This is a genomic window from Pseudoduganella lurida, assembly GCF_007830455.1.
Classification (GTDB): Bacteria; Pseudomonadota; Gammaproteobacteria; order Burkholderiales; family Burkholderiaceae_D; genus Rugamonas; species Rugamonas lurida.
This window is the reverse complement of the sequence record NZ_VLLB01000001.1, coordinates 167,040-223,647: the sequence shown is the minus strand read 5'-3', so window position 1 is coordinate 223,647 and position 56,608 is coordinate 167,040. Positions and strand designations below refer to the sequence as shown.

54 protein-coding genes and 1 riboswitch (2 of these 55 only partly in view) are annotated in these 56,608 nt (G+C 60.5%); of the genes, 29 read left to right on the top strand and 25 right to left on the bottom strand.

The annotated features are described in order from the left end of the window. A protein-coding gene (locus IP91_RS01085; protein WP_145646907.1) for a TerC family protein crosses the window boundary here: on the top strand, window positions 1-716 show its end. Its footprint begins 850 nt before the window's first position; 716 of the gene's 1,566 nt are visible here — the last part of the coding sequence; its start codon lies off the left edge, out of view; it ends in the stop codon at window positions 714-716. A gap of 310 nt (window positions 717-1,026) precedes the next feature. Here IP91_RS01085 and IP91_RS01080 read toward each other — a convergent pair whose 3' ends face one another. From IP91_RS01080 to IP91_RS01070, 3 genes are all read right to left on the bottom strand, one after another. Beyond that, on the bottom strand, window positions 1,027-2,487 hold the full coding sequence (locus tag IP91_RS01080) for a Gfo/Idh/MocA family protein (RefSeq protein ID WP_145646905.1): 1,461 nt from the start codon (window positions 2,485-2,487) through the stop codon (window positions 1,027-1,029). A 158-nt stretch (window positions 2,488-2,645) separates the two neighbouring features. Further along, on the bottom strand, window positions 2,646-3,929 hold the full coding sequence (locus tag IP91_RS01075) for a glycoside hydrolase family 28 protein (protein WP_145646903.1): 1,284 nt from the start codon (window positions 3,927-3,929) through the stop codon (window positions 2,646-2,648). 123 nt (window positions 3,930-4,052) lie between these two features. Then, window positions 4,053-4,544 carry a DUF2726 domain-containing protein gene (locus IP91_RS01070; protein ID WP_145646901.1) on the bottom strand — a complete coding sequence of 164 codons (492 nt, stop codon included), beginning with the start codon at window positions 4,542-4,544 and terminating at the stop codon, window positions 4,053-4,055. Window positions 4,545-4,802: 258 nt separating this feature from the next. Between IP91_RS01070 and IP91_RS01065 the strand changes: the two genes are divergently transcribed. From IP91_RS01065 to IP91_RS01035, 7 genes are all read left to right on the top strand, one after another. After that, entirely contained in the window at window positions 4,803-5,909 is a 1,107-nt protein-coding gene (locus IP91_RS01065; RefSeq protein ID WP_145646899.1) for an S-(hydroxymethyl)glutathione dehydrogenase/class III alcohol dehydrogenase, read from the top strand. An 89-nt stretch (window positions 5,910-5,998) separates the two neighbouring features. Then, window positions 5,999-6,577, top strand: coding sequence for an S-(hydroxymethyl)glutathione synthase (gene gfa, locus IP91_RS01060; RefSeq protein ID WP_145646897.1), 579 nt, complete (start codon window positions 5,999-6,001; stop codon window positions 6,575-6,577). After that, the gene (locus IP91_RS01055; protein ID WP_199754464.1) at window positions 6,577-6,936 is read left to right on the top strand and encodes a hypothetical protein; all 360 of its coding nucleotides are present in this window, start codon (window positions 6,577-6,579) and stop codon (window positions 6,934-6,936) included. The genes gfa and IP91_RS01055 overlap by 1 nt, the downstream gene beginning before the upstream one ends. Window positions 6,937-6,955: 19 nt before the next feature. Then, complete coding sequence (locus tag IP91_RS01050) at window positions 6,956-7,414, top strand: c-type cytochrome (RefSeq protein WP_229473722.1); 459 nt, start codon at window positions 6,956-6,958, stop codon at window positions 7,412-7,414. Then, window positions 7,411-8,277, top strand: a complete 867-nt coding sequence (locus IP91_RS01045) for a quinoprotein dehydrogenase-associated putative ABC transporter substrate-binding protein (RefSeq protein WP_199754463.1) — start codon at window positions 7,411-7,413, stop codon at window positions 8,275-8,277. The genes IP91_RS01050 and IP91_RS01045 overlap by 4 nt, the downstream gene beginning before the upstream one ends. A 10-nt stretch (window positions 8,278-8,287) precedes the next feature. Then, window positions 8,288-8,974: a hypothetical protein gene (locus IP91_RS01040; RefSeq protein WP_145646893.1), complete on the top strand. Its 687-nt coding sequence runs from the start codon at window positions 8,288-8,290 to the stop codon at window positions 8,972-8,974. A 30-nt stretch (window positions 8,975-9,004) separates the two neighbouring features. Further along, window positions 9,005-9,961 carry an ATP-grasp domain-containing protein gene (locus tag IP91_RS01035; protein ID WP_145646891.1) on the top strand — a complete coding sequence of 319 codons (957 nt, stop codon included), beginning with the start codon at window positions 9,005-9,007 and terminating at the stop codon, window positions 9,959-9,961. Between the two features lie 65 nt (window positions 9,962-10,026). On the opposite strand, the gene IP91_RS01030 is transcribed toward IP91_RS01035, so the two are convergent. After that, a complete protein-coding gene (locus IP91_RS01030) occupies window positions 10,027-12,060 on the bottom strand; it encodes a sigma-54-dependent Fis family transcriptional regulator (protein WP_158643043.1) in 2,034 nt (677 codons plus the stop codon). 402 nt (window positions 12,061-12,462) lie between these two features. Between IP91_RS01030 and IP91_RS01025 the strand changes: the two genes are divergently transcribed. From IP91_RS01025 to pqqE, 6 genes are all read left to right on the top strand, one after another. Then, entirely contained in the window at window positions 12,463-14,316 is a 1,854-nt protein-coding gene (locus IP91_RS01025; protein WP_145646887.1) for a methanol/ethanol family PQQ-dependent dehydrogenase, read from the top strand. Between the two features lie 146 nt (window positions 14,317-14,462). After that, window positions 14,463-14,537 (top strand): pyrroloquinoline quinone precursor peptide PqqA, encoded by a 75-nt coding sequence (pqqA, locus tag IP91_RS26750; RefSeq protein ID WP_145647967.1) that lies wholly within the window; start codon window positions 14,463-14,465, stop codon window positions 14,535-14,537. 56 nt (window positions 14,538-14,593) lie between these two features. Beyond that, window positions 14,594-15,502, top strand: a complete 909-nt coding sequence (gene pqqB / locus IP91_RS01015; protein ID WP_145646884.1) for a pyrroloquinoline quinone biosynthesis protein PqqB — start codon at window positions 14,594-14,596, stop codon at window positions 15,500-15,502. Further along, window positions 15,499-16,206, top strand: a complete 708-nt coding sequence (pqqC, locus tag IP91_RS01010) for a pyrroloquinoline-quinone synthase PqqC (protein ID WP_145646882.1) — start codon at window positions 15,499-15,501, stop codon at window positions 16,204-16,206. The genes pqqB and pqqC overlap by 4 nt, the downstream gene beginning before the upstream one ends. Next, window positions 16,203-16,472 (top strand): pyrroloquinoline quinone biosynthesis peptide chaperone PqqD, encoded by a 270-nt coding sequence (gene pqqD / locus IP91_RS01005; RefSeq protein ID WP_145646880.1) that lies wholly within the window; start codon window positions 16,203-16,205, stop codon window positions 16,470-16,472. The genes pqqC and pqqD overlap by 4 nt, the downstream gene beginning before the upstream one ends. After that, a complete protein-coding gene (gene pqqE, locus IP91_RS01000) occupies window positions 16,472-17,632 on the top strand; it encodes a pyrroloquinoline quinone biosynthesis protein PqqE (protein ID WP_145646878.1) in 1,161 nt (386 codons plus the stop codon). Before pqqD ends, pqqE begins: the two co-directional genes overlap by 1 nt. Here pqqE and IP91_RS00995 read toward each other — a convergent pair. Beyond that, entirely contained in the window at window positions 17,591-18,001 is a 411-nt protein-coding gene (locus tag IP91_RS00995; RefSeq protein WP_145646876.1) for a hypothetical protein, read from the bottom strand. The genes pqqE and IP91_RS00995 overlap by 42 nt on opposite strands. 677 nt (window positions 18,002-18,678) lie before the next feature. Here IP91_RS00995 and IP91_RS26745 point away from each other — a divergent pair. From IP91_RS26745 to IP91_RS00975, 4 genes are all read left to right on the top strand, one after another. After that, the gene (locus IP91_RS26745; protein WP_145646874.1) at window positions 18,679-19,011 is read left to right on the top strand and encodes a helix-turn-helix domain-containing protein; all 333 of its coding nucleotides are present in this window, start codon (window positions 18,679-18,681) and stop codon (window positions 19,009-19,011) included. Window positions 19,012-20,054: 1,043 nt separating this feature from the next. Next, complete coding sequence (locus IP91_RS00985) at window positions 20,055-20,600, top strand: hypothetical protein (RefSeq protein ID WP_145646872.1); 546 nt, start codon at window positions 20,055-20,057, stop codon at window positions 20,598-20,600. Window positions 20,601-21,277: 677 nt separating this feature from the next. After that, window positions 21,278-22,579: a hypothetical protein gene (locus IP91_RS00980; RefSeq protein WP_145646871.1), complete on the top strand. Its 1,302-nt coding sequence runs from the start codon at window positions 21,278-21,280 to the stop codon at window positions 22,577-22,579. Beyond that, window positions 22,569-23,570: an ATP-binding protein gene (locus tag IP91_RS00975; protein WP_145646869.1), complete on the top strand. Its 1,002-nt coding sequence runs from the start codon at window positions 22,569-22,571 to the stop codon at window positions 23,568-23,570. Before IP91_RS00980 ends, IP91_RS00975 begins: the two co-directional genes overlap by 11 nt. 1,532 nt (window positions 23,571-25,102) lie before the next feature. Here the strand turns inward: IP91_RS00975 and IP91_RS00970 are convergent. Next, complete coding sequence (locus IP91_RS00970; RefSeq protein WP_145646867.1) at window positions 25,103-25,423, bottom strand: helix-turn-helix domain-containing protein; 321 nt, start codon at window positions 25,421-25,423, stop codon at window positions 25,103-25,105. A gap of 32 nt (window positions 25,424-25,455) precedes the next feature. On the opposite strand from IP91_RS00970, the gene IP91_RS00965 reads away from it, so the two are divergent. From IP91_RS00965 to IP91_RS00950, 4 genes are all read left to right on the top strand, one after another. Then, window positions 25,456-25,986 carry a hypothetical protein gene (locus tag IP91_RS00965; protein ID WP_145646865.1) on the top strand — a complete coding sequence of 177 codons (531 nt, stop codon included), beginning with the start codon at window positions 25,456-25,458 and terminating at the stop codon, window positions 25,984-25,986. A 219-nt stretch (window positions 25,987-26,205) separates the two neighbouring features. Then, on the top strand, window positions 26,206-26,748 hold the full coding sequence (locus tag IP91_RS00960) for a hypothetical protein (protein ID WP_145646863.1): 543 nt from the start codon (window positions 26,206-26,208) through the stop codon (window positions 26,746-26,748). 122 nt (window positions 26,749-26,870) lie between these two features. Next, on the top strand, window positions 26,871-27,668 hold the full coding sequence (locus IP91_RS00955) for a metallophosphoesterase (protein WP_145646861.1): 798 nt from the start codon (window positions 26,871-26,873) through the stop codon (window positions 27,666-27,668). Window positions 27,669-27,787: 119 nt separating this feature from the next. Continuing rightward, window positions 27,788-29,071, top strand: a complete 1,284-nt coding sequence (locus IP91_RS00950; RefSeq protein ID WP_145646859.1) for a type II toxin-antitoxin system HipA family toxin — start codon at window positions 27,788-27,790, stop codon at window positions 29,069-29,071. Between the two features lie 965 nt (window positions 29,072-30,036). Here IP91_RS00950 and IP91_RS00945 read toward each other — a convergent pair. The 3 genes from IP91_RS00945 to IP91_RS00935 all read right to left on the bottom strand — a co-directional run bounded on the left by IP91_RS00945 (window position 30,037) and on the right by IP91_RS00935 (window position 34,640). Then, complete coding sequence (locus IP91_RS00945) at window positions 30,037-31,233, bottom strand: tyrosine-type recombinase/integrase (protein WP_145646857.1); 1,197 nt, start codon at window positions 31,231-31,233, stop codon at window positions 30,037-30,039. A 98-nt stretch (window positions 31,234-31,331) separates the two neighbouring features. Further along, a complete protein-coding gene (locus IP91_RS00940) occupies window positions 31,332-33,548 on the bottom strand; it encodes a S8 family peptidase (RefSeq protein WP_145646855.1) in 2,217 nt (738 codons plus the stop codon). A gap of 6 nt (window positions 33,549-33,554) precedes the next feature. Further along, window positions 33,555-34,640 (bottom strand): AAA family ATPase, encoded by a 1,086-nt coding sequence (locus tag IP91_RS00935; RefSeq protein WP_145646853.1) that lies wholly within the window; start codon window positions 34,638-34,640, stop codon window positions 33,555-33,557. Window positions 34,641-34,917: 277 nt separating this feature from the next. On the opposite strand from IP91_RS00935, the gene IP91_RS00930 reads away from it, so the two are divergent. The 3 genes from IP91_RS00930 to IP91_RS00920 all read left to right on the top strand — a co-directional run bounded on the left by IP91_RS00930 (window position 34,918) and on the right by IP91_RS00920 (window position 38,798). Beyond that, window positions 34,918-35,514: an SLATT domain-containing protein gene (locus tag IP91_RS00930; protein ID WP_145646851.1), complete on the top strand. Its 597-nt coding sequence runs from the start codon at window positions 34,918-34,920 to the stop codon at window positions 35,512-35,514. A gap of 12 nt (window positions 35,515-35,526) precedes the next feature. Further along, the gene (locus IP91_RS00925) at window positions 35,527-36,825 is read left to right on the top strand and encodes a nucleotide-binding domain-containing protein (protein WP_145646849.1); all 1,299 of its coding nucleotides are present in this window, start codon (window positions 35,527-35,529) and stop codon (window positions 36,823-36,825) included. Window positions 36,826-37,082: 257 nt separating this feature from the next. Then, window positions 37,083-38,798: a hypothetical protein gene (locus tag IP91_RS00920; protein WP_145646847.1), complete on the top strand. Its 1,716-nt coding sequence runs from the start codon at window positions 37,083-37,085 to the stop codon at window positions 38,796-38,798. Window positions 38,799-38,813: 15 nt separating this feature from the next. On the opposite strand, the gene IP91_RS00915 is transcribed toward IP91_RS00920, so the two are convergent. From IP91_RS00915 to IP91_RS00890, 6 genes are all read right to left on the bottom strand, one after another. Next, window positions 38,814-39,101: a hypothetical protein gene (locus tag IP91_RS00915; RefSeq protein ID WP_145646845.1), complete on the bottom strand. Its 288-nt coding sequence runs from the start codon at window positions 39,099-39,101 to the stop codon at window positions 38,814-38,816. Window positions 39,102-39,400: 299 nt separating this feature from the next. Beyond that, complete coding sequence (locus IP91_RS00910; protein ID WP_145646843.1) at window positions 39,401-39,988, bottom strand: hypothetical protein; 588 nt, start codon at window positions 39,986-39,988, stop codon at window positions 39,401-39,403. Between the two features lie 744 nt (window positions 39,989-40,732). Next, on the bottom strand, window positions 40,733-41,683 hold the full coding sequence (locus IP91_RS00905; protein WP_145646841.1) for a LysR family transcriptional regulator: 951 nt from the start codon (window positions 41,681-41,683) through the stop codon (window positions 40,733-40,735). Between the two features lie 76 nt (window positions 41,684-41,759). Then, on the bottom strand, window positions 41,760-42,404 hold the full coding sequence (sorB, locus tag IP91_RS00900; RefSeq protein ID WP_145646839.1) for a SorB family sulfite dehydrogenase c-type cytochrome subunit: 645 nt from the start codon (window positions 42,402-42,404) through the stop codon (window positions 41,760-41,762). Between the two features lie 10 nt (window positions 42,405-42,414). Further along, on the bottom strand, window positions 42,415-43,701 hold the full coding sequence (sorA, locus tag IP91_RS00895) for a SorA family sulfite dehydrogenase catalytic subunit (RefSeq protein WP_141839169.1): 1,287 nt from the start codon (window positions 43,699-43,701) through the stop codon (window positions 42,415-42,417). Between the two features lie 163 nt (window positions 43,702-43,864). Further along, complete coding sequence (locus IP91_RS00890; protein WP_141839167.1) at window positions 43,865-44,845, bottom strand: malate dehydrogenase; 981 nt, start codon at window positions 44,843-44,845, stop codon at window positions 43,865-43,867. Between the two features lie 202 nt (window positions 44,846-45,047). Here IP91_RS00890 and IP91_RS00885 point away from each other — a divergent pair, with 202 nt between their 5' ends. Then, window positions 45,048-46,208 carry a TDT family transporter gene (locus IP91_RS00885; protein ID WP_145646837.1) on the top strand — a complete coding sequence of 387 codons (1,161 nt, stop codon included), beginning with the start codon at window positions 45,048-45,050 and terminating at the stop codon, window positions 46,206-46,208. A 2-nt stretch (window positions 46,209-46,210) separates the two neighbouring features. Here IP91_RS00885 and IP91_RS00880 read toward each other — a convergent pair whose 3' ends face one another. The 3 genes from IP91_RS00880 to IP91_RS00870 form a co-directional block, all read right to left on the bottom strand. Further along, entirely contained in the window at window positions 46,211-46,837 is a 627-nt protein-coding gene (locus IP91_RS00880; RefSeq protein WP_141839164.1) for a uracil-DNA glycosylase, read from the bottom strand. A gap of 16 nt (window positions 46,838-46,853) precedes the next feature. Further along, the gene (locus tag IP91_RS00875) at window positions 46,854-47,579 is read right to left on the bottom strand and encodes a substrate-binding domain-containing protein (protein WP_229473719.1); all 726 of its coding nucleotides are present in this window, start codon (window positions 47,577-47,579) and stop codon (window positions 46,854-46,856) included. A gap of 106 nt (window positions 47,580-47,685) precedes the next feature. Further along, entirely contained in the window at window positions 47,686-48,696 is a 1,011-nt protein-coding gene (locus IP91_RS00870) for a YeiH family protein (RefSeq protein ID WP_141839160.1), read from the bottom strand. Between the two features lie 102 nt (window positions 48,697-48,798). Between IP91_RS00870 and IP91_RS00865 the strand changes: the two genes are divergently transcribed. Next, complete coding sequence (locus tag IP91_RS00865; RefSeq protein WP_141839158.1) at window positions 48,799-49,695, top strand: LysR family transcriptional regulator; 897 nt, start codon at window positions 48,799-48,801, stop codon at window positions 49,693-49,695. Here the strand turns inward: IP91_RS00865 and IP91_RS00860 are convergent. Beyond that, a complete protein-coding gene (locus IP91_RS00860; protein WP_141839156.1) occupies window positions 49,692-50,483 on the bottom strand; it encodes an ABC transporter permease in 792 nt (263 codons plus the stop codon). The two genes, IP91_RS00865 and IP91_RS00860, sit on opposite strands and share 4 nt — an antisense overlap. Beyond that, the gene (locus IP91_RS00855) at window positions 50,480-51,121 is read right to left on the bottom strand and encodes an ABC transporter ATP-binding protein (RefSeq protein WP_229217788.1); all 642 of its coding nucleotides are present in this window, start codon (window positions 51,119-51,121) and stop codon (window positions 50,480-50,482) included. The genes IP91_RS00860 and IP91_RS00855 overlap by 4 nt, the downstream gene beginning before the upstream one ends. 71 nt (window positions 51,122-51,192) lie before the next feature. On the opposite strand from IP91_RS00855, the gene crcB reads away from it, so the two are divergent. Beyond that, on the top strand, window positions 51,193-51,579 hold the full coding sequence (crcB, locus tag IP91_RS00850; protein ID WP_141839154.1) for a fluoride efflux transporter CrcB: 387 nt from the start codon (window positions 51,193-51,195) through the stop codon (window positions 51,577-51,579). Here the strand turns inward: crcB and IP91_RS00845 are convergent. The 4 genes from IP91_RS00845 to eno all read right to left on the bottom strand — a co-directional run bounded on the left by IP91_RS00845 (window position 51,576) and on the right by eno (window position 55,462). Continuing rightward, the gene (locus IP91_RS00845; RefSeq protein ID WP_141839152.1) at window positions 51,576-51,950 is read right to left on the bottom strand and encodes a DUF190 domain-containing protein; all 375 of its coding nucleotides are present in this window, start codon (window positions 51,948-51,950) and stop codon (window positions 51,576-51,578) included. The genes crcB and IP91_RS00845 overlap by 4 nt on opposite strands. Window positions 51,951-51,958: 8 nt before the next feature. Further along, entirely contained in the window at window positions 51,959-53,275 is a 1,317-nt protein-coding gene (locus tag IP91_RS00840) for a voltage-gated chloride channel family protein (RefSeq protein WP_141839151.1), read from the bottom strand. A gap of 59 nt (window positions 53,276-53,334) precedes the next feature. Continuing rightward, window positions 53,335-53,400: riboswitch (Fluoride riboswitch) on the bottom strand. 128 nt (window positions 53,401-53,528) lie between these two features. Next, window positions 53,529-54,155 carry a histidine phosphatase family protein gene (locus IP91_RS00835; protein WP_141839150.1) on the bottom strand — a complete coding sequence of 209 codons (627 nt, stop codon included), beginning with the start codon at window positions 54,153-54,155 and terminating at the stop codon, window positions 53,529-53,531. Between the two features lie 20 nt (window positions 54,156-54,175). Continuing rightward, window positions 54,176-55,462: a phosphopyruvate hydratase gene (gene eno, locus IP91_RS00830; protein ID WP_141839149.1), complete on the bottom strand. Its 1,287-nt coding sequence runs from the start codon at window positions 55,460-55,462 to the stop codon at window positions 54,176-54,178. Between the two features lie 128 nt (window positions 55,463-55,590). Here eno and IP91_RS00825 point away from each other — a divergent pair, with 128 nt between their 5' ends. Next, window positions 55,591-56,313 (top strand): 2,3-bisphosphoglycerate-dependent phosphoglycerate mutase, encoded by a 723-nt coding sequence (locus tag IP91_RS00825; protein ID WP_141839148.1) that lies wholly within the window; start codon window positions 55,591-55,593, stop codon window positions 56,311-56,313. A 25-nt stretch (window positions 56,314-56,338) separates the two neighbouring features. Here IP91_RS00825 and IP91_RS00820 read toward each other — a convergent pair whose 3' ends face one another. Beyond that, window positions 56,339-56,608: the final stretch of a YncE family protein gene (locus IP91_RS00820; protein ID WP_141839147.1), read on the bottom strand. The gene runs 1,146 nt beyond the window's last position; the window shows 270 of its 1,416 coding nt (coding positions 1,147-1,416); its start codon lies beyond the right edge, outside the window — the gene reads right to left on this strand; it ends in the stop codon at window positions 56,339-56,341.

The following is a 56,608-nucleotide window of genomic DNA, read 5'->3' as shown; positions in this document are numbered from 1 at the left end:
AGCGGCACATGGTGAGCGGCGTGCTGAGCCTGTCCCAGCGGCCGGTGCGTTCGATCATGACGAACCGCTCCGACATCTCCTGGGTGGACCTGGATGCCGACATCGCCACCATCCGCGCCCAGGTGCTGGACACGCCGCACAGCTTCTTCCCGGCCAGCCGCGGCCAGCTGGACAACATCGTCGGTGTCGCGCGCGGCAAGGACCTCGTCGCCGACCTGGCCCGCGGCGAGACGGACCTGATGCGCAACGTCCGCCCGCCGATCGTGATGCCGGATACGGCCGGCGTGCTGCAGGTGATGGAAACGCTGAAGCGCTCGCACGGCGCCCTGGTGCTGATCGCGGACGAATACGGCACCATCCAGGGCGTGGTGACGCCGATCGACATCCTGGAAGCCATCGCCGGCGAATTCCCCGACGAGGACGAGCAGCCGGACGTGCTGGTGCTGGGCCCGAACCGCTGGCAGGTGGACGGCTCGGCCGACCTGCACCACCTGGCGCAGATCCTGGGCTCCGATGCGCTGGGCGGCGCCACCGACGACTACACGTCGCTGGCCGGCTTCATGCTGGAACGCTTCGGCGCACTGCCGAAGGTGGGCGAGGTGCTCGTCATCGACGGCCTGCGGCTGGAAGTCACGGAAGTGATCGAGCGCCGCATCGCCTCCGTGCTGATCAGCCGGGCGATGGACCAGGCCGCCGGCAGCAGTCTGGACAGCTGAAACCGAACAGCGGCTGAGTTCGTGTCACATGGGGCCAGGCACCGTGACACGGACTCAGCACTGCGTGCCGCCACGGCAACCGGCTTCGCGAGCAATGCTGAGCTTGTGTGATCGTGCCCGGAACATCTCCACTGCGGCCGAGCTCGTGTCATGGGGCCAGGCACCGTGACACGGACTCAGCACTGCGTGCCGCCACCAGACCCGCTTCGCGAGCACTGATGAGCGCGTGTCAGCGTGCCTGGAAGGCGGCGCGGAGTCAGGGCCGCGAAAACCCGGCGCCGCCACCGGGGCACGGACTCGACAATAGCGCTTACGGCATCTTGACCCGCATCGGCATCGGCACCGCGGCGGTACGCGACGGCATCGGCGCGCGCTCCGGTGGCGTCAGGCCCGTGACGAGGTCGGCGATCTTCACCGTCTGCCCCGTCTCGAAACACTTGTTGGCGGCCACGCCGACCAGGCAGGACCAGGCGCCGGCACGTTCATCCGACACGCGCTTGTACTTGTCCGATGGGGCGGCGCCGAAGATCTCCTTCAGCATCACATCGTCGCCGCCGCCATGGCCGCCGGTGCCGGTCCAGGGCTCGATGTCGCGCGCCGCGCCGCGCAGGGGAATGACGCGGGTGGAGACACCCTCGCTCATGCTCTGCACCTCGTTGGCCCCGGCCACGCCCACCTTCTCGACGATGCGGTGCTCCAGCCGGCCCTTGGTGCCGTTGAAGGCGATGTGGTAACCCTCCCACGCGTCATAGGCCGACAGGGCGTACTTCAGCTGGGCGCCGTTGTCGTACTTGACCATCACGTTCATGGTGTCCTCGATATTGATCTCGGGGCGCCACACGCACTGGTCGCGGTAGTAGCCATCCAGCTTCTCGTTGTCGAGGTACAGCGCCTTCAGCCCGGGATCGGCCGCCAGGTCGAAGTAGAACGTGCACTTGTTCTTCTCGGGACAGGTCAGGCAGCGCTCGTGATGGCTCTGCAGCCCCATGCGGCGCGCGGTGGCCGGCGTGTAGAACTGGCGCGAGCCGAACGCGTGCACCTGTTCCGGCTGGGCGCCCAGCCACCAGTTCACCAGGTCGAAGTGGTGGGTGGCCTTGTGGATCATCAGGCCGCCCGAATTGGCCTTGTTGCTGTGCCAGCGGCGGAAGTAGTCGGCGCCGTGCACGGTATTGAGCAGCCAGGTGAAGTCGACCGACAGCACGTCGCCGATCTCGCCGCTCATCAGGATATCCTTCACCTGCGTGCGGGGCGGCGAATAGCGGTAGTTGAAGGTCACGCGCACGTGCCGGCCGGTGCGCTTGACGGCATCGAGGATGCGCTGTGCCTTCTCGGCCGTCGTCGTCATCGGCTTTTCCGTGATCACGTCGCAGCCCAGCTCCAGCGCGCGGACGATGTACTCGTCGTGCTTCGCATCGATGACGGTGACGATCACGAATTCCGGCTTGGTCTCCCTGATCATCTGGTCGAAGTCGGCCGCCTTGTAGACGCGTGGCTGGCTGGTGCCCGTGGCGGCAATCACCTTCGCGGCCAGCGCGGCGCGGCCCGAGTTGGTGTCGCAGACGGCCACGATCTCGTTGGTGTCGCTGTACTTGTCCGTGATCGCACGCGTAAACATGCGCGACCGCGAGCCGACGCCGACCACCGCATAGCGCTTGCGGGGTACTGCCGCGACGGCCGTGGTACCCGCCAGCAGCACGCCGGCGCTTGCGGCCTTGAGCATGGCGCGCCGGCCCGGGGCCATCTTGCCCTCGCCGGATTTCTGATCTTCCATCTTGTCTCCCGTTATTGTAAGTGGCTGGGCAAGTACCCGGCTGCCGTCACGGGGTGACGGCAAAGGACAACCGACCCAGGCTTATCGTAGGGAATGTGTGGATGACTGGCAAGACCAATTTAATGAAGCGGCTGGACCGCTCACCGGGTTGATCAGTTCTACTGCCGGACCGCCTTGCCGTTGACGTTGACCCGGTCGTAGCGCAGGTTGGCAGCGCCCGCCGTGACCAGCTCGCCCTTGTTCAGCCGCACGTCGAAGTCCCGGAACAGGATGTCGCTGATGGTCGTCTGGCCCGGATTGGGTTTCACGGTGCCGAACCCGCCGAAGCGGCCCTTGAAGCCGATCAACTGGACATTGCGCACCACCGACTGCGGCGGCGGCTGGCCCTTCAGGTCCACGTACTGGCTCCACGGCAGCACGGCGATCAGGTCGCCGCCCTCCGCATCGAGCGTGATGTTGCGGAAGACGATGTTCTCGTAGTGCTGCGGCGTGTCCGGCCGCAGCTTCAGCCGGGCGACGGTGACGGGGCCGGTGATGCGGCAGTTCTCCACCAGCACGTCGCGCACCACCGTGGCCTCGCTGCCCAAGGTGACGACACCATGGCCGCGCCTGAATTCGCAGTTGCGCACGCGGATGCGTTCAACCGGCGGGCTGTCCTTGTCCTCGTGGGCGCGCGGGCCCTTCGAACCCTTGGCCGCGATGCAGTCGTCCGTGACGGAGAAATAGCAGCCTTCCACCAGCACGTTGCGGCAGCTGTCGAGGTCGATGCCATCCGTGCTGGGCGCCTGCTTCACGTCGTCCGGCACGAGGAAGCGGCTGTTGCGCACCACCACGTCGTCGCACTTGTACAGGTGCAGGTTCCAGAACTGCGAATCCTTGAAGGTCAATCCCTCGATGACGACGTTCTTCGAGTTCTCGATCAGCGCCAGCCGCGCGCGGGGCAGGCCGATGTTCGGGAAATTGCCGGGATTGGGCGCCGCGTTGCGCAGCTTCCAGAACTGCTCCCAGACCGGCCGGCCGGCGCCATCGACCGTGCCCTGGCCGGTGATGCGGAAGCCGTCGCAGCCATCCGCATTGAGCAGCGCCGGCGTGAAGCGTTCCTCGAAATGGCCTTCGATGCGCGTGCGCCGCGGCGGGAAGTTGCTCAGGTCCGTGGAACATTGCAGCACGGCGCCCCCGTCGAAATGCAGGTGAACGCCCGGTTTGAAGAACAGCGCACCGCTGACGAACACGCCCGTCGGTATCACCACGGTGCCGCCACCGGTGGCCGCCGCGCGGTCGATGGCGGCCTGGATGGCTGCCGTGTTCACCTGCGCGCCATCGGCCACGGCGCCGAACTCGGTGATGGAGAGCCGCGCCTTGTCCGGTGCAGAACCCGTGGCGGCGCAGCCGGCAACGGCAGTGAGGAGGGTGGCGATCGTGAACGTGCGGCGGGATGTCATGGCGGCGGACTCGCTGATGGGTTGGCGGACAGGCCCCGCAGTGTAGCCCGGCGCCCTCCGTTACATGGCCGGTTCCGCGATCAACAATGTGACGTTTAGATGCGACGTTGAGTTCCGTACCCGTCAGGCGGCGATGGCGTTGCCGATCGGGGAACCGCCCACGTCGCCAAGCAGCACGTCCTTTTGCAAGGTGGCGACATCCGGCACGCGCGCATAGCGCAGCACGCGATAGCCGGCGCGCGTGAGCAGGGCATCCCGGCTGTCGTCCTGGCGCTTGCGGCCGGCGTGGCTCGCATCGTCCAATTCGACCAGCGCGACGACTTCGAAGGCCTTCGTGCAGATCACGAAATCCGCGACTTTCCTGTTGAACGTGTTCCTCGTCGCCTGGTCCCTGGTAGTGAGCAGCGCGGAAAACGCCACCTGGGAAAGCACCACATGATCGGGCAGTGCCTGGGTCAACCGGAAGTACATCGGCTGCTCGTTCGCCGTGAGCGGCTGTTTCGCGACGATGGTTCCCCCCGCCTTGCGCGTCGCGGGCCGCTTTGCGGCGACGGCAGACAGCGAGAGGAACACCAGAACGATACAGGCCGTTGCGATGATTGCCAGCGTGGTCATGATATTTCCCAAAAGTATTTTCCAGGAACGCAGTATGCCAGCGCGATGACGCCGGAAGTCTCACACTTTGTCACGCCGGGCTCGCGTGGCGACGATCCAAAAACGGCACAGTGCTCCTGCCGCCTGGTCCGATACGGCGCAACCGGCGTCGCCCGCATGCCTGTTTTGCCGTAAAAGCACGCTGGCACGCGACTTGCCATTGCCATCAGCGAGGGCGCCACGGCGCTCCATCGGCAACGTTCACGACAGGGAGCATCGATGAAGACACGAGCAGCCGTGGCCTGGAAGGCCGGCGCACCGCTGACGATCGAGACGGTCGACCTGGCAGGCCCCCGCGCCGGCGAGGTACTGGTCGAGATCAAGGCGACCGGCATCTGCCATACCGATTACTACACCCTGTCCGGCGCCGATCCGGAAGGACTGTTTCCCGCCATTCTCGGCCACGAGGGCGCCGGGATCGTGCTGGAGACGGGACCGGGTGTCACGACCGTGAAGGCCGGCGACCACGTGATCCCGCTGTACACGCCGGAGTGCCGCAACTGCAAGTTCTGCCTGTCCCGCAAGACCAACCTGTGCCAGGCGATCCGCGCCACCCAGGGCCGCGGCCTGATGCCGGACGCCAGCAGCCGCTTCTCGCTGGACGGCGAACCGATCCTGCATTACATGGGCACCTCCACCTTCTCCAACCACACGGTGCTGCCGGAGATCGCCGTGGCGAAGATCCGCGAGGATGCGCCGTTCGACAAGGCCTGCTACATCGGCTGCGGCGTCACGACCGGGGTTGGTGCCGTGGTGTTTTCCGCCAAGATGGAAGCGGGCGCCAACGTGGCCGTGTTCGGCCTGGGCGGCATCGGCCTGAACGTGATCCAGGGCGCGAAGATGGTGGGGGCGGACCGCATCATCGGCATCGACATCAACCCGGGCCGCGTGGAGATGGCGCGCAAGTTCGGCATGACGGATTTCATCAACCCGCAGGAAGTGCCGGACGTGGTGGACCACATCGTGCAGCTGACGGGCGGCGGCGCCGATTATTCGTTCGAATGCGTGGGCAACACGGGCCTGATGCGCCAGGCGCTGGAGTGCACGCACAAGGGCTGGGGCCAGTCGTTCATCATCGGCGTGGCCGCCGCCGGGCAGGAGATTGCCACCCGGCCGTTCCAGCTGGTAACGGGCCGCCAGTGGAAGGGCTCGGCCTTCGGCGGCGCGCGCGGCCGCACGGACGTGCCCCGCATCGTCGACTGGTACATGGAAGGCAAGCTCAATATCGACGACCTGATCACCCACACGCTGCCGCTGGAGCGCATCAACGAAGGGTTCGAGCTGATGAAGCGGGGCGAATCGATCCGCTCCGTCGTCTTGTATTGACCTCCGGTATTGACCTCCGGTATTGACCTCGTGAATTGACCTCCGAACCGCTTATGCCAACCGCTTACGCCAATACGAAAGGAGCCACCATGACCGTCCACATCCATCCCGCCATCGATGCCGGCTCGCCACCCGCCGATGCCGATTTCGCCGGCGGCACGCTGACCTGCCACTGCACCACCGATCCCGTCACCGTGCGCATCGGCAGCCAGGTCGCCCACAACCACGCCTGCGGCTGCACAAAATGCTGGAAGCCGGACGGCGCGCTGTTCGCGCAGATCGCCGTGGTGTCGCGTGAAAACGTGGCCGTGACCGCCAACGAGCAGAAGCTCCAGGTGACGGACGACAGCGCCACCATCCGCCGCCATGCCTGCCAGGTATGCGGGGTGCACATGTACGGGCGCATCGAGAACACGGCGCATGCCTTCTACGGCCTCGATTTCGTGCACACCGAGCTGTCGAAGGAGACCGGCTGGGCACCGCCGGGCTTTGCCGCCTTCGTCTCGTCGATCATCGAGGCGGGTGCCGATCCCGCGAAAATGGGCGAGGTGCGTGCGCATCTCGAATCGATCGGCCTGCCGCCCTACGACGTGCTGTCGCCGGTCCTGATGGACGCCATCGCCACGCACACGGCCAAGGCTTCCGGCAAGCTGTACCAGGGGGCGTGATGCGGGGTCGGATTCCGCCGCTGCTTGCGGCCGTCGCTGTGCTGTACCTGCCTTTGGCGCGTGCCGCGCCCGTACGCGACAACGACTTCCCGACATCCGCCCGGGTCGAGTATGTGCTCGAGTGCATGAGCCAGCACGGTGGCCGCCAGGAGTACCTGTACAAATGCTCCTGCGTGATCGACCGCATCGGTGCGGGCCTGGCGTATGAGGACTACGTGGCGATGTCCGCCGCGCTGCGCTACCAGTCGTTGCAGGGCGAACGGGGCGCCGAGTTCCGCGATCCGAAGAATGTGAAGGACATGGCCGGCCGGTACAAAACGCTGCTGGCCGAAGCCGAAAAGGCCTGCCTGACCCTGTAATGCCATGGAAGGAGTTCACGTGAAGCGTAGCCTTGCCCTGTTCCTCCTTGCCGTCTGCCAGGCGGTGCCCGGGTTCGCGGACCCCGTGCAGGCGGCGCCGGCCGTCCCGGAACCGAATGCCACCGGCGGCAAGACGCCGTACCAGGTGGTCGGTGGCGACCATGTCGATGCCCGCACCTTGAACGGCTGGCGCACCTGGCGCGCGCTGTCGTGCGAACGCTGCCACGGCGCCCAGCAGGAAGGCGCCGTCGGTCCCGCGCTGGTGAATAGCCTGAAGGTGCTGACGCCGGACGAATTCAGGAAAACCGTGCTGCAGGGCCGCATCGACAAGGGCATGCCCAATTTCGATGGCAGCAAGCAGGTGGTGGACAACATCGACAACCTGTACGCCTACCTGAAAGGCCGCTCGGACGGCGCCATCAAGCCGGGCCGCCTGCAGGCAATCGACAAGGAAAGCGGCAAGGAGAGTGGCAAATGAGATGGATCCCGGCCCTGTCGCAAGTCGCTATGCTGGCCGCTGCGCTGGTCACCACGGCGCAGGCTGCAGATGCGCCCGCGGCCACGCGGCCCGTGCTGCGCGTCTGCCAGGATCCGAACAACCTGCCGTTCTCGCGGCGCGACCTGGCGGGCTTCGAGAACCGCATCGCGGCCTTGTTCGCCCGGCAGCTGGGCTGGGACATCGAATACACCTGGTACCCGCAGCGCATGGGTTTCGTCCGCAACACCCTGCGCGCGAAGGAGCCGGGTGCCGACCACTTCAAGTGCGACCTGATCACTGGCGTGGCCACCGGCTTCGACCTGGGCGCCACCACGCATCCTTACTACCGCTCGACCTACACGATGGCCTACGTGCGGGGCAAGGGGCTGGACAGCGTGCACGGGCTGGACGACCTGCTGGCCCTCGACCCGGCACGGCGCGCCACGCTGCGCCTCGGCGTCTTTGGCGGGTCACCCGTCACGGAATGGCTGCTGGAACACGGCCTGATCGGGCAGATGGTGTCCTATTCGCCGCAGACGGGCGACCCGGAACAGTATCCCGGCGAGATAGTGGAAAAGGATCTCGCGGAAGGGCGCCTGGACGTGGCTTTCGTCTGGGGACCGATCGGCGGCTACTTTGCGCGGCAGTCGGCCGGCGGGCGCATCGTCGCCGTGCCGCTGGCGCCGCAGCCTGGCCTCAAGGTGGATTTCGAGATCGCCATGGCCGTGCGCTTCGGCGACCAGGCGCTGAAGGAGCGCATCGACGGGCTGATCGACCGGAACCGCGATGCGATTCACGCCATCCTCGTCGACTATGGCGTGCCGCTGCTGGAAGCGCCTGCCGCGCCGACGGTGGCGCGCTGAAGGCGGCAGCGTGCTGCGGCTCCTCCGCCATCTGCTGCTTTCCGCCAGCATGTCGCTGCCGATGGTGGCCGGCGCCCAGCCCGTCTCGGAAGCGGAAACGCTGCTGTTCGAGACCGACCACCTGGCCAGCCTGAAACCGCCGGCGCACCTGGCGTACACCTTCCGCCATGTGGCCAGCACCGAGGAAAGCTTCGACGACCAGGTCCAGCTGGACGCCGTGCGCGCCGGGCCGGCCGGTCCGGTGCGCGTGACGCTGCGGTTCCTGTCCGGCGCGCGGCAGTGGCCCGGTCCGGCACTGGACGACCCGCACGGCAATCCCGTGCTGCTCGGCTTTCTGGAACGGGACATCGCCGAGATGCACCGCATGACAGGCGGCGCGGCCTCGTACTTCCGCAGGCAGATCCGGCTGGCCCTCGCCGCGCACGCGACCGTGTCGACCCAGAGCTTCACGTTCGGCGGCAAGTCGTATCAGGGGCGCGTCATCGTCATCCAGCCGTACCGCGACACGGCGCTGCCGCAACGCCTGCAGCGCTTCGTGCACAAGAGCTACCAGTTCGTGCTCGGCGACGGGCTGCCCGGCGGAATCTACCGGATCAGGACGTCCCTCACGGCGCCGTCGATTGCGCTGGCCGCAGCCGGCGGCGACCTGCTCGACGAGACGCTGACCCTCGACAGCGTGGCGGACGGCCGCCGCTGAGCCGCCGCGCCGACCTTCGCGGAGGTGGCCGTGCCAGTCCTGAAAGTGCTTGCATTCGACGACAGCGGCGCGGGCACCTCCCGCGCCACGCCCTTGCATCCGCCCTTGTTCCGCACATCGCTGCTGAGCACACTCTGCGCCGACCTGCAGGCGGTGCCGGGCGTGCAGGTGGTCACGCCGGCGCCGGACGGCGGCCGCACGCTGTTCGCACAGCGCCTGCTGGCCGGCATCCGGGCGGCCGATGCCGTCTGGCCGCTGCTGCCACCGGCCGGCGGCCTGCTGGAATCCGCGGCGCGCCTGGTGCTGAGAAGGCGCCGTATGCTGCTGGGGAGCAGCCCGGCGGCCCTGCACATCACCGCCAGCCGGCGCCGCACCGCAGCGGCACTGCTGCAGGCCGGCGTGCCAGCCTTGCCTGTCCATGCGCCGGACGACCCGCTGGCGCTGGACCTGCCGCTGGTGGTCAAGCCGGACGATGGCGCCGGCAGCGCGGCCGCACGCCTGTTCCGGGATGGCGCCAGCGCGCGGGGCTGGCTGGCGGCGCACGGCCAGGGCAAGGAAGTGCTGCAGCCGTTCTGCCCCGGCCGGGCGGCCAGCCTGTGCCTGCTGTGCCGCGCCGGCACGGTCCGCATTCTGAGCCGCAACGCGCTGCGCGTGGCCATGCATGACAACCAGTTCCACTGCCTGGGCTGCATGGTCAACGGGCTGGCGGGGGAAGAACCCGAGCTGGACAGGCTGGCCGCGGCGGTGGCAGCCGCGTTGCCCGGCCTGTGGGGGTATGTCGAGCTCGACGTGATCCTGGGCGCGCAGGGCCCGGTCGTGTTCGACATCCACGCCCGCCTGATGCCGTCGTATGCCGGGCTGCGGGCCTCGCTGGGCTGCAATCCGGCCGCGCTCGTGCTCGGATTGCTGGACGATGTCGAGCGCATCCCCGCGGAACTGGGCAGGCGCGCCGTGAGCGTCGACCACGGCGCCTTCGGCATGGGTTGACACGCCGCGGCGCAGCGCCGGGATGGATGACATGTCCCGGCAAGCGCCTCAACGGGAGAGGCGGTTCAGTGCAATGCCTTCTCCGGGTTCTGGATGTTCAGGCGCTGCACCTTGCGGTACAGCGTGTTGCGGCTCATGTTCAGGCGCCGCGCCACGATCGAGATGTTCCAGCTGTGCCGCTGCAATTCCTCGATGAGGGCCTTGCGCTCGGCATTTTCCAGCGGATTCAGGTCGCCGGCCGGCGGCGCCTCCGTGCCGATCGTGGCCGCCGAGGCGGCCCGATACTCGGCCGGCAGGTCGTGCAGGGTGAGCACATCGTCATCCCGCAGCGCCAGCATCGCACGCAGCAGGTGGCGCAACTGGCGCAGATTGCCGGGCCAGCGCTGCCGCTCCAGGAAGGCAAGCAGGGGTACGTCCAGTTCGATCGCGCTGCCGGCTTCCACTTCTTCGCGGGCGATGCGCAGGATCAGCTCGCGGCGGTCGGTGCGCTCGCGCAGGGGCGGCAGCAGGATCGTCAGGCCCTGGAGGCGGTAATACAGGTCTTCCCGGAAATGGCCCTCGGCGATCTTCTGCGGCAGGTCGCAATGCGTGGCGCTGATCACGCGGATGTCCAGCGGCACCGGCGTTTCGCTGCCGAGCGGCTGCACCTCGCGCTCTTCCAGCACGCGCAGCAGGCGCGCCTGCAGGGTGACGGGCATGTCGCCGATCTCGTCCAGGAACAGGGTGCCGCCGTTGGCCTGCAGCAGCTTGCCCCGTGCGCCGTCCTTGCTCGCCCCTGTGAAGGCACCGGCACGGTAGCCGAACAGCTCGCTCTCGATCAGCGGTTCCGGCAGCGCCGCGCAGTTGATGGCGACAAACGGTTTGTCGGCCCGCGGGCCCGAACGGTGCACGGCACGCGCGAACAGCTCCTTGCCGGTGCCGGTCTCGCCGCGCAGCAGCAGTGCGACATTGCGTTCCAGCGTACGCTTCGCGGTGCGCACATTGGCCACCATGGCGGCATCCCCCGCATGCAGCGCATCGAGGGGCGAGGCGGCGGCCTGTTCGGCAAACAGCGCCGGCTTCAGTTCGCTCCGGCCCGCGCCCCGATGGCCGGCCGGTGGCGCGACCGGCGGCAGCATCACGCCATAGAAGCGGGCGCCGGTCTTGATATGAAAGATCGGCACGGCGTGGAAGGCGCGGCGCACCGTGCTGTCGACCAGCCCCGCAAACGAACTGTTGAAGATGCCGACGATGTCGCGGCCGACGATGTCCGCCGGCCGGGCGATCCCCAGCTGGAACAGCGCGTAGCGGGTGGCGGCCAGCACCTTGCCCTCCGGGCTCAGCGCGATCGCCCCTTCGCTCAGCGTGCCGATGAATTCGGGACGGTTATGGAAGCGCAGGATGTAGTCGTGCCGGAACTGGTCGAGGAACACGCGGTTCTCGATCATCTGCACGGACATGCTGACGAGGGCCAGCGTGTGCTGCTGGGCCAGCCGGGATTCGCCCGACGCATCGAGCGCCGCCACCACTTCGCCATGGTGATCGAAGATGGGCGCCCCCGCGCAGCTGAGGCCAATATGCCGGGACAGGTAGTGTTCGTCCTGGTGCACCGTCACGGGCCGGCGCTCGACGAGACAGGTGCCCATGCCGTTCGTGCCCTGCGCCCGCTCGCTCCAGACGGCGCCCTGCATCAGCCCTGAACGCGATGCCGCGTGGGTGAACCCGGGATCGCCGAAGTAGTTGAGCAGCACGCCCTCGGCATCGGTGAGCACGATCGCATAGCCGGAGCCGGCCAGCTGCTGGTACAGGTTCGCCATCTCCACCTTGGCCACGGCCTGCACGCCGGCCAGCCGTTCCTGGCGCTCGCGCAGCTCGGCCGGGTCCACCACCTGCGGTTCGCCCCGGCTGCCCGGATCGAGACGGTACTCGTGCAGGCAGCGCACCCACGAGCGCGTGATGGAACTATATTGATCCCGGCTGTACTGATCGCGGCTGTATTGATCCCGGCCCGGCTGCTCGCCCCTGTGCGGGTCCCGGCTGCCGGCATTGAGCCGGCCATGGACGACGGAGCGGACCCGTCGCACATGCGCGCTGCCGTCCGTCGTGGTGTTCGACGGCATGCTCGCCGTCCCTTCGGCTGCGCAATGCACCGCGCAGCCATTCCCTGCGGATTCCGCCATGCTGTCTCCCTGTCGCGTCTGTCCGCTCGGCGGGTATTCAGGCGAGCACAACTGCGCGACTTTTGGTTTGAAGTGGATCGCACTTGCAGTCAACAGAATACACCCCGCACCCGGCGAAAGGTCAAAGCTGTTTCATGAATTTTTTGGCGGTGCGTTGCATCGGCGCAGCCTGCCACGCGCGTGGCACACCGGTACGGCCGTGGTGTCTCCAAAACTGAACAACCACCGGGCAGGGCCTGCGGCATGCCAGGCGACAGGGCGCTGGCACGCTCCATGCACCGGCCAGTACAGCGTCGTCATGTGCCGCCGGCTGCGCGGCCAGAATAACCACAGGAGACCCACATGTCCTTTCCGCACCGCTCCTTTCTGCACCGTGTCACCGGCTGGCGGCCGAGCCTAGCTCTCGCCGTCACCGCCACTTTCACAGCCGTCCTTGCCAGCGCCTTGCCGGCCTCGGCCGCCGAATCGGAAATCGAACGGCTGACGAAGGACCCGAAGAACTGGGCCATGCAGGCTGGCGACCTGAGCAACCAGCGCTTCAGCGAGCTGAAACAGATCAACAGCGGCAATGCCAAGAACCTGACGGTGGCGTGGCAGTTCTCCACCGGCGTGCTGCGCGGCCATGAAGGCGGACCGCTCGTCATCGGCGACACGCTGTACATCCACAGCCCGTTCCCGAACAAGGTGTATGCCATTGCCCTGGACGACCAGCACATCCGCTGGAAATACGAGCCGAAGCAGGATGCGGCCGTGATTCCCGTGATGTGCTGCGATACCGTCAACCGCGGGGTGGCCTACGCCGACGGCAAGATCTTCCTGCAGCAGGCCGATACCACGCTGGTGGCGCTGGACGCCAAGACCGGCGCCGAAGTCTGGAAGGTCAAGACGGGCGATCCGAAGATCGGCGAAACCACCACCAACACGCCGCACGTCTTCAAGGACAAGATCATCACCGGCGTGAGCGGCGGCGAATTCGGCGTGCGCGGCCGCCTGACGGCCTACGACATCAGGACCGGCAAGCAGGTCTGGAAGGCGTTCAGCACCGGGCCTGACAAGGACATGCTGATCAACCCCGACAGGACCATGACCTGGACCGACGGCAAGATGGCGCCGGTCGGCAAGGACTCGTCGCTGAAGTCGTGGAAGGGAGACCAATGGAAGATCGGCGGCGGCACCACCTGGGGCTGGTACAGCTATGACCCGCAGCTGAACCTGGTCTATTACGGCACCGGCAACCCGAGCACGTGGAACCCGCGGCAGCGCCCCGGCGACAACAAATGGTCGATGACGATCTTCGCCCGCGACCTGGACACGGGCGAGGCGAAATGGGCCTACCAGATGACGCCGCACGACGAGTGGGACTATGACGGCGTGAACGAAATGATCCTTGCCGACATCAAGGTGAAGGGACAGGCCCGCAAGGCGCTGGTGCACTTCGATCGCAACGGCTTTGCCTACACGCTGGACCGCGTCTCCGGCGAGCTGCTCGTCGCCGAAAAATACGACCCCGCCGTGAACTGGGCCACGCACGTGGACATGAAGAGTGGCCGCCCGCAGGTGGTCGCCAAGTACAGCACCGACAAGAACGGTGAAGACGTGAACACGAAAGGCGTCTGCCCGTCCGCGCTCGGCACGAAGGACCAGCAGCCGGCGTCGTACTCGCGCAAGACGGGGCTGTTCTACGTGCCCACCAACCACGTGTGCATGGACTACGAACCGTTCCGCATCGAGTACACGGCCGGGCAGCCCTATGTCGGCTCCACGCTGGAAATGTATCCCGCACCGAACAGCCACGGCGGCCTGGGCAACTTCATCGCCTTCGATGCCAGCACCGGCAAGATCGTCTGGTCCAAGCCGGAAAAATTCTCCGTGTGGAGCGGCGCATTGTCCACCGCTGGCGACGTGGTCTTCTACGGCACGCTGGAAGGCTACCTGAAGGCAGTGGACCACAACGGCAAGGAGCTGTGGAAGTTCAAGACCCCGTCCGGCATCATCGGCAACGTCAACACGTGGGAGTACAAGGGCAAGCAGTACATCGGCGTGCTGTCCGGCATTGGCGGCTGGGCCGGGATCGGGCTGGCGGCCGGCCTGACCAAGTCCAGCGACGGGCTGGGTGCCGCCGGCGGCTACAAGGACCTGGCGAAATACACGGAACTGGGCGGCGTGCTGACGGTGTTTGCATTGCCGGACCGCTGACGGGCGCACGGAGCAGGGTGGTCGTCACGACCTGCCGGCACCAGCATTGGCGCTGTTTCATGAGTGGCGGTTTTTACGGAGTGGTGCGGCCTTTCGTCGTCGGCCGCGCCATCGATTCCTAGACGACATTCAACGAGGAGCTTTTCATGACCTGGACCACCCCGCAGGCAATCGACTTCCGTTTCGGCTTCGAAATCACGCTGTACATCGCCAACCGCTAGCCATCGACGAGGAATGTCCGCCGGTTGTCATGACCGGCGGCGTGCGGAGCACATTCTTGAAAATCCTGGTACTGGGCTCGGCCGCCGGCGGCGGATTCCCGCAGTGGAACTGCAACTGCGGCAATTGCGCGGGACTGCGGCGTGGCACGATCGCGGCGTCCGCCCGCACGCAATCGTCCATCGCGCTGAGCGAGAACGGCCAGGACTGGCTGCTGGTGAATGCGTCGCCCGACATCCTGGTGCAGCTGCGCGCCAACCCGGCATTGCAGCCGGCCCGTGCGGTGCGCGACAGCGGCATCTGCGCCGTGCTGTTGATGGATGCGCAGATCGACCACGTGACCGGCCTGCTGATGCTGCGCGAACGCACCGCGCCACTGCCGCTGTATGCGACGGCGCAGGTGTTCGGCGACCTGTCCGATGGCCTGCCGCTGCTGCGCGTGCTGGGCGCTTACTGCGGCGTCGAACGGCACGTGCTGGGCGAGGGCGCCGTCACGCTTGCGCCACTGGCCGAGACGCTGCTGGCCGTGGTGGCGCTGGTCAGCAAGGCGCCGCCGTATTCGCCGCACCGCGAAGCGCCCAGGCCGGGGGACAATATCGGCCTCGTGATCCTCAATCGCACGAACGGCCGCCGTGCGTTCTATGCGCCCGGCCTGGGCGTGCCGACGGACGACGTGGCACGCGTGATGGGGGCGAGCGACGTGCTGCTGGTCGACGGTACGTTCTGGAGCGAAGACGAGATGATCGTGCAGGGACTGTCCGCGAAGACGGCGGCGATGATGGGTCATCTGCCGCAATCCGGCCCGGGCGGCATGATCGAACTGCTCGACCGCATGCCGGCCGCGCGCAAGATCCTCATCCACATCAACAACAGCAACCCGATCCTGCGCGAGGACGCGCCGCAACGCGCGCTGCTGGCGCGCCATGGCATCGAGGTCGCGTGGGACGGCATGGAAATCGACCTATGAGCTATCCTGCCACCGCGCCCTGGACGCGCGGCGAATTCGAAGAGCGCCTGCGCGACAAGAGCCGCGGCTATCATATCCACCATCCGTTCAACGTGCGCCTGAATGGCGGCCTGTGTTCGCCCGACCAGGTGCGCGGCTGGATCGCCAACCGCTTCTATTACCAGTCCCTCATCCCGCGGAAGGACGCGGCGATCCTTCTCAACTGCGACGACCGCGCCACGCGGCGGCTGTGGGTGCAGCGCATTCTCGATCACGACGGTGTCCCTGGCGGCGAGTCCGCGGGCGGTATCGAAGCCTGGGTGCGACTGGGCTCGGCGGCCGGCATTCCTCCTGGTGAGTTGTGGTCCCTGCAGCACGTCGTGCCGGGCGTACGCTTCGCCTGCGATGCCTATCTGGATTTCGCGCGCCGCAGCCCGTGGCAGGAGGCCGTGTGCGCCTCCTTGACGGAGATGTTCGCACCGCGCATCCACCAGGACCGCCTGGCGGGCTGGCCAGAACATTATCCGTGGATCGCGCCGGAAGGGCTGGCGTACTTCCGCAGCCGAATCCCGCTGGCGCGGCGCGACGTCGAGCACGGCCTGGCCGTCACGCTGGACCATTTCGACACGCTGGAACGCCAGCAGCGTGCCTTGGGCATCCTGCAGTTCAAGCTGGACATCCTGTGGGCCATGCTCGATGCGATCGAGCGGGCGTACCCGGCATGAACGGGCCGACCCTGCCGGACCGGCCGGCATTGAACCGGCGCTGCCGCCTGCAATGGGAGCCGGCCCAGGGCGCGCATGTGCTGCTGTACCCCGAAGGCATGGTGCGGCTGAACGATTCGGCGGCCGCGATCCTGCAAGGCTGCGATGGTGCCTCCAGCGTGGCGCAGATCGTCGGCCGGCTCGAGGCGCAGTTCGGTGCCACCGGCCTGCGCGCCGAAGTGGAGAGCTTCATGGCGCACGCCTTCCTGCATGACTGGATCGTCTGATGGAACCCATTGCAACCGTGGCGCCGCCTTACTGGCTGCTAGCGGAGCTGACGTACCGCTGTCCCTTGCACTGCCCGTTCTGCTACAACCCGGTCGGCTACGCGGCCGTGCGCGACGAGTTGACGACGGCAGACTGGCTGCGGGTGATGCGCGAAGCCCGCGCGCTGGGTGCGGTCCAACTGGGATTTTCCGGGGGCGAGCCGCTGCAGCGCGACGACCTGGAAGAACTGGTCGGGGCAGGGCACCGGCTGGGGTTCTATACGAACCTCATCACGTCCGGCGTGGGGCTGACGGCAGGGCGCCTGGCCACCCTGAAGACGGCGGGCCTGGACCACATCCAGCTGTCGTTCCAGGATTCCACGCGCGAGCTGAACGATTTCCTGAGCAGCACCCGCACGTTCGAGCTGAAGAAGAAAGTCGCGGCGCTGATCAAGGCATTCGATTATCCGATGGTGATGAACTGCGTGCTGCACCGGCACAACCTGCCGCATGTCGACCGCATCATCGACATGGCGCTCGAGTTGGGTGCGGAATACCTGGAACTGGCCAACACGCAGTACTACGGCTGGGCCATGAAGAACCGCGCGCAACTGATGCCGACGCGTGACCAGGTGCGCGCGGCGGAACAGGTGGTGGCCGACTACCGCGCCAGGATCGGCAAGCGCTGCCGGATCCTGTTCGTGGTGCCGGATTACTTCGAGGACCGGCCGAAGGCCTGCATGGGCGGCTGGGGTGCGGTCTTTCTGGGCGTCGCGCCGGACGGCCTGGCGCTGCCGTGCCATAACGCCCGCGATCTGCCCGGGCTGGATCTGCCCAACATCCATGAGGCTTCGCTGGCAGACATCTGGCATCACAGCCACGCGTTCAACGCTTTCCGGGGCGACGGCTGGATGCAGGCGCCGTGCCGCGGCTGTCCGGAAAAGACGCGCGATTTCGGCGGCTGCCGCTGCCAGGCGTTCATGCTGGCCGGCGATGCAGCGGCAGCGGATCCGGTCTGCGCCAAGTCACCGTTGCGCTACAAGATCGACGCGGCGATCGTGTCCGCGACGACGGCAGGGCGCCTGGCGCCTGTTGAACATCCGATCGTCTTTCGCACGGATGCCAACTCGCGCGTCGCTTCAGGCCTGGGCAGCGCTGCCCAGAACACGTTGGGCCGGTAGCCTTGCGGCCCCGCGTGCATCAGCCTTCAGGGGGCTAGATGTCCGGATGCCGCCGGCCAGGTCGATCATGCCGAACAGGATGATGACCAGGCTGGCCAGACCGAGAACGTCAAACGTGCTGACCGCTGCAAGGAACCCGGTCCGGGAATACACCGGGATGGCAAAGAAATGCCGGTCGTCGTGGCGCGCGGCGACCGAGGCAAGGATGCCGATATTGAACGCCAGCGCGCCGACCAGGCGGATCCAGGTTTCATTCGTGGTCGGCATGCCGAACATCGCCAGCACCACGTCGGGCGCAAAAACGAGGATGGCACCGACGACGACCACGCAGATGGCGAAGATTTTGGCACTGGCTGCGGCTCGCGACATATTCGCGGTGCTTCCGGGTGACCATCGACGGGACGGTGAAACACTCGCGTGGGAATCGAAGTGCGAGCGCTTGCAAGGGCGGCATTTCGTTGCGCATCCACGTGGGCCGTCATTGTGTGCAACGGGCCGCCAATGATCGCCGCAGGGATGGGCTCTAACGTCTGGCAGGAGCAGGTCCTGGTTCCGCAAGGCCGCCGATGTCGACGTGGGTCACGCCAGCTTGGAACGAAAGCGCTCGGAGGTGAAAGTGTATCCATGCAAAGTGGACGGTTCCCCTATGGTGGAGAGCAAATGCAGGGGCGCGTAATCACACGTTTACGTCGCTTTAAGTGACCTAAAAGCGTATCGGTAAAGTGGAAACGACGTAAAGATACGTTGTCGACAAAACTAGAACATCGAAGACCTAATGCTAGTTCCGAGACGCGTGGATGACTAGTGTAAAGGGAAATTCAACCACTACTGTTTGTAGCACCAGAAAACCCACGCACAGAATTATGGCGGGCGCGAGCACGGCCTGCGGTCAAGAGCAGTCGTTAGCAATGTTGTACTGGAAACGGGAGCTGTTGGCATCCGCCCTGTTTGCCCTCGTGATCAGAGGACGCGTCAAGCAATAGTCCTCAACGCCGAGCCTGCTCGCTTTGATAGCGAAGCGGCGCCTGTAGCCTGCACTCTAGGCCATGTTAGCGACGCCGGATCGCCCTTGGAAAGGCGTCGGTCTGGCGGTGTCGTGCAATATGTCGCGTGCTACATTCACCCGCATTTTTCAACAGGTCACCAACACGACATCAGGTGAAGTCCTCACACAGATAAGGATGGTAACTGCTGCAAAGCTGGTCAGTGAAAGCAGAATGTCAGTCGGACTCATTGCCGAGAAAATAGGCTATCAATATGAAGCGTTCAATCGGGTTTTCAAACGGCATTATTCCACTTGGCCCAGGTGCATATCGGTGAGAGGCCAAGGCCCGATCTGCACGTACATAACCCTTCGAGGTTTGAAGTTCTGGATGTAGTCCTCATGCGGCCGAAAGCCGTTCGCCATGTTCCGAACACAAACACAGATCGTACTGGCGAAAATAATCGAGCGGCACACCTCGGGCTGGCTCGTCCGATCCCGACCGCCGGGCGACACCAGTTTGGTGATCCAGCTAAGTGACTCGGTTGGTGAGAGCCGCTAACCGCTAACGATAGGGTTGTTTCGCACCACTTCACGGATTTTGCTCGCCTAGACCATTCTCAAGTTAGCAGCAAGAGTTGTTCTGTGCTATGCCAATAGGACGTAACTGATTGATTCTATTGGATGTTTCGCTTGATGAAGCCTTCAAAACGTTATATAACTGTCACTCTCCACACATCGGCGATCGAAGTTGGCCGCAATCATGACAGCTGAGTATGGCAGTTTTGGCGCTGAGCTCTACCAAGCGCGGACACGACGGGGATTTCACAGGCTGAAGTTGCCACCAAGGCTCAGCTTGCGCGAGGCTATTACTCCCAGCTTGAAAACCTAGGAAGGGGCCGCCTTCCAAAGAAGCGCTTACCCGAATCGTTCAGGCACTCGCGTTGGACGAATCAGAACGTAAACGACTAGTTTCGTCCGCGATCGCAGAATGTTGCACAGCTGTGCCGCACATGAAAGGATTATCGCCGGCAGTCCTTCAACTGCTTAGCTACATTGTCGAACGCGCTGACCGTATCACGCCGGCAACGGCTACTAGAATTGAAACCATTCTAAGCGAGGAGTAATCATGTAAGAAGAAAGCGACGTACCCCAAAATTTGAGATCCGCCGCTTTCCGGTCGGGAAGCTAATCGCTCCAGAACCTAGACAACTCTGACGATAGCGCTCCTCGACTGGAAGGTCAATCCCCTATTTTCCAAGCGGCTGCAGTTTACAGTCGAGGAAGGAACTTATGCTGTCTGCAAACGACGGGCATGTGGGTGCGCAACCCTCGCCCATAACCGCTATTCGCCGTCGCGCGAGTAAGGTAGCCAATCTCTGGATCTTTGAATCACCGAAGAACGATCGCCGGCTAACTATAGTTGGTGACGTACCGTTCATGCACCTGATCCTGCTCGAAGGTACCCCTGAAGTTTTACGGTATCAGTTCGTCGGCGACCCGTTCAGTGTAATGGGGGCTGAACGAGAAGCATCGTTACCTGGTTATGTACGTGTGGAAAACTCCGATGGTCCTGATACATGGCTGCGGATAAAGCGTAGCGGCGCTCGACCAGGTCGAGCCAGCTCGCCAGACAGCGCAGGTGAAATCTTGTGTGCCGCGGCGTCGGCGGCCGGCGCAAGCTATGCTGAGTACACGGAAGATGATCTTCGAGGAAGGGAAACCGAATTTGAGAACTGGCTCATCTTGTGCGCTTGTACCAATCGCGCGAAAGGGCACCCGGACTACACAGAGCGGGCGGCTTTCGTTGAAGCCCTCGAAGCGAGCCGTACGGCCAGCGTAAGATCACTACTGACGGCTTCCAATGTTGATCCAGCCATCATGCTCGCTGTGATCGCTTCCTCACTGCAGCAGGGCGTAGCAAGTACTGACCTCCAAGGTCGCCTTTTCGGACTTGATAGCGAAATTCAGCGGAGGTTGGCATGAATATGGGCTCCCGTCGCTCTCTTATTCCGTCACAGTTATGCGACCTGACCTTATGGCCAATGCCCGACGAAGCCGCCTTGGATTCTGGCCAGCGCTCGATTTACCAACGCCGTAAGCAAGCAGTCGAAATGTATGCCGCTGCTAAGCCATATGGCGTAATACAGGAAAGGGTCTCTCTCTCGCCACAGGAGGTCAGGCGGCTTGTCAAGCGCTGTGTCACATCTGATGGTAACGGTACGATCGCTGGGTTTACAGGCTTAATTCCTGGATACCGGATCAAGGAGTACAAGCGTACCGCGCCCGTTGTGCATTTCATCGGCGGCAGCTCGGGGGGATGTGCAGGGGCTCTGACATTATTGTTCGAGCAAAGGCCGGAAATACGCTCATTTGTCGATGACGAGTTCCTCAAACGGCCCGGACGAAAAGTACCCAGCGCTAAAACGACTTTCCGCGACCTGCATGGATCTTTCATTACAAAACTGAGAGAGTGCGGCCTGGGGGACGATGACTGGCCATTCAATACGAAAGATTGCGGATATAGATCGCTTCGAAAGTACTGCCACGGTTTGCGGACGCAGGAATCGGGCAGATGGTTCGGAGCCCGCGCTGGAGTAGAAGCACAACGCCGGTCTAGTGTTGGGTCTGGCCATAGGCCAATCCTACCCGTTATGAGGGGGATGACCTCCTGTCAGCTCGACTTCCATAAGGTAGACGCTGCGTCGATCATTTTGCTTGAGACCTCAGAAGGCGAACGTATCCCAGTACCAGTAGCGCGCTGGCATATCGGCCTACTTGTTGAAGAGCGCTGGGGCCTCGTTCTTGGTGCATGGATCGCATTAGAACTCAATCCAAGCGCAGACAGTGTCCTCGAAGTGGTGGAAGCCTCTCTACGCCCGATCGACAGCTCAAAAGATGGTCTATTTTGTACTCTTACGGTTGACGGCAAAGTATTCCCGAATCAAGTCAAGCCTGAGTTGGCTTATCAGGGTTTCAGCGTCCTGAAAATGGATAATGCTTGGTCAAACGCGGCAACAGAGGTCGTGGACAATATCATTCAAACAGTTGGCTGTGCTGTCAATTTTGGTCCTGTACGCGCATGGTGGCGCCGGTCTGTTGTCGAGAGAATTTTTGGCCAGCTGACAAGACGAGGGTTACAGCGGTTACCGTCTACGTTGGGTAGCGGTCCAAAGGATCCAATCCGGAATGATCCGGTTGGTCAAGCAATTAAATTTAAGATCACGATCAAGGACCTTATCGACGTCGTTTATGGGTGCATTCGGGAGCATAACGAAACACGTAGTGAGGGTGTCAGCTTTGCTTCGCCAATGTCAGCGCTCCTGAATTCGTTGGATAGGCCGGCGTCCGGGGTATTTCTGCAGCCTCTTCCAAAGCGTGCGCAAAGCGAACTAAAGCTAATGATGCATAAGCAGATCGCGACCGTTCGTGGCAGCTTGAAAAAGCACGAGCGGCCGTATGTCAATCTGGGGCGCTGGAGATATTCAAACCCCGAGCTTGCAGCCTCGTACCATTTGATAGGACGCGATCTCATATTGTATTGCGACAGACGCGATGTCCAAATTGTTCACGCTACGGTTCGTGATAGTGGCGAGCAACTTGGGGCGCTTAATGCTTCCCCAAAATGGGCCCATCTGCATATCTCTTGGCGTGAGCGAGCCGCCTTGAACAATGCCGGCCTTACGCTACGGCAGCGTGAAAATGGGCACTCTCCGGTCAAACGGTGGCGTGATGAAAAGACATCTGTAACCAAAGCGAAAAACGTAGGGGCGAAACAAAATATTCCTACGCCGAAAGAGGGGCTAGAAATCGCACGCGCAACCTTTGCTGCGCAGCACCGTGGTGAAACAGCTGCACCAGTTTCGGATAGGCGCCCTCATCAGGAACTGAGACGAAGTGCCACTTGGATGATCACCGGGTTCCCGGAGTCCGATCTTGAAGGTGAGGTGCTATATGGAGATTGATGAACGTCCCCCGAAAACTGCAAATTCCGACGGCGGACTGATTGACCATCCGGTGTTTCGTTCGGGCACTGTGATTCCTACCGAGCCCATCAATGAACTCTACCAGATAGTGAGACAACTGGTGTTTGTTCGAGAGACTGGTTGCTGCTTTACGGCGCATAGCGGGGTGGGAAAAACGCGAGCGTTGATGATGCTTGAGCATCTGGTTCGGCGGCGTATGCCGGAGGTGCTTGTCATCCCACATAACACTTGGAATCATCAGGTAGCCTCAATTCGTGCGTTTTACAAGCACTTCCTTGCGGCGATTGGTCATCCAGATTTGCGCGGAGAGACTTTCGATCTTCGTCATCGTTTGATTCGTCGGTTAGTAGACATGGCTCGCGCAAACAAATCGCCAGTCGTTCTGCTACTGATCGACGAAGCAAACGCAATGCGTATCGATGACTTTCTCTTTCTTAAAGATGTGTACAACGAACTCGACAAAGATGGAATTCAGCTCATTACGGTAATGATGGGCCAAGAGCCCGATTTTGGAGACGTTCTCGCACTGCTGAGAGAACGCGGCCGGCTTGATCTCATATCGCGTTTCGCCCGCCGTAAGATGATTTTCAGAGCCTTCTCAAAGGAAGAGGATTTTAGAGGCTTGTTCAGGCATTTCGACACCTCGATTTATCCTATGGAGGGTGGCCTAACTTGGGTACAACATTTTATGCCGGTCGCATGGGAGAAAGGGTTTCGTCTTGCTGACCAAGTAGGAACGTTTTTGGATGCAGTCGATCGATGTGCCACTCCGGCAAGTCGATCCGTAGGCATTCCTGGCCGACAGCTTTTCATTGCCATACGCAGATATCTGCTTGAACAAATGTTTCGCGAGCAATCGAAAAAGGCGTTCGCTGAACTGGGATGGGATGACTCGCTTACCTATGCAATGCTGGACGATGCGATCGATACCATAAATCAGGAAGAGAAGCGAGAGAGAAGGAAGCGATGAGAGAAATTACCGATTTTCTTGGACATACTTCAAGTCGATTGAACGAAGATCTCTGCCCGCTTCCACATGAATCTATTCTATCGTCGCTATGGAGGTTCGCTTGGCGAAATGCCCTTAGCGGATCACGCTTGTTGCAATACTGCAAACAACGGCCGACCTTTTCCACCTCGTCGTTCCCATCGTTTGACCAGATCTCGTTGGTCCAGTTCGAGTCTGCAACTAACTGGAAGCTGGAGATAGCCGAGCGCACGTGCAGACTCGCCGATGCAACATGGTGGGAAGGGAATTTCAGATACTGTCCACTTTGTTTAGAGCACGGGTACCACAGCTACTGGCATCAATCTCTCTACATCGAAACCTGTCCAATAGATGGGGCGCGTCTTTTGACCACGTGCGAACATTGCGGAATGAGGTTGCCTCAATATGGAATTTGCCGGTCGCTTCTCGATCGTCCATATGTATGCGCGCATTGCTATAACCCAATTTCCGGCGTGTGGCCAACCGTCGAGTCGCGGTTGAGCATTCAATGTTGCGCGGATAAGTTCAGTCAAGCCCTTTCGGGGCTTTACGACTGGTGGATTGAAAGCGGATCGGTTCGGAGAGCGTTGCTGAACCATTTGCCTTCGTCTGATAGGAAGGATGTATCCCATTATACCTTTCCGTATCGATCATTTATGCGACAGTGGGTACTGGACCATAATGAGGCTGCAAACCCCTTTCCCGTAACAGCACGGCGTACACCAAGACTAATCATATTGCGTTGGGCTGTCCGCTTGAACGTGGAACCAGGCTGGCAGGTAAAGCTCGCCCAACGTGTGTCATGGGACGGGCGTTACAGAACCCGTATGTTGGGAATTTACCGTGCTACATTAAGGCGGCTTGAACGCTTAATTTACGCTAGGCGAGCCTTTACCGATGAAGATTATCGTCGATACCTGGTGGCGACGGGATCTGAATCTCAGTCATTCCCGAACGCGGCCGACCTGCCTCTGCTAGCGCTCTGCGCAATGCGCAGGAATTTGGAGCGGTATCTATCGTTAAACCCATCTCGGCCCCCGAACAGCTTGCGTGATCCGTCGAGTACGGAAATCAGTGCTTTCTGGCATAGGGCACGGGTCTGCTGGAGAATTGCTTTTATCGGTATGTATGTTGATATGTACTGGTCGCTAGTCTCAACGCGCGCTGAAGTTTTCAGATTCTTGAATCCGCCAAGTTTTAATCCTTGTGCGATGCGCCAGTTCGAAGAGGAAAGCGAGGATCCGAAGTTCGCGTATTTCAAAGGTTCTATAGCTTTTCCTGAAATTGATGGCATGGCGTTCAACGCTATGATTCATAGAAGTCAATGTAACTTAGTGACTTTATGAACTAGCAATAAAGCATGGAGCTATGAGTTAGCACTGTGCTGTTTGCTTTTTTTTTGTTATGTGGCTCTACCTAAGCGTGAACACATGCGCATGTCGACGGCACTGTTTGAACAAGGAAATTGAAGTTGATTCGATAACGGGGCGGTCTGTAGGACGTCGCTGCTGTTTTCAACCGTCATCTTGTTTATTCGAGCTGTTCTCTGGATCTCCTGCGCCGCGAATCGACCGCAGCTCGGCCGAGACGAGTTCGCATAGTTTCCGTTGCTCCGATTCCGTGTTGGGCAGGTATGCCAGTGCAAGGAGCGACATAGGGTGGATCCCGATCACTGAAGCGATCTCTTCAATCTTGGAAATAGTAGGGGACTTCTGGCCCCGTTCTAAGCTGCTGAGATACGTGCGGCTCGACACAATTGAAAAATCCTCTTGAGTTAGGCCGCGGCTCTTCCTCGCCAACTGCAGTCCCGCCCCGAAGCGTCCAAGTAAGCTCATACATCGTCCTGTTGAAAAGGAACGATGTACTCATGGCGCGCACTTTAGGGCTACAATCTATAGTGTTCACAACCGTTGCGGAGTTTGCTTTGTTGACAACACAAAAGGAGCACCAGCTTCCCGGGTACCCGTTTTCCTCGGGGGCAGGCGTGCAAACGTGGCGTGCAGTAACGCTCCATTTCGGCATGTCTTATGTCTTTATCAACTATGCAATAAAGCAAGGCGGTGCATGGGTGTCACAGACGACAATCTTCTGGCGCCATGAGGATGTGCTGGCGTTCTGCCAGCAGATCAATAAGGACAAAAAACGGAAGCTACTAGATGTCCTTATGCTTCTACCTGCCGAGCTGGACCTCGCGCATCAATGGTCTGTCGTGCCGATCAAGGAGATTTATGTAAGCAAGATCGAGGACGGCGAGACGGATTTTCCTCTGTACGTCACTGTTGAAGATGAGATCGTGGGAGGGCACACCTTCGGAGCTGCTAACGATGCTGCTGCATCCATCGACTATCGTATGTTGCCGAGAGTATTTCCTGCCAACATCGTGAAACAGGCACGGTGAGCTGGGTCGACACGCCTTGACCGCACCGGCTTCGTATTTGCGAACGTCGCGCCAAGTGAGGCGCGTGACTCTCACGCGCCCCAATAGGCATGGCCTGAATGTGTGTGCTGGAAGTCTCCTTATCACGTCGATCGGCAGGTGTGCAAATGGTGAGTTACGTTATTGATGGTCGCTAACCGTTGTCGCGTTGCGCTTGAAAGTTTACCCTGGGTATTCCATATGGCCGACCTGACGCTCAGACTGGGTTGGAAGCCGCGGTTCGCACTACAAGAACTCTACCGTTGGAACCGCCAGGGGCTCGTCCGCGGCTTAGGTGGACAAAGCGGTGTTTTCGCGAACCTGGTCGTTTCCGAGTACCCGGATTGGGAAATGGGACTTCGCATGGTGATGCCGAGCGCAGTGATTTCTGGCCTCGAGGTTCTTCGCCGTGCAGGTTGGATCACCCAAATTCCTTATTTGATCACCGTTACTGTCAGCGCAACGCGGCGGGTATACCAAGTCGATAGGTTTGAAGTCAACGTACAAGGGCCTGAGTGGTTCGATGAAATGGCTGCAGGCATGCGGGCCGGCGAGGGTGTGGCTCTACCATCCCTCGCGCCTGCATGGGCGCTTGCAGACTTGGTACGGCGAGAGGGATGGTGCGACTGTGGCGTCGGGCCGGACGACATTTATTGGGATTGGGTGACCATGAGTGACCAGAACGACTGGGCTGACGCATGTGCGGCTTTGGGCTTGGGCAAACTGCCGATGAATCCGGGTTAGTGCAGTCCCAGTTTGCGCGGGTGCGGCCTGGCCTCGAAGCGAGCATCTGAGAAAGTGAAATTCGATTCGAAATGTTCGGTGTCTACTCGCTGTCTACATCTCGCAATTTTTAAGGAAGCAAAATGCGTTTACTGGTTTTGTCTGATCTTCATCTTGAAGTGTGGCGGGACTTCGCGCCGAGGTTCGATATTGGGACTAGCCGGCCGGATGCTGTGGTGTTAGCTGGAGACATTCACACAAAAGCGCGCGCCCCTGCTTGGGCAGCACAGACCTTCCCAGACACCCCAGTACTGTATGTTTCCGGCAATCATGAGTTTTACGGCGAAGCCGTTGATCAGATGGGAGATGCCATACGAGTCGAGTGCGAGAAGCATTCGAATGTGCACTACCTCGACTGTGACGAGTATATTTTGCAAGGCATACGTTTCTTGGGCGTGACTCTGTGGACTGACTTCTTGCTGTTCGGACCTGACGTCAAACGCGATGTGATGGTCGATGCCGGTAACGTGATGAACGACTACCAACGGATTCGTGTAGCGTCGGCTGGCTATCGAAAGTTACGGCCACTGGACACTGCGCAACTCCACGCAGAGCAAAGATCATGGCTCAAGGATAAGCTCAGTGAGCCTTTCCCTGGTCCTACAGTGGTGATTACCCATATGGCACCATCGAGACAGTCTGTTGCGCCGGAATATGCTTCAGATCCAGTTTCGGGTGCGTTTGCATCAGACCTGGATCAACTCGTGCGGCAGGCAGCTCTATGGATTCACGGACATACTCACACTAGTTTCGATTATCTTGTCGGCGAATGTAGAGTCGTCGCCAATCCTTTAGGCTATATGATGAGAGGCGGTCACGCTGAAAATGACGATTTCGATCCGAACTTCATTGTCGAGCTAAGCCGCCAATCACCCAGGTGACGCTGCTGAGTGCTTGGATGGGGCGGACGAAATTCGATCCGTTTGCTAGTTTGTGCTGTCACAGCGTTTTTGAAAGTAGGGATATCAGGGCAAAATTGCCCATCGAACCTGCATAGCCCATGACCGAACAAAGCGTTTCCATATTTGATTGTGAAAATCCGGATGCAATTCGTTTGATTGGTTCCTTTGGTGTCTACCAGGATGGTCGAGCGCGACTGCGTCAGTTCACATCAAGGAGCTCCGCAGATTTTGTCGATCCATTTCTCGCTCTCTTCACAAAGGACTCTAACGACACGCTCGTGTCGCCAAATTCGGATGGGACGTATTTCTTGTCCGACCTCGCGCCAAGTGGGTGGGGAGCGAGGTTTATTGCGCGGCAGTTGCTTGAAGCGCGACGACCCGCGCCAAGTTCTCCAATCGAGTGGCTGGCTCAATCATCGAGTTTCGGGTCTGGACGTGTAGTAACATGCCCGGAGAATATCTGCGCCCCTAAACTGATCAACATCGGCACAAGTCTTTCCGACTTTAGCCCGAGTTTGCTCGACAAATTCTACAAATTCGTCCAATTACCTGGACAGCACCTTGAAGACGACAGCTTAAGCCTGCTGCGTCCGGGCTGCGATCTCGGAGGAGTGCGGCCGAAGGCGCTGATCACCTATGACGGCTGTGAGCACATAGTCAAGTTCGGGCTTCCGGACGACCCATTTGACGTTCCTATCGCTGAGTACGCAACTCTACGGTTGGCTTACCTTGCCGGCATCACAGTGCCATCGTTTGAACTTGTTGAAATCGGGTCTCGCACGGCACTTGTGGTTGAGCGGTTTGATCGTACCGAGAGCGGGGCACGCATCCATTATATGAGTGCGTACAGTCTATTAAACCCTTTGGTAATCCAAGGGGACAATTCTCACTACAGGGAAAAGTATTCGTACGCAGGGTTCGCAGAGGCGCTTGGCTCAAGTAATACGGGTTGTCCCAGTGCCGGCCCGGAGCTTTTTCGAAGAATGGTTTTCAACATCATGGTGGGAAATATCGACGACCATCTTCGCAACCATGCCGTACTAATGAAGGAGCCTGGCGTACTGCAGCTTTCTCCTGCCTTTGATCTGTGTCCGCAAATTGAAGCCCAACACCGGTCACAAAGCATCGGTGTTGGGGCACTGGGCCGAGCAAGTACTGTTGTCAACGCCCTGTCCCAGTGCAACCGATTTCAGCTCGCCAGAAATGAAGCGATATCCATTGTAGGGCAGGTGAAGGATACACTATCTAATTGGCGCCAGACCTTCCGTGAGGCTGGAGCGTCAGCACGGGACCTTCGTCTGCTTACTCCATGCTTTGCCGTAGCGGACGAACTCGAAGCTACCGCAGTGAACCTCGAGTTTGGGAAATGCCAACTGACGTAAAGGTGCGCATCCTTGATCAGCCTGGGGGATGTTAATTACATTATTAAACTAGTAAACCGAGCCTACACCGCGTTTGTGTGCAGCAATTTAATTTTATGGAGGTGATGAAATGGACGGCGAGGCTCACTCAGCATCCGCATTTCTTTGCGAAGAGCAGTACGCGAAGGTCCCGGCGGACTTCCCGCGCCCAGTGCACCTTGGCGCAGTTTCAGGCGCACAGCCAAAGCTCTTGACGGCGGAGTACAAAGGACGCTTTTACGGTCCAGGCTGTACGCCGCCCGAAATTTTCGCTAGGTGGGATATGTGCGAGGACCTCGCCAGACAGATGTCAGCGAAGTCCCTTGAGTCGAAAGCCGGGAAGCGTTCTCACATGTCCGAGCTTGAGATTCTCGACCAGTACCTTCCCCGACTGATTGCAACCCGATGGACCTCCGAGCCTGAGGCTCGGTGGGTAATCCGTCGTATAGCCGAAATGCTCGATTGGCCCGTACCGCCCGCGGCGGAAGAGCACGGCGGGCCAGATTCTTCGTTTAGCGCTAAGAGGGTTTAGGCAAAATTAACGAAATAGTTGCAGGATTCTACTAGTACGTTGAAGGAGCATGCCATGGCAATGAAAAGTCCACGAGATGACTCTGAGTCACCGAGCAACAGTGCAACCGTTTTCAGTTCAGTAGCATGAAGCGATCACCACTGTAGGACACATTGAAAGGTGCGCTTTCTGCCTGGCGCCAGCCCTTTCGTGAGGCCGGAGCGTCAGCACGTGACCTTCGCCTGCTGACGCTCCGTTTCGCCGTGGCGGACGAGCCAATGCGAACACACTGAACATCCAGTTTTCTAAGTGCGAGCTGACGCAGGGATAGATCTTGGATCCGTTTGGCGGATGCTTTATGTGCAACTATTTAGTTTATTTACGCTTCAATAAAGAGCAATAAAGCCTCCGACTGGCACCAAGCGCTGCCGATCAGTCACCAACCAATCCTGTGTTTGGCTTCAGTTTCGGCGTGCCGAGCATCGTCTGACGAATGCAAGTAGGTGTTGGTTGTGCTGATCGACTCGTGCCCGAGGTTATCGCGCACATGGCGCAGGTCGACATCGTTGTTGGCCATGTGCGAGCCTGCGGTATGGCGCAGCCAGTGTGCCGACGCCTGCATTACATGCGTTGCTGCTGCTTCGCACTCTGGACCGCGCAGGCGTAGCCTTGCAGCCGTTTTGGCAAAAACGTCCTTGAAGATCTCGTGAATGGCCCCGCGTGTCATTGCTCGTGGCTTACCGCCAATCGGCAGCAGTAGTGGAGTCGCCTCGCCGGGCGAAGGGTACGGTGCATAGCCCAGTTCGCGTCGATATCGGGCCAACTCGACCATCAACTCATCGGTAGCAGGAATGATACGTAACTTATCGCCTTTACCGAGCACCTCCAGCCACCAGCGCTCGTCGCCCTCGCGATCTCGACGACGGAAAAATCCACCCATGGTGTTGCCGGCAATTTCGGAGATCCGCAAGCCGCAGACATAGCTTAGCGAGACGAGCCAGCGGAGACGCAAGTAGTGCTCTCGTTCGCGTTTCGTCTCCCGGGGTAAGGCATCCACCGTCATCTTCACTTCGCGCCACATATCGTCGTCCAGGTAGCGAGTTACCCGCGGCGCCGGGCGCCGTCGTCGTTCGCGTGACAGAGCTAGCGGATTGCCAGCAAGGTACCCTGCATGAACAAGCCAGGAGAACAATGCGTTCAAAATGACGGCGGACTGGCGCTGACTTGCAGGCGACAATGGTCCAGCAAAGGGGCGCCATTCTGGGGCTGTGCGAGGATACTTACGGCCGTCGGCGGTAAGCCAGCGACTGGCAGGCTTCGGGTCGCGAAGAAACTGTTGATATTGAAGCCAGTCCTCGTGAGTGATCGAAGACAGAGGCTTACCTAGTTGCAGCGTTGACCATAAAAGCAGACGTTCCGCTTCTTTGCGGTAATTGTCGAAGGTGGTCTTCTTGGCTAGAAAGCGTGCAAGCCATGCCTTGATTGCGTCGACATCGTTGTCAGCCCTGACTTGGCGAGCGGTAGAGGGCGCCCGGTTACTTCCGCTCGTGCCGTCAATTTCTGCAGGCAGTGCGAAGGCCTCAAGTGGAGCAACAGCATCAACTGTAGAGGCAGGGAGATTCTGGTCAAGCATGGAGACAACTTGCTGATAAACGAAAGCCTATTATAGGAGTATCTCATCCTAGCTATGCAACGCTCGATTTTAGCGTCGCATAACAGCGACCTGGGCGCTTACGGCCGGCCTGTAGCGGTTTTGATCCGCACTTCCTGACGAATCTCGACGGGCTGCAATGTTTGGTAGCGCTGTCGGATGTTGTTATACACGCCAGGGGTATCCTCCGCAGAAACCGTGACGATCATTGCGTATGGCAGAGGCGGCAATGACTTGTTGTCAACGCTCTGGCCGTCTTCACGTGCGCCGTACGTGATGTCGAAAATCGGGTCATCCAGCGTGTCCACATTGAAGCGGTGTTCGTGCTTGAGCGTCGTTTCCCATTTTTGGTCGTCGGTTCGCGCTTCAAGCTCGCTCGTGTACATTTTCGATGAAGAGAAAAATGTCATCGTGTCTTTTTTCGTTTTCTTCGGCCGCAACACGACGGTCAGCCCAGCACGTGTGTAGTTCACGGCATGCTCGGGGTCCGTATGGCTGGCGAAGCACAAGGTCGCTCGCAGTGTCACCTTGCCCTTTAGCGGAAGCGTGGGGAAGGGGATCAGCGCACGCAGGTTCTGACCGGCCTGGAGCGTACCTTGGTAAATCACTCGGACCTCGTTATCGTCACAAGTCAGCACCTCTTCAACACTTTGCGGAAACCGTCCATGTCCCACGTGACTCATCAGCATGTGTTTCGGTCGCGACGCGTGATGGGACATGAGAGCGCGAACAGCCAGGAGGCTTAATGGTGAATTGAGCGAGACTTTGACGCCGATCGCCGTGCGAAGAGTCGCTGGCGAACTAAAGCTGGTACCGGTTGTGTACGCATACTGCCCGGCAAGAGCGTTATAGAAAACGAATGGCTCGGCATCGGATCCGCCAAAGCCGACACCGTCGGGCTTGACCATGCCTGGACTACGTCCAGGACCGTGCGAACTATACGTCGCACGGGACCACGCGGCATCAGTAATATCGCAGGCCCCAACGGCAAGCGCGTTGACCATATCGGATGGTGGCTGTACCCGGCTGTCGGGCCAAACCTTATCGCCATCATTTCCGACTGCGACTGTAGCGAGCGTTTCACCTGACGCAAGATGGCTGTCGATCAGCGCGGTCCATGGGTGCACTTCATCGTCATCCATCGGCATATACGGGCCGATGCTAAGGTTGAGGAAGTCTGGCTTCTCATTCTTGAGTACGTTATCGATATGCTTGAGGACATCGTAGAGATCGGCGTCGGGCACACCCGATGGCGCCTGCAAGGCTGGGCTAATGCAGCGGTAGTGATGCACGTTGGCATAGGGACGCGCGAATTCATTTGCAGCTTCGTCAATTGGTCCGAACAGCACTGAGCTGGTAACGGCGTTGCCGTGGTTGAGGTAGGCGGCAGAAGTTACCTCAGCCCCAGGCAGAATCGTCTCCTTAACCCATGGACTCAAATCAGAGTGGCCAATCCCTCCGTCGAACACTGCAACCTTGAGTGAGGGGTCAATCGCGGGCATAGTCGGTAGGCTAGGTACCATGACACTCGACCCACGCATTTCCCTGCCACCTATCCGTAAGGAGGGCATGACGCGAACCGCGCGAACAAAGTGAAAGGCTGCGAGCTCAACCGCAGCTGCCGCCGGCACGCGCACCGGTATGAACGTCAATCCCGACACGACCAGCGCGCGGCTGGTTTCGACGACTCCGCCAAGGGACTCCGCGTAGACCTCAAATGCCTTCACAATGTCGCTGTCTTCTGCTGAGGCGTGCAGCACAACTTCAAGTAAAGGCAAATTGGCCGCGACCGCGCCGGTCAGGTTCTTGTCGTGAGCGGTAAATCGCTGCATCAGCTCAAAGCGGCAGAACGCCTTCTGATGTGTTTGTGCGGTTCGCGACGATTGCAGCATCTCAGATAATCTTTCGAAGGAGCGGTCGGTGCCCGCAACATAGAGCGTCGCGGTGAAAAGCTCTTCACCAGCTTTCTGTCGAACACTCGTGACCTTCCTGGGCACGACAGTGGCCGAGCGGCTGCCGACACATCGCAGGCCAGTCGCGTTAAGCAGGTCGTTTGGGTGATGGGACTTGGCCAGGAACGCTGGATGGAGCGTGAACTTGGCAACGGATTCACCTCTGGGCTTGAGGACAGCTGGCTGTTCGGCCTGCGCCCGAATGATCCCGTAAAGCTGGCTACCGAGCCATTGGCGTTGCTCTGAGATGAAATACGGATACTTCTTGTCGCCTGAGCCTCGCTTGAGCTCGTAAGGATGCGTCAGGGTTTCACCGTAGCCCAAGATGATATTCGTTGCTGCCATACGTTTTTACTCTCCGAGATAACGTTTGATGACGCGGCTGACCGTGGGATGCGTCTTGCCAAGGGTTGCGGCGATCTCCCTACGTGATTGACCCGCCAGGTACATGAGAAGCATTTCTCCCTCATGTGGCTTAGACATGGCCCCCTTGCTCATACGTAATCGCACCGCGCCTTTGACTAGCGTAGGCACAAGGTCGGACTTCTCAAGCAAAGCGATCTTTCGTGAAGCGTGCATAAGCTGGCCAATCGTGCTGAACGATTCACCCTGGAGGAGGGCCGCCATATTCTGCCGAACCTCGCTATCCATTGGTATATCGCTTAAATAGTCTTCAATCAGGTCGGCCGATGGAGGTTCGAACTGGATTACATGGTCGAACCGTCTCCAAACCGCAGGATCGAGTAGTTCGCCATGATTGGTTGCGGCAATCAATAGCGAGTTAGCTGGCCAGTCGTCCAGGGCCTGCAGCAAGACATTTACCAATCGCTTAAGCTCGCCGACATCGCTATCGTCGTCCCGGCGCTTCGCGATGGCATCGAATTCGTCCAGTAGCAACACGCACGGTCGCGACACAGCGTGATCGAACACAGCCCGCACATTGTTGCCTGTCTTACCGAGGTAGCTGCTCATTACAGTCGCCAGGTTCAATGTAAGTAGTGGCAGCTTGAGTTCCTGGGCAAGCCAGTAGGCCGCTAGCGTCTTGCCAACGCCCGGCTGGCCGCAGAACAGCAGCATTCGCGCGGGCGCCAAGCCTTCTTGAATCAAGAGGTCGAGGCTGCGCCACTCCCTTAGCACGTCTTCAAGAACACCCTGGACTGCCTCATTGAAAACAGGTTTCTTTGGAACGACCACCGGGAAGACGGTCTCGACAAGTTCCATGCGCGAGTCTGCGTCGACTGGCGCCGGCACGAAGTCCCCAGCGCCACGCATGACGTTTTCAGTAGAGAGAAATTGTGCGATTTCCTGGGCCAACTGCAGGTCCAGGTCTTTGAGCTTTGTTGCAAACCGGCCGACGGCGAGCGCGAAGGCGCTACGCGAGCCCGTCATCCCCGACTGGACAACCTTGACTAGCTCTTTTCTCGGGAAATTTTCCACGTACGTCCTTAAAAATCAACAGGTTGGAGAAGCTGGTAAAAATTCATGAATGGATTCTACCTGATTCTTTCCAGATGAGCTATACTTTGTTTGTGAGCGGAAAGATGACCGGCTTCTTGACGAAAGAAGCCCTTGTGCCGGCATCAACGTCGAGTTGCTTGGCTTAAACCCAAGTAAATTAACGAGGCTGACTTCCAGGCTGACGCTTAGTAATTGGATTTTGCCCAGTTGCCTAAGACTAGACCATCACACCTTTTGCAATCGACGCGGGAAAAATATGGTAAGCCAACAAGAACTACTGAAACAAATTGCGGAAACCGGCTATAACGTCGGGTATGGAGCTAAAAAACATTTCGCGACCGCCGAATTTGTTGACAAATTGCCTGGTTGGATCGGATTCATATCTCTAGCGGTAGGTGTTATGGCGCTGGTGTTTCCGATGCTGAGCGAAAAAGTTCCGTCCGCCATGCTTATCATTTTTTCGGTCGCGAGCCTGTACATGGGGTTTTATGACAAAAACGTGTACATGAAAGCTGGGGAAAAATTGACCCAATCTTTCCAAGATTTGCGGTCGTTATATTCACGTGTCAAATCGATGCCTCCTGGCTCTGACTTCAACGCGGTTGAGTTGGAATACGACCGCATCAGGTCGGAAGCAAATGGCGCTGGAATCTCCCGCCAGATTTTCTTAAGCGATACCGCAGCCCACTACAAGTTTTTTTGGCAGCAGCAGATCGGCTGGATTGAGGAGCAGATAACCTTTCGTTTTTGGCGCGACAAGATACCGTTGTCAACCCTTGTAGCCTGTGGAGCATTGCTGATCACTGTCCTCGCTGTCGGCATGTACTTTCTCATCAACACGACCCATCGCTGATCGGAGCTTTTTGTGAGCGTTGCATTATTTGAACAGTTTAGGAAAAACTTAGCAGTAAAGAATGCAGAAGAGATTTCTAGTCGATACTTGTCAATCACAAAACGTCTTAATAAGGACTATTGGGACACTGAATCAGACTATCAACATTGTTTGCAGGTGGGTTCCTACGGCCGACGTACGGCAATCCATGGCGTGAGCGATCTCGACATGGCGTTTGAGTTGCCATGGAGCGTTCATGACCGGATATGCAAGCTGCAGGGAAACCGTCAAAAGAAGTTGTTGGAGGAGGTTCGCGACAAGCTAAAAGTACTCTATCCGAATACCCCAATCCGCGCGGATGGTCAGGTGGTTACCGTGGACTTCAAGAACTACCGGGTAGAAGTGCTGCCGGCCTTTGTTGAGGAGGACGGGCGTTACAAGTACCCAGATGCCAACGACGACGGCTGCTGGAAGTGGTGCCACCCGCGGGACGAGATCGATGCGGTTCAAAAAGTGCACGATCGGTCGAACCGGAATCTGAAGCGGGTCTGTAAAATGGTACGCGCGTGGAAAAATAAGCACGGTGCCGCCATGAGCGGTATGCTCATAGATACACTTTGTTATAACTTTTTCTACGATAACGAAGGATATGACAACAAGAGTTACGCAAGTTATCCACTTTTGATCAAGGATGTCTTCACGTACTTAAGCGAACAGCCTGACCAGGTGTATTGGAAAGCCCCTGGGAGCGACGATCGAGTTTATTCCACCGGACGCTTCCAAGCCAAGGCTAAAAAGGCGGAAAAAAAGGCGCAGGAAGCCCTTGACGCAGAAGAGGAAAAGGACAAGCAGAAGATCTGGAAGAAGATCTTTGGACGACACTTCCCGGCAAGTGCCGCAGCCAGTGCATCGGCTTCAGTTGTGAAAGCAGCAGCCGTCAGGTCGACCGAGGAATTTATTGAGGACAAGTACCCTGTCGATATTCGTTATGAGGTCAGTATTGAATGCGACGTTCTTTACCGAGGCGCACGCGAGCATGTGTACAGGTTTATGGAGGCAACTTTCCCTTGGCTGCAGCTCGATAGGAAATTGACGTTCAGGGTCGTCGAATGTAACGTTCCCCGTCCTTACGACATCCTTTGGAAGGTCCGAAATCGTGGGCCGTTTGCGGAAGCAAGGGGTATTCGAGGCCAACTGCTGAACGATAACGGTTCAGAGCGGCGAACGGAAACAACATCCTTCCCTGGTCGTCACTACGTCGAATGCTATGTGATCAAGAGCGGGGTCTGCGTAGCTCGCGATCGTTTATTGGTTCCGATTTCGGAAACGTGATTAAGGAGTCATCGCAATAGAACAGGCTGGCGCGACTGTGGGTGGCTATCCCATATTGTCGCGTCAGTCGCTTAAGTCCATAGTCTTACAGAGGGCGAAGACCCTTGCAGGGAAATGGCTCTTGGTTTCTGTTATGAATCCTCGCGCCGATTCACGCTGGCGCCGTTTTCCTATTTTCGCGTCTTGGTCTATAGTTGAGTCTTCGCCAACACGATTCCGTTAGGCACGGATTGTGGGATGGCTACAATGGAGACGTAATGACCTTGATCGAACTTATCCGGCACCTCATGCCGGACGGGACCGATGCATATGCCTCGAGCGGAGAACCGTCGGCAACGGCGGAGACAGCTCCAATAACTTACCAGAGATGTCCGACTTGGCCAGTCGACCTATTTGCCGTCATCGGCACGATCATTGAGCGGTCAGGATGCTATACGCTGGCGGGACCTGTTCGTGATGAGCTTCCAAACCATGCAACGTATCTCGCCACGGTGGCCGAATGTGCGCGTACTTGGAACTCTGACATCAGTCAGGTACCAGCTCTTGTAGAAGACCTCTGGCAAGTGGTTACAGATGGCTGTGCGAAGATGCAGATCAGCGAGGTCCGCGCGAATCCTGCTTTAGTCAAAATTCTTGTTGCTCTGTTTGCGATCGCAGATGAGGCTTGCGCTGGTATGGGCTGGGATGTTGACCCAAACGAGGCCTCGGCGCGGAAGTTTTCGTCTGTCGCATTTGCTGCGTTGACCAAGTCTGGAAGTGCAATAAATCTGCCGCACGAGCCGGTTTCTCTGTGTGTTATGGTGCCCCCAGATCGGGCAGTAGTACTGCCAAAATCGATCACGTCGTCGGTGGGCTGCACCATTCGTTCCCTCAGCCATTATCTTGCGCTACTGCCACCCAGTACGGTACTCGAGCCGCAATGGTTTTTGTCGAGCAAGGGCAAGACGCAAGACGATCAGGACGCGTCGACATCGAATACCCTGCGCTTGCTGCTCGTACCTTTCCCGTTTGAGGTTCACGCGAACAGTTTCAAACTCAGCTTTCCTCGTACTGCGCTTGGAAGCAATCACGTTCCCGCATATTTTGAACTTGAGCAACGATGGCTGGACACGAAGGACGGCCCTCTGACTGGTCAACGCCTGGCAGATGAGTTGATCATTCCATTGATCAAAACTGCTGCAGAGGCTACAGGACAAGTGCCGAACGGGATTATCTTGCCTGAATGCGCACTCACGTCGGAGCTCGCCGGCGGCCTTGTAAATGCGCTGGTTGGCTCAGGAATCGAATTTTTGATTACCGGGGTGCTTGACACGAAGGATGGCAAGCATCTGAACCGGGCATTGACCTTTGCTATCCAGAGAGATGGCGTGGTTGCGATGGCCGAACAAAACAAGCACCATCGGTGGCGGCTCGACCGTGGGCAAACCGAACGCTACTCCCTTCACTTCGACGACAGCCTTAATAACAAATGGTGGGAAGACATTGACGTCAGCCAACGAAAGCTTCCGTTTTTTGGTCTGCGTAAGGACATGTCGTTAGCGACTCTCATTTGCGAGGACTTGGCACGTACCGATCCGGCCATGACGGCGATCCGGGCAGTAGGTCCAAACCTAGTAGTAGCATTGCTCATGGACGGCCCGCAGCTAGCTGTCCGCTGGCCAGGACGGTACGCTACGGTACTCGCTGAGGATCCGGGTTCGGCGGTGCTGTCCTTCACCTGCGCGGCCATGGTAGACCGGTCCAACCTGCTAGAGGCACGCCCTACGAGAGCTGTCGGTCTCTGGCGGGATGGTACGAACAAAATGCAGGAAATTTTGTTGCCGGAAGACGCGCTGGGCATGGTGTTGACCTTGCAATCGAAGGCAAAGCACCAAAATACACTGGACAACCGCTCCGACAATTCTTTGTCTCGGCAGTTGACGTTGCGCGCAGTTGAGCCACTCTTCCTTGCAGGCCAACCCGATTGGATATAGACTGGACTTACTATGTCAAGCCAACACGTTCATTTCAAGGTAGGTAGCCGCAAAGCGTTCGCCGAGGAGTCTCCGGTTGTCGATGCTGCCGAGCGTGCTGCCGTGGAAGTTGCTGAAAAGCGTGGCAATAGCGCTGATGGAGCTCTGTTTAAGGTAATCATTCGTGGCTCTGGGTCTGTGACAGTTCCGGCTCAAGCGGTAGACATTATTCGTGACGCGTTCGATAAATTCAATGCTGCCAATGTTGGCGGCGGCACAGGGCATGTACAGAGTGTTGCTGCAGAAGCCGCGGGCCATGGTCATACCCAAGCTCTGCGACGGTCAGGAACGGACGAGGCGAACAGGAAACTTGTCGAGTCTTTGCGCCGATTGGGATTTCAAACGTGAGTTAGAAAATGAAAACGGCCTGAGTGGCCGTTTTTTGTACTTCTCAGCGCTGTTTTAAGCCCAGCTTCAATGCGTACTTCGAAGCCAAGAATTTGGAGGCATAGCATGCGAAGTCGTATCTCGTACCCTTGCCAAGGCTGAGATGCAGGACACCTTGCGGACTGGAGATCGTACAAAGCTAAGCCCACTCGCACCCCAGATGATAGCAATCTAGGCTACAAAGTAGACAGAGCCGCTACAATGGCCATACAACTTTTCACTAGCATTACTACCACTGAACTATACATTAAGCAAACAAGCATCAATGTTAACTCAAAGTAGGCAAATGTTGCGAACGAATTTGCTTTATATGGCCTTTTGATGAAGATGTTCTTGAGTCCCTCTTTTGGCAGATAAAAAATCATCTGTTCAATACCGAGTTGCCGAATTACCCTGATCACGGCAATCGGAGCGCAGGCAATGGAGGTGCCAAGAAATAGACATGCAGACAGCAAGTTTCGGTTTCGGCTAACCGCAGGTAATACGTCATCGGCGAAAACTTTCAAGCATGCGATCAACGCCGTTTGAGCGAAATAGGCAATACCGATGAATGCTACACCCCAGCTACCGAGAGAGATCAGGACCCGGACATTAGCTTTACGTAGGCGCGGGCTGAGTTTGCTGTAGGAGCGTTGTGTTTCAGTTGCAATCGCCACAACGATTGCAGTCGCCACTGAGAGCACCCAGTCCACATAAATGTTCCCAGTTTTTACGACCAGAACCGTCATTAGAAGAGCCATCACCAGACCGATCGCACGGCTCAAGTACTTCCACCCGAGCTTATTGTCTTCAGGAAAATTTTGCCAGAATGACTCGGTAATTCCGTGACATTTTTTAATGATAATCACCTTTAGATAGCATGGTTGCCGCATGGTAACTATGTTTAGTATAACTGCTTTTGACCAGGTAAGTTCGATTTCGCCCACTGGACAGTGGGGTGCAGATTGTAGGAATGAGTAGCCAGCGCTGCGGCAAACGGGATTTTCTTCCCATCAGGAATAGCCACGCGAGTGTTCAGTCTTGGGCTATCGACGTGACCGGCGCCTACCGCCACTTAGGTAGGGTGAGTAGTGTGATGAAGCCCCTTATGGTCGCGGCATGACCTTGCTAATAAAGGAGGGGACCACGCCTAACAACTCGAACTTAGTAGAACGCCCACAACGCAAATATTTCTACCAGACTATCTTTGATGGCGCTAAGGTGAGCAATGAGCGGGCGGCACGCTGAGGCCACAACGTTGAGCGGTCACGGATGCGGTCGTCTAGGCGCTACCGGTTCACTTTTGACATTATGGGAATAATGTCTGATCTTCATTAATGCCTCTTCCGTTCCGTCCTTAGACACTGGATTCGCCTTAGACGACTATACCTCGAGCCGGCCTGGACATTCCAGCATCAATGGAGCAGGACTAATTGATGCCATGCTTGCTCATGCAATCCTGATCAACCGCCCGTCCGGGGCCGTGCTGGATAAGTCATCCTCTTTTCGGTCTGGCTCGTGGCGCAGCATCAACCAAATTCATGCGCGTGGTCCTCAAGCTTGCGCCGCACCCGCCTGCTTGCCGTCGTGCGGCACAAAGCCAGGAAGCCCAGGAGTCTGGTCGACAGCACCTTGTTCCTGTGGTGAATGATGAAGAAGTTGCGCTTGAGGGCGGGCAGCGAGGTCCGTACCACTACCAGCCGACCGCTCGCGACGAAATCCTCGACCACGAGCCGGGACAGGCAGGCCAGCCCCAGTCCATGCGCGGCCGCATGCTTGATCGCCTCCGCGTTGCTGAATTCGCCTGCCGAGCGCAAGCTGTGCAGGTGAGGGACGAGCGCCTGCTCGACCGCCTCACGGGTTCCCGAACCGGGTTCGCGTAGTAGCCAGCCGGCGTTGCGTAAGGCCTGCAAGGACACGGTCCCGTCGCTGGCGGCACCGTCGGTAAGCAGCGGGTGGCCGGGGGCGGCAACCACCACAAGGTCGTCTGCTATCCACGGTTCGACCTGTAGCTGCAGGTCATGACATGGCCCCTCCACCAAGCCTAGATCCAGCTCGAAATTCGCGACCGCCGTTGCGATGTCGGACGTATTTGCAATGGTGACGCGAGGCGGGCCCTGGGGCGACGCGGCGAATGCCTCCGCCAGTATCGCCGGCAACAGGTAGATGCCGATCGTCGTGCTGGCTCCGAGATGCAGGCCGAGGCCTGTCAAGCTGTTCTGCTCGGCGAACTGGCGTTCGATCGTCGTCGCTGCGTCCAGCATCTGGCGCGCCTGGGGCAGCAACAGGCGGCCGTTGTCGTTGATGAGCAGGCGCTTGCCGACCCGGTCGAACAGCTGGACGTCGAGCATCGCCTCGAGCTCGTTGAGGGCTGCACTGGTCGCGGATTGCGACAAGGCCACCTGGTGAGACGCTGCCGTGGTGCTGCCCGATCCAGCGATGGCGAGGAAGATCTGAAGCTGGCGAAGGGAGAGGCGCATCGTTGGCGGGCGTCGAGTTGTGCTGACGCCCAATTATATTGAAACCACGCCGCTTGCCAAAACGCTGCGCATTTCCCTATTGCTTCAGAACGAAATCGGCCAGCGCACGCAATTCCTCGGGCTTGAGCTGGGGGAAGGGCGGCATCGCAGCCTGTCCCCATTTGTCCGAACTGCCGCCATGGATGCTTTTTTCAAGGAGGGCTTGCGCCCCGGGATTGCCGCGGTATTTTGCGGCCACCTCATGGTAAGCCGGTCCGACGATCTTCTTGTCGATTGCATGGCAGGCCAGACAGTTGTTGGAAGCGAGCAGCGCTTGTACGTCGAGCCCCTTTCCCGCCGCCGGCTTCGTAGCGCCCGATGCCCACGCGAGCCTGAGTTCTGCCGGCAAATCGGCTTCCTTCGCGCTGCCATAGGTCACCGCGAGATAGGCGCCGATGACCTTGACGTCGTCATCGGTGAGCGGGGCGCCATACATGTGCTGCATCTTGCCGACTTCGCCGGTCCATTGGACTAGGGTCATGCCTGGCGGCTGGTACTTGATGTAATCGGCGGAATGACAGGTAGCGCATTTCTGCGTGGCGATGACATAGCCGGGCAGGCGCGACGACTTGAGCTGCGCTGTCTCGGCAGGAAGCTTGAGTGTATGAACTTCGGCGTACGCCGGCGCGGCCATGCCTGCAACGAGCAGGAAAACAGGCAAGAAGGATTCGATTCGTTTCATGGGCGCCTCCTCAGGCGATGGTCACGGGGTAGGATTCGATCACATGGCGGCGATAGCCCCCCGGGTTCCAGGTCGGGTCCGCCGGCTGCACTTCGCCGGCACGGTTGGTGGCCCTTACCATCAGGACAGTCTGGCCGCGTGCGGCGAAGCTTACCGGCAGGCGCCACTCGCGGAACGAATAACGCCCGAGGTCGGCGCCGAGTTCCGCCGCCCGCCAGGTCTTGCCGCCATCGATCGAAACATCCACGGCCTTGATGCCCGCGCCGCCGTCGAAAGCGATACCCTTGAGCTGGACCGTACGGCCGGCGGGCAGCACGCCGCCGCTGGTGACGCTGGTGATAAAACTGCGCACCGGCAGGGTCGAGATCGGCCTGGTCCTGGACGGCGTGGTGCCGGGTGCCACGCACAGGCAGTCATTGTCTGGCACGCGATAGGCCGTCGTCATGAACAAGGCATCGTGGCCTTCGAAAGGCTTGTCGAGCACCTCGATTTCGGACAAGTGCTTGACCCAGTAAGTGCCGAAATAGCCGGGAACGATCAGCTTCAGAGGATAGCCGTTCAGGTAAGGGATGTCCTGGCCGTTCATGCTCCAGGCCAGGAGTACGTCGTGGCCAAGCGCGTGTTCGATGTCCAGCGTTTTCCTGAAATCGGAGGTCGACGGCAGCACAGGCTGGTCCAGGCCGTTGAACATCACCTGTCGTGCATTGGCGCCGACGCCGGCCTTTTCCAGCACTGTCTTGAGCGGCACCCCGACCCAGCGCGCATTGCCCATGGCGCCGTTTGCCAACTGGGCACCGAAGACGCGCGGCGACGAGAACCCGCGGCTGTTGCCGGAGCACTGGTTGACAGCCACGACTTCGACAGGCTCTCCCAGCGCCTTGAGTTCGGAAAGCGACAAGCTCAGGCTGCGCTTTACCGCACCCTTGACCTCGAGCCGGTAGGTCTCAGGATCGATCGACATCGGCAGGTTCGCCAGATGGTAGCGCACGAAGAACGCGTCATTGGGCGTGATCGCCCCGTTGTTGAAGACCTCGAACGGTGTTTCGAGGTGCGGCGGACGGGTCGTGACGCGGATCAAGGGACGCTTTTGCGGATAACTGACCAGTTCGCGCGGGCCATCGGCAAACGAGACCCCGTCGTCCTTGGCGATGGCGGCAAGGCTGGCGCCCGGGGCGGCGGCCAACCCAGCGGCAATGAAACCAGTGTGCCGAATGAAACGGCGGCGTCCCTCGAAAGGGCGCGCGCTATCGTGGGGACCTGCAGGTTTGGCGGTGTCGTCGCCTGATCTTCTTGTCATGGCTGTTGTCTCCTGTGATTGACCGGGCGCCGGGTTCCCGGCGTGATGGTCAGCCTAATATACGTCGCATTATTATTTCTACAAAATTGCTGGATAAATTAAAAGTCGGAATTCAACCTGATATTTTGGTAAATTCCGTACCGAGGATGACAATTTACGGAGGTCAGTCCAGCAGATGCCGAATGGCGTCGCGCTCCTGCACCAATTCATCGACTGCCGCCTGCAGTTTTTCGCGCGCGAAGGTATTGATGTCCAGGCCACGGATCCGATTTGCCTGGCGCCCGTCGCAGACGACCGGCACGCCGAAGAAGATGCCTTCCGGGATGCCATACCCGCCGTCCGACGGCAGCGCCATCGAGACCCAGCGCCCGCCGCTGCCCCTCACCCAATCGCGTACGTGGTCGATCGCGGCATTGGCCGCCGATGCAGCGGACGACTGGCCGCGTGCTTCGATGATGGCTGTGCCGCGCTGGGCCACCGTCGGGATGAACACTTCTCGGTTCCAGCGCTCGTCGCGCAGCGCGAACGAGGCAGATTGGCCATCGACGAGGGCGAAGCGGTAATCGGCATACATGGTGGGCGAGTGGTTGCCCCAGACTATCAATTGCGAAATACTGTCGACACTCTTGTCCAGATGTAGCGCCAGCATGGCCTGGGCGCGGTTGTGGTCAAGCCGGATCATCGCGCTGAAGCAGGATGGATCGAGGTCCGGCGCCGCGTGCATGGCGATCAGTGCATTCGTGTTGGCAGGATTGCCGACGACAAGTACCTTGACTTCACGCTTGGCGACCGCGTTCAGGGCGCGTCCCTGCTTGGCGAAGATCCCTGCATTGGCGGCAAGCAAATCCTTGCGTTCCATACCTTTGCTGCGCGGCTGTGCGCCGACAAGAATGGCGATGTCGGCGTCGCGGAAGGCGACTTCCGGATTGTCGGTCACCAGGACTTCCTGCAGCAGTGGAAACGCGCAGTCTTGCAACTCCATGTCGATACCACGCATGGCGCCCAGGGCATGTGGCAGGTCGAGCAACTGGAGAATGACAGGCTGATCGGGGCCGAGCAGGTCACCGTTGGCGATACGGAAAAGCAAGGCATAGCCGATCTGGCCTGCGGCGCCGGTAACTGCAATGCGAGTCGGGGTTTTCATGTGCGCTCCAATAGTGTTGAGTGAAAGTTACAACTTCAGTGTATTGAGCCGGGAACTAGCTGTAAAACGAATAAAATGAGTATTATCAAGCTAAATATCAGCTTGATTTTCTTGCTGTCCGTCGTGTTTCATGAATTAGGCATTTCGATTTAAGCTACGGTTGCCAGCGCATGCTGCGCGCTATATTCAAAATTGGAGAGCCATGTCTTTCAGCGAAATCATCGCCACCTCGTCGGGTCTCAAGCCTTTAAGGCAATTGAGCAGTCCGATTGAAGCAATCAGGCAATTCACACCGAATTGGTTCGCCGTGACGATGGGTACCGGTATTCTCGCGCTCGCGCTCGCACAATTCCCTTATGCCGTTTTCGGGCTGCATCAGCTTGCCGAAGGCCTTTGGCTGCTCAACATCCTGCTGTTCGTCGTGTTCGCCGCGATGTACGGCGCGCGCTGGCTGTTGTTCTTCGACGAGGCAAAGCAAGTCTTCGGGCACGCGACGGTATCGATGTTCTTCGGCACCATCCCGATGGGTCTGGCGACGATCATCAACGGTTTCCTGGGGTTCGGCGTGGCGCGCTGGGGGCAGGCCGCGGTCGCGGTAGCGCAATGCCTGTGGTGGATCGACGTCGCCATGGCGCTGGCCTGCGGCGTACTGATTCCGTACCTGATGTTCACCCGCCAGCAACACAGCATCGACCAGATGACTGCGGTGTGGCTGCTGCCCGTGGTCGCAGCCGAAGTGGCGGCCGCCAGCGCAGGCCTGCTCGTGCCGCACCTGCAGGACAGCGCGGCGCGCTTCACGGTGCTCCTTACGGGTTATGTGCTCTGGGCTTATTCGGTGCCCGTTGCACTCAGCATCCTCGCGATCCTGCTGCTGCGCATGGCGCTGCACAAGCTGCCGCACGAAAGCATGGCGGCATCGAGCTGGCTGGCCCTGGGCCCGGTGGGTACAGGCTCCCTAGGCATGCTGGTGCTCGGTGCGGATGCGCCTGCGACGTTCGCCCTGTTCGGCATGGAAGAGGTCGGCCGGGTCGCATACGGCCTGGGGGTCGTGAGCGCACTGCTCCTGTGGGGGCTGGGCCTGTGGTGGATGCTGCTCGCGACACTGATCACCTGCCGCTATTTCCGGAGCGCGGTACCCTTCAACCTTGGCTGGTGGGGGTATACATTTCCGCTCGGCGTATTTGCCGTGACCACGCTGCGGCTTGCCAATGTATTCGATTCGCTGTTCTTCGACATCGCCGGCGCGCTGCTCGTAGCGGTGCTGGCCATGCTGTGGCTGGTGGTCGCGTGGCGCACGGCGAATGGCGCCTACCAGGGCAAGCTGTTCGTCTCGCCTTGTATTGCTTCGCTGCAGCGCCCGTGAGCTTAGGTGGTACGGCGCCAGGCGCCGGCAACCCCGCGCGCCTGCGCCAGCGTGTCCACGATCTGCCGCGCTACGTGAGGGCCGGCGCAGACAGCGAGCGGACTCGGATGTGGCATCGACAGCACCTGGATATCGGGCCGGCTGGCGCGGATGGACGCTTCGGCGCGCCTGGCCGTGCGTCCCGCGCACACCACGACGCGCAGCTCCGGCAAGAATCCGAGGACGTCGTCGAGCAGCGCGATGCCGGCGCGGATGTCGCCGGCGCGCAGCTGCATCGGTGGGCCATCGACCGGCGGCAGCCAGGGAACCGTGTTCCAGATCACCGTCTCTTCGCGCGCCACGCAGGCCTGCGCCAGGAAGAGCTTGAGGTTGCGCTGCGCCGGACCGGGATTGTCGCGCGACACGAAACGCGGCCGCATCGCCTGGCGCGCCGGCGCTTCCAGCAGGACCAGGATGCGGGCGAAGGTGCCGCCATCGCGCGGATCGAACCACGGCATCTCGCGCATGCCGCCGGCGTGGCTTTCGACCCAGCGGTTGAGCGCAGCCACTGGCGCGGTATGGCGTTCGCGGTAGCGGCGCGTAACTTCCTCCGGGTCGTCGAGATTGCGTTCCTGCGCTTGCCCGGTCATGGCAGGACGCGCGCCGTCATTTTTGCCATCCCCATTTGGTGAAAATCGCGCTGCCCTGCGGCGACTGCAGGAAATCGACGAACTGCTTCGCAGCCGGGTTGCCGCTGCCGTGCTCGGTCAGGGCGACGCCGGCATCGCGGTAGATCGCGTAATCCGGTTCGATCGACACGACGTCGGCGAGTTTGGGGTTGGAGACCTGCCAGATGTTCCAGATCAGCCATGCATCGATGTCGCTGCGGCTGGTCCAGGTGTCGCGCGCGATCGCGCTGTTGGCAGCATAGCTGGCGATGTTCGTGCGGATCTTGCGCACTGTATCGAGATTGCCTTTCCTACCCGCCATGTCCTCCCAAACGCCATTCTGGCCAGCCCCGTTGACGACCAGGATGCGCACGCCGGGTTTGACGAGGTCGGCGACGCCATGGATATGCTTCGGGTTGCCCGGACGAACCAGGATCGACAGCGGACGCAGGTAGAGCGGCGTGATGCTGGCTTCCTGGATGCGGCCGCCCATCGCAACGGTGAAGTCCGTCATCATGGTTTCCGAGCCGCTGTAGATCACGTCGGCATCCTGCTTCGCGCGTTCGATCCAGCCCGGTGTCGGGCCCGCCGTCACTGTCACCTTGATGCCGTGCTCCTGCTCGAAGGCGGCAGCCGCTTCCTTCATCGCCGGCGCGGGACCGCCGGGGCCGTACACCAGTACCGGCTGTGCGGCACAGGCGATGCCTGTCATGAGCGCGAACATCGCGCCTGCAGCGAGTCGGCGAGCGGTGTTATGACAGAGATATGATTTCATTGGATTTTTCCTTTTTTAGTTGGCATAAATATAAGTCGGGAAGAGGGCGCTGTGCCTATACACCCAGCAACTTGATCAGAGCAAAGCTGACCACGCCCAATCCTGCGAGTGAGCCGATTACCACCGAGGCCACCTTGGCGCCGGCACGCAGTACGGCGCGGGCATCGACGCCCAGTCCGAGGGCCGCCATCGACATGATGGTCAGGAAGTTCGCCGCGTCGTGGGCAGGCGCCAGTGCAGCCTGCGGAATCCAGCCCATCGAACGCAGCACCAGAAGCAGCAGGAAACCGACGATGAACCACGGCACGAGGTGCGACAGCGCAGGGCGTGCCCGGCCGCTACCGCGTCCGAACATCGACAAGACCAGCACGACCGGACCCAGCATCAACACGCGCACCAGTTTCACCAGGGTGCCGATGTGGACGCTCGCGGCCGATACCGATGCGGTCGCCGCCAGCACTTGCGGCACCGCATAGACGGTCAAGCCGGCGAACACGCCATACTGCACCGGGGTGAACGACAGCAGTCCTACCAGCAGCGGCAGGCCCAATACGACGCCCACGCCAAGCACGGCGGTGAAGGCGATCGAGGCGGCGACGTCCTTGCCGTCGGCATCGATCACCGGCGCCACTGCAGCGATCGCGGAATTGCCGCAAATCGAATTGCCGCATGCGATGAGGATCGCCATCTTCTGCGGCAGGCCCGCGCTGCGCCCAATGAAATAGCTGAACACGATCGCAACCACGACCACCGCCGCGATACCGCCGATGAGGCCGAGGCCGTTGGCCAGCAGCGCACCGGCACTGACCGAAGCGCCCAGCAGCACGACCGCGATCTCGAGCAGCAGTTTGGCGCCGACATGGATGCCTGGATCGAAGCGCGGGTCGAGGCGGTGCAGGGTGCGGATACCGGTGCCGATGAGAATGGCCAGCACCAGGCTTTCGAGCCAAGCGCGGCCGAACACGTGGGTTTCGGCCACTTCGAGCAGATAGGCAGCTGCCGTCACCGCAGCACAAAGCAACAGGCCGGGAACGGCGGCGGACAAATTGTTCACTTGATTCTTCATTATTTTTCTCATATTCATATACGTCGATGTAATAAGTATCGCTGTACTGAATTGTTTGGTCTATTTTAAAATTACGAACATATCTTTCTAAAATATTGAACGATGACATTGGATCAGTTGCGTATATTCGTCGAGGTCGCCGAACGCCAGCACCTTACCCAGGCCGCCGCCGTTCTCTTCCTGACCCCTTCGGCGGTCAGCACTTCCATCAAGTCGCTGGAAGAGCGATACGGAACGGCGCTGTTTCACCGTGTCGGCCGGCGCATCGAAATCAGCGACGCGGGACGAATTTTTCTCGTCGAAGCACGCCGCGCGCTCGCGAGCGCCCAGGCAGCCGAGGCGGCGCTGGCCGATTTGGGCGAGCTCAGACGCGGGTCGCTAACGATCCACGCCAGCCAGACCATCGCCAGCTATTGGCTGCCGGCCTTGCTGGTACGCTTCCGCCAAGCATGGCCGGGAATCGATTTGCACATGGAAGCGGGCAATACCGAGAGCGTCGCCGAGGCCGTGCTGCAAGGCGGCGCCGATCTCGGTTTTGTGGAGGGAAACATAGAACCGACCGGCCTGGAGGAGGAGACTGTCGGCGAAGACAATATGGTGGTTGTGGTTGCGTCCGATCATCCCTGGGCCGACGGCAGGACGCTGACGGCCAGAGAACTGGAAGCTGGACAATGGATTTTGCGTGAAGCCGGTTCGGGCACGCGGTCCGCTTTGGAGACCGGACTCGCCGCGCTCGACGTGGCGGTCGTCAATCTGCAGATCGCACTCGAACTTCCCTCAAATGAGGCGGTGCGCAGTGCGGTCATGGCGGGACCGTTTGCCACCGCGATGTCGGAACTGGTCGTGGCGCCGCATGTGCAGGCCGGCTTGCTGGCACGGGCGCACTGCGCGCTCCCGGCGCGCAGCTTCTCGATGCTGCGCCACGCCCAGCGGCATCGCAGCCGCGCCGTCGCCGCCTTCGAAGACATGGTGCGGACCAGGAAGCGGCCGGATAACTAAGCCAAGAGGTCCAGCCGCAGCCTGTCGCGGTCGTCGCCAAGTGCGCGGCTGGCCAGCCAGACCACGCCGCCGGCGGCCAGTCCGCTGCTCCCGGCCAGCAGGAACAGCAACAGGATCTGGTATTCGACGGCGCCGAGCGGATCCATGCCGGCGAGGAGCTGGCCGGTCATGATGCCCGGCAGCGTGATGATACCCGCCGCGGACATCTGGTTGATGACCGGGATGAGGCCTTTACGCACCGCATCGCGCATCAGCGGCGCAAGCGCTGTGCGCAAGGATGCACCCAGGGCCAAACGGGCTTCGATCTGATTGCGCGACACAACCACGCCGCCGAGGAAAGCGTCGAGGGCCAGACTTGCCGAATTTAGCACGCTGCCCAGCACGATGCCCATCAACGGGATGGCATAGCGCGGGTCGTGCCAGGGCGTGGGGCGGATGGCCGTCATCAGGGCCAGCACCACCGTGGCCAGGCTCGACAGCGCTACCACTGCGCCCGCGATACGGTAGTTGCCCCAGCCGGCCAGGCGCTGCGTCGGCCTCGTTGCGACTTCGCGCGCGGCAGCGGCGATCATGAGGCAGGCGATGGCCAGCGTCAGCGCCGGCGCGTCGGAACGGAATACGATGCGCAGCACGAGGCCGACGAGCAGCAACTGCAGCACCATCCTCAGACTGGCGACAAGCAAGGGCCGATGCAGGCGCAGGCCGAAGGCGATCGAAACCGCCGCATCGAATACGACCAGACTGGCCGCGAGCGCCATGTCCGACGCCGACAGTGCAATCTGGCTCATGCCACCTCGAGCCGGCCGCTCGCCATACGCAGGCACCGCTGCCCGAGGCGCTCGGCCTGTTCTTCTGAATGCGTCACGACCAACACCGACGTGCCTCGTTCGAGTTCCGAACGCAGTAGGGCTTCGAGAGCTGCGGTCGAGGCGGCGTCGAGCGCCGAAGCGGGCTCGTCTAGCAGGAGGACACGGGGCCGGCAAGCCAGGGAACGGATGAGCGCGAGGCGCTGGCGTTCGCCGGTCGACAGCAGCTCCAGGTCGGTATCAAGCGCAGCGGCCCGCAGTTTCAGCGCATCGGCCAGTGCCTGCGCCCGCTTCTGCTCCGATGCCGGAAGGTGCGCGCGCGCGGTCGCGTCCCACCAGGCCGGCTCGGCTGCTTGATAGACTACCATCGAACGCCATGCCGGCGCCGTCCAGCTTGCGCGCTGTGCGCCGTCCAGCAGCACCGTGCCCTCGTTGGGAATCAGGTCCGCGATCATGCGCAGCAACACGCTCTTGCCGGAACCGGATTCACCGACGATGGCGATGCATTCGCCTCGCCCCAGGTCCAGGTCGACCGGGCCGGCATGTGCCGAGCATAGCGCACGCAGTGCAAGACGAACGGATGGATCGAAACGAGCAAGGGAATGGAAAGACATGGGCATGGAGTATAGCCGGGTGCGGCTGCCCATAGTGCCGTGTTAAGGTGGCAAGGTACATTACAAATGGGACATCGATGGAGTTTTCTTCCGTATTCGCAGTCGCCACCGGCGCTGCGCTGGGAGCGCTCGTGCGCTGGTGGACGAGCGTGGCTTTGAATTCGCTGTTTCCGGAGATTCCACCCGGTACTCTGCTTGTCAATCTGGTGGGCGCATACATCATCGGGGTGGCGATACCTTGGCTAACCGAAACGCCGTCGCTCGCGCCCGAGATCCGGTTGTTCGTCGTCACCGGCTTCCTTGGCGGCTTGACGACCATGTCGAGTTTCGCCGGCGAGGCGGTGATCCTGCTGCGCGCCGGCCGCTTGGCCATGGCAGCCGGTGCAGTGCTGCTGCACGTTGCCGGTTCGCTTGTCATGTGCACGCTCGGCATGGGGACGGCCGCATTACTGATGCGCCGCTAACCGGCGCTTGCGTGCGTCGCCTTGCCCTCGGTTGCGAGCGGCAGCTCGCATCGCAACAGCACGGCCTGCACCGCGTGCAGTTGCGCATGGTGTTCGAAAAGGAACGCGCGAAGCGCTTCTTCCGTATCGACCAGTTCGACGCATTGCGGGTGGCGCCCTGCCGTTCCTTCCACGTGGGCGTGGGATGGCTTCTCACCCGGCAGGTAGCCGCTGCCGACATGGAACAGCAACGCCTGGCGGATGCCGGCGCGGCGTGCCTGCGTCAGCAGTTGGTGGGCGAGCTGCGGGGGACTGAGATGGTGCCACAGACGGGTGGCGCGGGCACGGGCCGACATCGGGATGTACAGGCGCAGGACGGCAAAATCGTTCATCGTGTGGCTCACTGTTCAGGACGCTGCGCTGCCGGCCTCGCGCGTTCGCGCGCACGGTAGGCATGGAGTTCGGACAGACGCAGGTCCTCGGGAAGCGCGCGCCGGTGCTTGGCCCGGCCGATGCGCTGGGCGCGGTAGATGCCGGTGTGCCCCGAGAACAGGTAGCTGACGACGCAGGCGAGCGCTGCGTACGGCGCGATCTCGCCGCCGAACAGTTCGATGGCCATGACGGTAGACGCCAGCGGCACGTTGGCGGCGCCGGCGAACACGGCGACGAAGCCGAGCGCGGCCAGTAGCGGGAAAGGCAGGTGCAGCAACGGCGCCAGGGCGTTGCCGAGCGTGGCGCCGATATAGAACAGCGGCGTCACTTCGCCGCCTTTGAAGCCACTGCCGAGTGAGACGACGGTAAACGCCAGTTTGCCGATCGAGTCTTCGAATCCCAGCGGCTGCTGGAACGCCTGGACGATGACCGGAATGCCGAGACCGATATAGCGCTGTGTCCCGCTCAGCCAGACCGCCAGGGCGACGATTGCGCCGCCCAGCAGGGGGCGTGCCGGACCGTACGGCACATGGCGCTTGGCCGTGTCGCTCAACGTGTGCGTCAGCGTCGCGAAGAGCATGCCTGCCATGCCGAACGCGATGCCGGCGACGACGACCGCAACCAGGCCGGTCGTACCGACAGCCGGTACCGCGCCGAGCACATAATGCGTGTGGTGGATACCCCACCATAGTCCCACGCGGTCGGCGACGATGGCGGCGACGATGCAGGGCAGGATCGCGTCGTAGCGCATGCGGCCGATCGCCAGTACTTCCAGGCCGAAGATCGCGCCCGCCACGGGCGTGCCGAACACGGATGAGAAGCCGGCGCTCATGCCGGCCATGACGAGTACCCGGCGTGTATCGCGGTCCAGACGCAACATGTGGGCGATTTGGTCGGCCAGCGTGGCGCCCATCTGCACCGCCGTGCCTTCGCGACCTACCGATGCGCCGAACAGGTGCGACAGCACGGTACCGCCAAGGACCAGCGGCGCCATCCGCAGCGGGATCGTTTTCTTCGGGTCGTGGATCTCGTCGATGATCAGGTTGTTGCCGGCCTCGACATCCTTTCCGAGGCGATGATAGATCCACCCCACGGCGAACCCGGCCAGGGGGAGCAGCCAGATGATCTGCGGTGACGCGACACGGATTTGGGTGACGCGCTCGAGTGCAAACAGGAAGAATGCGGACGCGGAGCCGGCGAGTGCGGCCGCGATGACGGAAAGCAGCAGCCACTTCGCCATGTAATGCAAAAGCTCGACTTGTTCGGGTGTGTGATCAGGTTTCATCGGTCCAGTGAGTGAGCCCAGCTGGTCCGGATCGAGGCATGCGCCTACCTTCCCGGCCGGGAAAGGTAGGCATCATCAGCTCGGGATTGAGCGGTTACGGGAGGAATGCCATCTCCAATTAAAGTCAATCATAGCAAGGTTTGCTTGTTCCGCCAAATCATCGCGCGGCGTCCTGAGCGCAGGCGACGCCGAATTCGACCTTTTAACCTGCTGTAAAAACTTCGATCCACTCGTCTTCCCGCCATTTCCTTGTTTAAACGCCAATCAGGTGACCGGTTTCGTTAATGCGTTGGATGACGAACGAATCGTCCTCGAACGTGCATTCATTCACGCAGCAAGGCGTCTGCCGGAGTTGCCAATAATGACTGAGAGAAAGCCCAAGGCAATGCAACAACAGCACACGGTTGACGCTGTCGTGCCCGACCAGGACGACGGTCTGGCCGGCGTGTTTCAAAAGCACGAAATGGAGGACACTCATGACGCGTACCAACACCTGTGCGAGCGTCTCGCCGCCGGGTATCAAGGCCATGTCGGGTTTCGAAAACCACATCCGTGCCGGCCCGGGCCACAAGGACTCGACACGATCGTGCGTCAAACCTTGCCACTGGCCGTAGTCGATGTCGGCGAGCTCGCCGAGAACGCTTGCAGGCGCGCCGGTTGCGCGCTCGATCGCCGTGCCCGTATCGATGCAACGGGATAAATTGCTGGTGTAAATGGCATCCGGCTGCCAGCCACGCGCCACGCGCCGTCCCAGCGCCTCCGCTTGGCGCCGTCCGAGTTCGGAGAGCGGGAATTCGGCGCATCCACGAAATCGCGGCGGATCGATGCCATCGACGTGGCCATGACGAACGACGACGATGCGTGTAACCAGGCGCGTCATCGGGCTAAGCTGTTTTCAACCTACCCGCGCACGAACGCATCGCGGCCAGCGTAAGAGGCATCTCGACCCATCGCTTCTTCGATGCGCATCAGCTGGTTGTATTTTTCCACGCGCTCGCCGCGCGCAGGTGCCCCGGTCTTGAGGTGTCCTGTACCGAATCCGACCGTCATATCGGCAATGAAGCTGTCGACCGTTTCGCCGCTGCGATGGGAGACCATGGCGCCCCAACCGGCACGGTAGGCCAGTTCGACTGCGGCGCGCGTTTCGGTGAGGGTGCCGATCTGGTTCGGTTTGATCAAAACGGCATTGGCGACGTCTTCCTGAATTCCGCGTTCGATGCGTTTGACGTTGGTCACGAACAGATCGTCGCCAACCAGTTCGACCTTTTTGCCCAGCCGTTTGTTCATCATGCGCCAGCCGGCCCAGTCGTCCTCCGCCAATCCGTCTTCCAACACGGCGATCGGATAGCGTTCGATCCATCCCTCGTACAGGTCGACCAGCCCGGCCGCATCGACCTTACGGCCCTCGCTGCGAAGGTGGTACAGGCCGTCCTCGTAAAAGCCGGACGACGCCGGATCGAGCGCCAGCACGATGTCGTCACCGGGTCGATAGCCTGCCTTTTCGATCGCTTCGAGGATTAATTCGACGGCCTCGGCGTTGCGCTTAAGGATAGGCGCGAAGCCGCCCTCATCCCCGACCGCCGTGTTGTAACCACGCTCCTTGAGGATGGTGCGCAGGCGATGGTAGATCTCGGCGCCGTAGCGTACGCCCTCGGCGAACGTGGGGGCGCCGACGGGGGCGATCATGAATTCCTGAAAATCGGTCGCTTGCCAATTGGCGTGTACCCCGCCGTTGAGGATGTTGAACATCGGTACCGGCATGCGTGGAGCGTGCGACGCGGACAGGGTACTGAACAAGGGCAAGCCCGCCGCCGCGGCGGCAGCGCGCGCCACAGCCAGACTCACGCCCAGAACGGCGTTCGCCCCCATCCTGCTTTTGTTCGGCGTACCGTCCAGCGCAATGAGAAGGGCATCGATGCCTTTCTGGTCGGTCGCGTCCTTGCCGGCAACGGCGGTGGCGATCTCGCCATTGACGTGGGCGACGGCATTCTTCACGCCCTTTCCGTCGTAGCGGCGCGGCTCGGCGTCACGCAGTTCGACGGCTTCATGAATGCCGGTCGAAGCGCCCGAAGGCACGGCGGCGCGACCGACGACGCCGCATACCAGGCGCACGTCGACTTCAACCGTCGGGTTGCCGCGCGAGTCGAGGATCTCGCGCGCATGGATGTCTTGAATGGCAGGATTCATAAGAATTTCCAGGGTGAAAGCCGGCATCGAACGCGTGCCCGGATAAGTTTCCGGTTACTCTATCCCAGTTCGTCCGGGGGTTGCGCGCGACCCGGCCGGGACGCAGCCGATCCGAGGAGTGAGGCGCCATGCACCGACTGATTTTGATCCGCCACGGCGAGTCCGCCTATAACGCCGATAACCGCTTCACGGGGTGGACCGATGTCGACCTCACGCCGCTCGGCATGGCGCAGGCGCGGGCGGTGGGCGCGACGCTGCGCGCGGCGGGCGTGGCGATCGACGTCGCGTTCACATCGATGCTCAAGCGCACCATCCGCTCGCAATGGATCATCTGCGAAGCAATGGACCGCATGTGGCTGCCGATTGTGCCGGACCCGCGCTTGAACGAACGCCATTACGGTGCCCTGACGGGGCTGAACAAGGCGACGGCCGAACGGGAATACGGCGCGGCGCAGGTCGCCGCCTGGCGCCGCTCGTTTGCCGTGGCGCCTCCGCCGATGGCGCTGCAAGATGCGCGCGCGTATGCGGATGATCCGCGTAACCGCGGTGCCCGGGCAGGCGAGATCGTGCTGAGCGAAAGTCTGGAAGATGTGGTTCGGCGCGTGCGGCCGTTTTGGGAAGAGCTGGCGGCGCCGGCGCTGCGCGAGCGACGGGGCGTCGTCATCCAGGCGCACGGCAACACCATCCGCGCGCTGATCAAGCATCTGGAAGGAATGAGCGACGACGACATCGCCACGCTCGACGTGCCGAACGCCACGCCGGTCGTCTACGAGTTCGACGCGGATATGCACGTGCGCCGTCGGTACGACATGCCGGCCGTGAGCGACGAAGGCCGGCACTCGCTGTTCTGATCGGGCCGGCGGCCGAGCCGTGTTTCTAGCGCACGCTTGCCAGGACGGCTTTGGCCGGGTCGGCCGGCGCATCGCCTTCCATCACCAGGATGCGGCTGGCGCCGGGATCCTTGGCCGACAGGGCGCTCGCAACCTCGCGCATCGGGCCGATGGCGGTGCCGTTTGCCATGCCCTTCGGATTGGTCTTGAAGCGCGCCACCGGCATCGCCTGACCGCTCGCGTATACCGAATACACGGTGTCCGGCTTCAGGGAAAACAACGACACCTCCAGCGCATCGGTCAGCCCCAGGTTGCG

What these genes read in the sequence shown, in the direction of transcription:
- IP91_RS01080 (WP_145646905.1), bottom strand. Translation starts at nt 2,487, where the DNA reads ATGGAAGATCAGAAATCCGGCGAGGGCAAGATGGCCCCGGGCCGGCGC.
- IP91_RS01075 (WP_145646903.1), bottom strand. Translation starts at nt 3,929, where the DNA reads ATGACATCCCGCCGCACGTTCACGATCGCCACCCTCCTCACTGCCGTT.
- IP91_RS01070 (WP_145646901.1), bottom strand. Translation starts at nt 4,544, where the DNA reads ATGACCACGCTGGCAATCATCGCAACGGCCTGTATCGTTCTGGTGTTC.
- IP91_RS01065 (WP_145646899.1), top strand. Translation starts at nt 4,803, where the DNA reads ATGAAGACACGAGCAGCCGTGGCCTGGAAGGCCGGCGCACCGCTGACG.
- gfa (WP_145646897.1), top strand. Translation starts at nt 5,999, where the DNA reads ATGACCGTCCACATCCATCCCGCCATCGATGCCGGCTCGCCACCCGCC.
- IP91_RS01055 (WP_199754464.1), top strand. Translation starts at nt 6,577, where the DNA reads ATGCGGGGTCGGATTCCGCCGCTGCTTGCGGCCGTCGCTGTGCTGTAC.
- IP91_RS01045 (WP_199754463.1), top strand. Translation starts at nt 7,411, where the DNA reads ATGAGATGGATCCCGGCCCTGTCGCAAGTCGCTATGCTGGCCGCTGCG.
- IP91_RS01030 (WP_158643043.1), bottom strand. Translation starts at nt 12,060, where the DNA reads ATGCCGTCGAACACCACGACGGACGGCAGCGCGCATGTGCGACGGGTC.
- IP91_RS01025 (WP_145646887.1), top strand. Translation starts at nt 12,463, where the DNA reads ATGTCCTTTCCGCACCGCTCCTTTCTGCACCGTGTCACCGGCTGGCGG.
- pqqC (WP_145646882.1), top strand. Translation starts at nt 15,499, where the DNA reads ATGAGCTATCCTGCCACCGCGCCCTGGACGCGCGGCGAATTCGAAGAG.
- pqqD (WP_145646880.1), top strand. Translation starts at nt 16,203, where the DNA reads ATGAACGGGCCGACCCTGCCGGACCGGCCGGCATTGAACCGGCGCTGC.
- pqqE (WP_145646878.1), top strand. Translation starts at nt 16,472, where the DNA reads ATGGAACCCATTGCAACCGTGGCGCCGCCTTACTGGCTGCTAGCGGAG.
- IP91_RS00995 (WP_145646876.1), bottom strand. Translation starts at nt 18,001, where the DNA reads ATGTCGCGAGCCGCAGCCAGTGCCAAAATCTTCGCCATCTGCGTGGTC.
- IP91_RS26745 (WP_145646874.1), top strand. Translation starts at nt 18,679, where the DNA reads ATGTTAGCGACGCCGGATCGCCCTTGGAAAGGCGTCGGTCTGGCGGTG.
- IP91_RS00985 (WP_145646872.1), top strand. Translation starts at nt 20,055, where the DNA reads ATGCACCTGATCCTGCTCGAAGGTACCCCTGAAGTTTTACGGTATCAG.
- IP91_RS00980 (WP_145646871.1), top strand. Translation starts at nt 21,278, where the DNA reads ATGACCTCCTGTCAGCTCGACTTCCATAAGGTAGACGCTGCGTCGATC.
- IP91_RS00975 (WP_145646869.1), top strand. Translation starts at nt 22,569, where the DNA reads ATGGAGATTGATGAACGTCCCCCGAAAACTGCAAATTCCGACGGCGGA.
- IP91_RS00970 (WP_145646867.1), bottom strand. Translation starts at nt 25,423, where the DNA reads ATGAGCTTACTTGGACGCTTCGGGGCGGGACTGCAGTTGGCGAGGAAG.
- IP91_RS00965 (WP_145646865.1), top strand. Translation starts at nt 25,456, where the DNA reads ATGGCGCGCACTTTAGGGCTACAATCTATAGTGTTCACAACCGTTGCG.
- IP91_RS00960 (WP_145646863.1), top strand. Translation starts at nt 26,206, where the DNA reads ATGGCCGACCTGACGCTCAGACTGGGTTGGAAGCCGCGGTTCGCACTA.
- IP91_RS00955 (WP_145646861.1), top strand. Translation starts at nt 26,871, where the DNA reads ATGCGTTTACTGGTTTTGTCTGATCTTCATCTTGAAGTGTGGCGGGAC.
- IP91_RS00950 (WP_145646859.1), top strand. Translation starts at nt 27,788, where the DNA reads ATGACCGAACAAAGCGTTTCCATATTTGATTGTGAAAATCCGGATGCA.
- IP91_RS00945 (WP_145646857.1), bottom strand. Translation starts at nt 31,233, where the DNA reads ATGCTTGACCAGAATCTCCCTGCCTCTACAGTTGATGCTGTTGCTCCA.
- IP91_RS00940 (WP_145646855.1), bottom strand. Translation starts at nt 33,548, where the DNA reads ATGGCAGCAACGAATATCATCTTGGGCTACGGTGAAACCCTGACGCAT.
- IP91_RS00930 (WP_145646851.1), top strand. Translation starts at nt 34,918, where the DNA reads ATGGTAAGCCAACAAGAACTACTGAAACAAATTGCGGAAACCGGCTAT.
- IP91_RS00920 (WP_145646847.1), top strand. Translation starts at nt 37,083, where the DNA reads ATGACCTTGATCGAACTTATCCGGCACCTCATGCCGGACGGGACCGAT.
- IP91_RS00915 (WP_145646845.1), bottom strand. Translation starts at nt 39,101, where the DNA reads ATGACCATGGCCCGCGGCTTCTGCAGCAACACTCTGTACATGCCCTGT.
- IP91_RS00905 (WP_145646841.1), bottom strand. Translation starts at nt 41,683, where the DNA reads ATGCGCCTCTCCCTTCGCCAGCTTCAGATCTTCCTCGCCATCGCTGGA.
- sorB (WP_145646839.1), bottom strand. Translation starts at nt 42,404, where the DNA reads ATGAAACGAATCGAATCCTTCTTGCCTGTTTTCCTGCTCGTTGCAGGC.
- sorA (WP_141839169.1), bottom strand. Translation starts at nt 43,701, where the DNA reads ATGACAAGAAGATCAGGCGACGACACCGCCAAACCTGCAGGTCCCCAC.
- IP91_RS00890 (WP_141839167.1), bottom strand. Translation starts at nt 44,845, where the DNA reads ATGAAAACCCCGACTCGCATTGCAGTTACCGGCGCCGCAGGCCAGATC.
- IP91_RS00885 (WP_145646837.1), top strand. Translation starts at nt 45,048, where the DNA reads ATGTCTTTCAGCGAAATCATCGCCACCTCGTCGGGTCTCAAGCCTTTA.
- IP91_RS00880 (WP_141839164.1), bottom strand. Translation starts at nt 46,837, where the DNA reads ATGACCGGGCAAGCGCAGGAACGCAATCTCGACGACCCGGAGGAAGTT.
- IP91_RS00875 (WP_229473719.1), bottom strand. Translation starts at nt 47,579, where the DNA reads ATGTTCGCGCTCATGACAGGCATCGCCTGTGCCGCACAGCCGGTACTG.
- IP91_RS00870 (WP_141839160.1), bottom strand. Translation starts at nt 48,696, where the DNA reads ATGAAGAATCAAGTGAACAATTTGTCCGCCGCCGTTCCCGGCCTGTTG.
- IP91_RS00865 (WP_141839158.1), top strand. Translation starts at nt 48,799, where the DNA reads ATGACATTGGATCAGTTGCGTATATTCGTCGAGGTCGCCGAACGCCAG.
- IP91_RS00860 (WP_141839156.1), bottom strand. Translation starts at nt 50,483, where the DNA reads ATGAGCCAGATTGCACTGTCGGCGTCGGACATGGCGCTCGCGGCCAGT.
- IP91_RS00855 (WP_229217788.1), bottom strand. Translation starts at nt 51,121, where the DNA reads ATGCCCATGTCTTTCCATTCCCTTGCTCGTTTCGATCCATCCGTTCGT.
- crcB (WP_141839154.1), top strand. Translation starts at nt 51,193, where the DNA reads ATGGAGTTTTCTTCCGTATTCGCAGTCGCCACCGGCGCTGCGCTGGGA.
- IP91_RS00845 (WP_141839152.1), bottom strand. Translation starts at nt 51,950, where the DNA reads ATGAACGATTTTGCCGTCCTGCGCCTGTACATCCCGATGTCGGCCCGT.
- IP91_RS00840 (WP_141839151.1), bottom strand. Translation starts at nt 53,275, where the DNA reads ATGAAACCTGATCACACACCCGAACAAGTCGAGCTTTTGCATTACATG.
- IP91_RS00835 (WP_141839150.1), bottom strand. Translation starts at nt 54,155, where the DNA reads ATGACGCGCCTGGTTACACGCATCGTCGTCGTTCGTCATGGCCACGTC.
- eno (WP_141839149.1), bottom strand. Translation starts at nt 55,462, where the DNA reads ATGAATCCTGCCATTCAAGACATCCATGCGCGCGAGATCCTCGACTCG.
- IP91_RS00825 (WP_141839148.1), top strand. Translation starts at nt 55,591, where the DNA reads ATGCACCGACTGATTTTGATCCGCCACGGCGAGTCCGCCTATAACGCC.